Origin of the sequence: Planococcus lenghuensis (assembly GCF_001999905.1) — a bacterium.
GTDB classification, from domain to species: domain Bacteria; phylum Bacillota; class Bacilli; order Bacillales_A; family Planococcaceae; genus Indiicoccus; species Indiicoccus lenghuensis.
On the sequence record NZ_CP019640.1, the window covers coordinates 629,649 to 687,319 of the forward strand.

43 protein-coding genes and 2 riboswitches (2 of these 45 cut by a window edge) are annotated in these 57,671 nt (G+C 46.1%); of the genes, 31 read left to right on the forward strand and 12 right to left on the reverse strand.

Going from position 1 to position 57,671, the window contains the following annotated elements; all coding sequences use genetic code 11:
* The 20 genes from B0X71_RS03375 to B0X71_RS03465 form a co-directional block, all read left to right on the forward strand.
* A protein-coding gene (locus B0X71_RS03375) for an AAA family ATPase (protein ID WP_077588121.1) crosses the window boundary here: on the forward strand, positions 1-1,074 show its 3' portion. The gene continues 69 nt to the left of window position 1, outside the view; the window shows 1,074 of its 1,143 coding nt (coding positions 70-1,143); its start codon lies beyond the left edge, outside the window; it ends in the stop codon at positions 1,072-1,074.
* A gap of 2 nt (positions 1,075-1,076) precedes the next feature.
* Positions 1,077-1,838: a DUF3226 domain-containing protein gene (locus B0X71_RS03380; RefSeq protein ID WP_077588122.1), complete on the forward strand. Its 762-nt coding sequence runs from the start codon at positions 1,077-1,079 to the stop codon at positions 1,836-1,838.
* 976 nt (positions 1,839-2,814) lie between these two features.
* Positions 2,815-5,919, forward strand: a complete 3,105-nt coding sequence (locus tag B0X71_RS03385) for a RecQ family ATP-dependent DNA helicase (protein ID WP_232336772.1) — start codon at positions 2,815-2,817, stop codon at positions 5,917-5,919.
* Positions 5,907-6,359: a hypothetical protein gene (locus B0X71_RS03390; protein ID WP_077588124.1), complete on the forward strand. Its 453-nt coding sequence runs from the start codon at positions 5,907-5,909 to the stop codon at positions 6,357-6,359. The genes B0X71_RS03385 and B0X71_RS03390 overlap by 13 nt, the downstream gene beginning before the upstream one ends.
* 78 nt (positions 6,360-6,437) lie before the next feature.
* Entirely contained in the window at positions 6,438-7,619 is a 1,182-nt protein-coding gene (locus B0X71_RS03395; protein ID WP_198038677.1) for an HIRAN domain-containing protein, read from the forward strand.
* Between the two features lie 289 nt (positions 7,620-7,908).
* On the forward strand, positions 7,909-9,030 hold the full coding sequence (locus tag B0X71_RS03400) for a TerD family protein (protein ID WP_077588126.1): 1,122 nt from the start codon (positions 7,909-7,911) through the stop codon (positions 9,028-9,030).
* Positions 9,020-10,330 carry an ATP-binding protein gene (locus B0X71_RS03405; RefSeq protein WP_077588127.1) on the forward strand — a complete coding sequence of 437 codons (1,311 nt, stop codon included), beginning with the start codon at positions 9,020-9,022 and terminating at the stop codon, positions 10,328-10,330. The genes B0X71_RS03400 and B0X71_RS03405 overlap by 11 nt, the downstream gene beginning before the upstream one ends.
* Positions 10,331-10,382: 52 nt before the next feature.
* Entirely contained in the window at positions 10,383-12,464 is a 2,082-nt protein-coding gene (locus tag B0X71_RS03410) for a DEAD/DEAH box helicase (RefSeq protein WP_232336773.1), read from the forward strand.
* A 67-nt stretch (positions 12,465-12,531) separates the two neighbouring features.
* On the forward strand, positions 12,532-13,647 hold the full coding sequence (locus tag B0X71_RS03415) for a DUF4145 domain-containing protein (protein ID WP_077588129.1): 1,116 nt from the start codon (positions 12,532-12,534) through the stop codon (positions 13,645-13,647).
* Positions 13,648-13,751: 104 nt separating this feature from the next.
* Positions 13,752-15,740, forward strand: coding sequence for a MotA/TolQ/ExbB proton channel family protein (locus B0X71_RS03420; protein ID WP_156889786.1), 1,989 nt, complete (start codon positions 13,752-13,754; stop codon positions 15,738-15,740).
* Between the two features lie 68 nt (positions 15,741-15,808).
* Positions 15,809-16,414: an OmpA family protein gene (locus B0X71_RS03425; RefSeq protein WP_232336774.1), complete on the forward strand. Its 606-nt coding sequence runs from the start codon at positions 15,809-15,811 to the stop codon at positions 16,412-16,414.
* Positions 16,411-17,679, forward strand: coding sequence for a hypothetical protein (locus tag B0X71_RS03430; RefSeq protein ID WP_077588132.1), 1,269 nt, complete (start codon positions 16,411-16,413; stop codon positions 17,677-17,679). Before B0X71_RS03425 ends, B0X71_RS03430 begins: the two co-directional genes overlap by 4 nt.
* A gap of 613 nt (positions 17,680-18,292) precedes the next feature.
* Complete coding sequence (locus B0X71_RS03435; RefSeq protein WP_198038678.1) at positions 18,293-20,242, forward strand: DEAD/DEAH box helicase; 1,950 nt, start codon at positions 18,293-18,295, stop codon at positions 20,240-20,242.
* Between the two features lie 391 nt (positions 20,243-20,633).
* Positions 20,634-22,721: a GmrSD restriction endonuclease domain-containing protein gene (locus B0X71_RS03440; protein ID WP_077588133.1), complete on the forward strand. Its 2,088-nt coding sequence runs from the start codon at positions 20,634-20,636 to the stop codon at positions 22,719-22,721.
* A 144-nt stretch (positions 22,722-22,865) separates the two neighbouring features.
* Positions 22,866-23,549 carry a DUF6998 domain-containing protein gene (locus B0X71_RS03445; RefSeq protein WP_077588134.1) on the forward strand — a complete coding sequence of 228 codons (684 nt, stop codon included), beginning with the start codon at positions 22,866-22,868 and terminating at the stop codon, positions 23,547-23,549.
* Between the two features lie 25 nt (positions 23,550-23,574).
* On the forward strand, positions 23,575-24,138 hold the full coding sequence (locus tag B0X71_RS03450; protein ID WP_077588135.1) for a hypothetical protein: 564 nt from the start codon (positions 23,575-23,577) through the stop codon (positions 24,136-24,138).
* 162 nt (positions 24,139-24,300) lie between these two features.
* Entirely contained in the window at positions 24,301-25,152 is an 852-nt protein-coding gene (locus B0X71_RS03455) for a hypothetical protein (protein WP_077588136.1), read from the forward strand.
* A 563-nt stretch (positions 25,153-25,715) separates the two neighbouring features.
* Positions 25,716-27,875: a beta-propeller domain-containing protein gene (locus tag B0X71_RS03460; RefSeq protein WP_077588137.1), complete on the forward strand. Its 2,160-nt coding sequence runs from the start codon at positions 25,716-25,718 to the stop codon at positions 27,873-27,875.
* A gap of 808 nt (positions 27,876-28,683) precedes the next feature.
* Positions 28,684-28,836: a hypothetical protein gene (locus tag B0X71_RS20810; protein WP_156889788.1), complete on the forward strand. Its 153-nt coding sequence runs from the start codon at positions 28,684-28,686 to the stop codon at positions 28,834-28,836.
* Positions 28,820-29,221, forward strand: a complete 402-nt coding sequence (locus tag B0X71_RS03465; protein ID WP_077588138.1) for a GNAT family N-acetyltransferase — start codon at positions 28,820-28,822, stop codon at positions 29,219-29,221. Before B0X71_RS20810 ends, B0X71_RS03465 begins: the two co-directional genes overlap by 17 nt.
* A 175-nt stretch (positions 29,222-29,396) precedes the next feature.
* Here B0X71_RS03465 and B0X71_RS03470 read toward each other — a convergent pair whose 3' ends face one another.
* Together B0X71_RS03470 and B0X71_RS03475 are read right to left on the reverse strand one after the other, a co-directional pair.
* Positions 29,397-29,870: a MerR family transcriptional regulator gene (locus tag B0X71_RS03470; protein ID WP_077588139.1), complete on the reverse strand. Its 474-nt coding sequence runs from the start codon at positions 29,868-29,870 to the stop codon at positions 29,397-29,399.
* 299 nt (positions 29,871-30,169) lie between these two features.
* Entirely contained in the window at positions 30,170-31,342 is a 1,173-nt protein-coding gene (locus tag B0X71_RS03475; RefSeq protein WP_077588140.1) for a YecA family protein, read from the reverse strand.
* Positions 31,343-31,626: 284 nt separating this feature from the next.
* Between B0X71_RS03475 and B0X71_RS03480 the strand changes: the two genes are divergently transcribed.
* From B0X71_RS03480 to B0X71_RS03505, 6 genes are all read left to right on the forward strand, one after another.
* Entirely contained in the window at positions 31,627-32,040 is a 414-nt protein-coding gene (locus tag B0X71_RS03480) for a hypothetical protein (protein ID WP_077588141.1), read from the forward strand.
* Positions 32,033-32,254, forward strand: a complete 222-nt coding sequence (locus B0X71_RS03485; RefSeq protein ID WP_077588142.1) for a type II toxin-antitoxin system HicA family toxin — start codon at positions 32,033-32,035, stop codon at positions 32,252-32,254. Before B0X71_RS03480 ends, B0X71_RS03485 begins: the two co-directional genes overlap by 8 nt.
* A gap of 343 nt (positions 32,255-32,597) precedes the next feature.
* Positions 32,598-34,067 (forward strand): TIGR02677 family protein, encoded by a 1,470-nt coding sequence (locus B0X71_RS03490; RefSeq protein ID WP_077588143.1) that lies wholly within the window; start codon positions 32,598-32,600, stop codon positions 34,065-34,067.
* Positions 34,064-35,233, forward strand: a complete 1,170-nt coding sequence (locus B0X71_RS03495; protein WP_077588144.1) for a TIGR02678 family protein — start codon at positions 34,064-34,066, stop codon at positions 35,231-35,233. The genes B0X71_RS03490 and B0X71_RS03495 overlap by 4 nt, the downstream gene beginning before the upstream one ends.
* A complete protein-coding gene (locus B0X71_RS03500) occupies positions 35,223-39,332 on the forward strand; it encodes a TIGR02680 family protein (protein WP_077588145.1) in 4,110 nt (1,369 codons plus the stop codon). The genes B0X71_RS03495 and B0X71_RS03500 overlap by 11 nt, the downstream gene beginning before the upstream one ends.
* Positions 39,329-40,588, forward strand: a complete 1,260-nt coding sequence (locus B0X71_RS03505) for a TIGR02679 family protein (RefSeq protein ID WP_198038679.1) — start codon at positions 39,329-39,331, stop codon at positions 40,586-40,588. The genes B0X71_RS03500 and B0X71_RS03505 overlap by 4 nt, the downstream gene beginning before the upstream one ends.
* A 203-nt stretch (positions 40,589-40,791) precedes the next feature.
* On the opposite strand, the gene B0X71_RS03510 is transcribed toward B0X71_RS03505, so the two are convergent.
* Positions 40,792-42,264, reverse strand: a complete 1,473-nt coding sequence (locus B0X71_RS03510) for an ATP-binding protein (protein WP_232336775.1) — start codon at positions 42,262-42,264, stop codon at positions 40,792-40,794.
* Positions 42,265-42,655: 391 nt separating this feature from the next.
* A complete protein-coding gene (locus B0X71_RS03515; RefSeq protein ID WP_077590882.1) occupies positions 42,656-43,702 on the reverse strand; it encodes an aromatic acid exporter family protein in 1,047 nt (348 codons plus the stop codon).
* A gap of 251 nt (positions 43,703-43,953) precedes the next feature.
* Here B0X71_RS03515 and B0X71_RS03520 point away from each other — a divergent pair, with 251 nt between their 5' ends.
* Positions 43,954-44,463 (forward strand): YfiT family bacillithiol transferase, encoded by a 510-nt coding sequence (locus B0X71_RS03520; protein WP_077588147.1) that lies wholly within the window; start codon positions 43,954-43,956, stop codon positions 44,461-44,463.
* A gap of 164 nt (positions 44,464-44,627) precedes the next feature.
* Here the strand turns inward: B0X71_RS03520 and B0X71_RS03525 are convergent, their stop codons facing one another.
* The 3 genes from B0X71_RS03525 to B0X71_RS03535 form a co-directional block, all read right to left on the reverse strand.
* Positions 44,628-45,809 carry an MFS transporter gene (locus B0X71_RS03525; RefSeq protein ID WP_077588148.1) on the reverse strand — a complete coding sequence of 394 codons (1,182 nt, stop codon included), beginning with the start codon at positions 45,807-45,809 and terminating at the stop codon, positions 44,628-44,630.
* A gap of 80 nt (positions 45,810-45,889) precedes the next feature.
* A riboswitch (purine riboswitch) is annotated at positions 45,890-45,989 on the reverse strand.
* A 182-nt stretch (positions 45,990-46,171) separates the two neighbouring features.
* The gene (locus tag B0X71_RS03530) at positions 46,172-46,522 is read right to left on the reverse strand and encodes a hypothetical protein (RefSeq protein WP_077588149.1); all 351 of its coding nucleotides are present in this window, start codon (positions 46,520-46,522) and stop codon (positions 46,172-46,174) included.
* A gap of 212 nt (positions 46,523-46,734) precedes the next feature.
* A complete protein-coding gene (locus B0X71_RS03535) occupies positions 46,735-47,490 on the reverse strand; it encodes a hypothetical protein (RefSeq protein ID WP_077588150.1) in 756 nt (251 codons plus the stop codon).
* A gap of 444 nt (positions 47,491-47,934) precedes the next feature.
* Here B0X71_RS03535 and B0X71_RS03540 point away from each other — a divergent pair, with 444 nt between their 5' ends.
* Entirely contained in the window at positions 47,935-48,819 is an 885-nt protein-coding gene (locus B0X71_RS03540) for a proline iminopeptidase-family hydrolase (RefSeq protein ID WP_077588151.1), read from the forward strand.
* A gap of 155 nt (positions 48,820-48,974) precedes the next feature.
* Here the strand turns inward: B0X71_RS03540 and B0X71_RS03545 are convergent, their stop codons facing one another.
* Genes B0X71_RS03545 through B0X71_RS03555 form a run of 3 tightly spaced genes read right to left on the reverse strand, consistent with a single transcriptional unit; the run spans position 48,975 to position 52,444 of the window.
* Entirely contained in the window at positions 48,975-50,102 is a 1,128-nt protein-coding gene (locus B0X71_RS03545) for a 5-methyltetrahydropteroyltriglutamate--homocysteine S-methyltransferase (protein WP_077588152.1), read from the reverse strand.
* A gap of 51 nt (positions 50,103-50,153) precedes the next feature.
* Positions 50,154-51,326, reverse strand: coding sequence for a cystathionine beta-lyase (metC, locus tag B0X71_RS03550; RefSeq protein ID WP_077588153.1), 1,173 nt, complete (start codon positions 51,324-51,326; stop codon positions 50,154-50,156).
* Positions 51,323-52,444, reverse strand: coding sequence for a methionine biosynthesis PLP-dependent protein (locus B0X71_RS03555; RefSeq protein ID WP_077588154.1), 1,122 nt, complete (start codon positions 52,442-52,444; stop codon positions 51,323-51,325). The genes metC and B0X71_RS03555 overlap by 4 nt, the downstream gene beginning before the upstream one ends.
* A gap of 73 nt (positions 52,445-52,517) precedes the next feature.
* A riboswitch (SAM riboswitch) is annotated at positions 52,518-52,620 on the reverse strand.
* A 256-nt stretch (positions 52,621-52,876) separates the two neighbouring features.
* Here B0X71_RS03555 and B0X71_RS03560 point away from each other — a divergent pair.
* Positions 52,877-54,535 (forward strand): alkaline phosphatase, encoded by a 1,659-nt coding sequence (locus tag B0X71_RS03560; RefSeq protein WP_077588155.1) that lies wholly within the window; start codon positions 52,877-52,879, stop codon positions 54,533-54,535.
* 204 nt (positions 54,536-54,739) lie between these two features.
* On the opposite strand, the gene B0X71_RS03565 is transcribed toward B0X71_RS03560, so the two are convergent.
* Positions 54,740-55,324: a TetR/AcrR family transcriptional regulator gene (locus B0X71_RS03565; RefSeq protein ID WP_077588156.1), complete on the reverse strand. Its 585-nt coding sequence runs from the start codon at positions 55,322-55,324 to the stop codon at positions 54,740-54,742.
* A gap of 152 nt (positions 55,325-55,476) precedes the next feature.
* On the opposite strand from B0X71_RS03565, the gene B0X71_RS03570 reads away from it, so the two are divergent.
* Positions 55,477-56,211 carry a glucose 1-dehydrogenase gene (locus B0X71_RS03570; RefSeq protein WP_077588157.1) on the forward strand — a complete coding sequence of 245 codons (735 nt, stop codon included), beginning with the start codon at positions 55,477-55,479 and terminating at the stop codon, positions 56,209-56,211.
* A 141-nt stretch (positions 56,212-56,352) separates the two neighbouring features.
* Entirely contained in the window at positions 56,353-57,330 is a 978-nt protein-coding gene (locus B0X71_RS03575; RefSeq protein WP_232336776.1) for an alpha/beta hydrolase, read from the forward strand.
* Positions 57,331-57,446: 116 nt separating this feature from the next.
* On the opposite strand, the gene B0X71_RS03580 is transcribed toward B0X71_RS03575, so the two are convergent.
* Positions 57,447-57,671, reverse strand: partial view of a sulfurtransferase gene (locus B0X71_RS03580; RefSeq protein ID WP_077588158.1) — the final stretch only. Its footprint extends 675 nt past the window's final position; 225 of the gene's 900 nt are visible here — the last part of the coding sequence; its start codon lies off the right edge, out of view; it ends in the stop codon at positions 57,447-57,449.

Below are 57,671 nucleotides of genomic sequence, written 5' to 3' on the forward strand. Positions count from 1 at the left end.
TCGAATATTAACTTGTTTGTAGGAGATAATAATACTGGCAAGACATCAATTCTAGAAGCGCTACAATTAATGTCTAATACTCCTCCTAAACAGAACTTTTTAACTGTATCTAGATTAAGAGAGAGAAGTATCATGCCCTATAGATATGGTACTTCATCTATGGAGCTATTAGAATGGTTATTCCCAAAAAACAAACAGAAGGAATTAGAAAGTATAAGTCTCTCTTTTGAAAAGGGTGAAGAAAAACTTGATTTCACATGGGAGCCTAGTTTTGAAGAGGTTTATGAAAGCCAACTAAAATCTAATTTTCATGATTCAAGAATTAAACAAGAAGAATTAGAATATGAAAATATGCTTGATTTAGACGAAGAAACTGAAATAAAAGTATTAAATGTGACTATGAGAGCGAAAAGAAATGATGTGGAATTGTCAACTATAGATTTTAGCTTTATTGAGTCAGCTATTAGACCAGCATTAAATTCTGATTCTCCGATTCATTCTTATCACAGTCGTTTCATATCTTCTGTTGACCATAGGCTGATTCCTTTTTCAGCAAAAGCATTTAATGACTTAATTAAGTCAGGGCATAGAGATCTTTTAATTGAAATACTACAAAGATTTGATAAGAAAATTCATAATATAGAGTTGTTGATGGATGATGGAGTCGGTCGAAGATCTGTAGCTGTCCCATACATCGCTCACGAAGATTTAGGTTTAGTTCCTATGTCGATGTTCGGAGATGGATTAAGAAAAGCTGTAACGTTAACGTTAGCAGTTATTTCTTCAAAGTCTGAAGTTCTTTTGATTGATGAGATTGAAACAGGAATCCACACAGATATGATGAGTTCGTTCTTTCAGTGGTTTAATACATTATGTAAAAAATATGATGTTCAAGTCTTTGCTACCACTCATAGTTTAGAAGCGTTAGATGGTCTATTGAAAATCAACCAAGGGGATTTTGATAGAATTGTAGTATATAGATTAGAAAAAAGAAACGGAACAACAAAAGTTAAGCGGTTTTCTGGCGAACAACTTCATAAGGTGCGTTTTATTCTCGGACAGGAAGTAAGATGACTATGAGCAAATACTATTTTTTTGTTGTGGAAGGTGTCCATGACACTGCAGCTATTGGGAAAATTTTAAGAAAAAAAGGGTTTAGTAACAAAAGGCTTATGAAAGATGTCGATAGCTATTGGGAGAGGATAATTCCAAAGAGTTTCCCTCACAATGGAGATTTGCAGAAAAGAGTTCCCACACCTGACTTTTATCAAAATGATGCTGTTTCAATAGGTGTGTTAAATGCGGGAGGAGAAACAGAAATAGCATCCGCTATCGAAGGTTCACTGCTTAATCTATCTATTGATGATTTAAATGGAATAGCAATTTTTTGTGATGCCGATTCTTTGGAAGCCAAAGACAAATTCGATTACATCTACAAAAGCATTCAAAATATTGAAGATGAAGAGATTCGGAACTTTTTTTATGATGTACAATTCAATAATATAAAAAATTCAAACTGCAAAGCAGGAATCTTTATTTTCCCTGATAATAATTCGACTGGGACTTTAGAAGATTTTCTCCTATTAGGTGGAGAAAGAGAATATGCTGACTTATATGATTCAGCACAGCTTTATATTGAGAATATACCCGATACATATACTAGCAAGTGGAAACCTTCGAGTAAAAACAAAGTACTGGTTGGAGTTATAGCAAATGTATTAAAACCAGGAAAGGCAAACCAAGTTTCTATTTTAGACAATGAATGGATTACAGAGGAATCATTGAAAGATACCAATCAGAAAGAACTAAAGGGTTTTTTGGATAATTTACTAATATAAGGCAAGTTAGGAATCAGGTCCCTGTGTCAAACACAATTCACTACAATATAATCTAACTCAAGATTCTGCTCCAATCTAATACCACCTGCTTCAATATTTGATAGTCACAGCGGGATGCTTGTGTCTCTCTTGAGTAAGAAAAGTGCGACATATCTATACACAATGACGAAAACCGCCGTTCCCTTCCTGAGACCGGCGTTTTTTTTACATTAAAAGCCCGGAACAGGTAGCGCCATCCACCCGTTTTCAGGGCGATGAAACGACTAAACTTAACGAACAGAGACAACGCATGAAATAGGAAGAGTTCAAGCGGATAAAAGAAGCGACGTATTTATCGACGGAAAAGACTGCGACACATCGGGCGATTCTATGTTTCTTTTACATTAGCATGAACGGATGAAGGAGTTTTTAGTGCTGGTGTATTTTGCATTACACAGCTGGAGGGAGTGTTCGCGCAACTTAAGGGCTACATGACGTTCGAGGACTATGCGATGGAGGAGCTCCACGGGGATTTGACACAGCTTATGAAACTGTAGTTTTTGTTAAAACAACCGTCCTGTTCTATTCGTAATCAGTGATTAAGGAAAAAAACAACATTGGTTTCTGGCTCAGTGCGACGGGAAATTGAAAAGCTGTTCGTAAGAAAAGGCACTTAAATTTAAATGACTGAACAGAATAAGAGACTTGAGAATCAATGTCTGAATAGACCAATGTACTTATTGTAACCTAATTCAAATTTACTATTATTTTACAACCAGTTGTACTATAATTATGATAACAATTATTGAAATATTGGAGAAAATCGATGGAAAAATTCACAGCAAACTATTGTTACTCGAATTCAAATTTCATCATTGCCGGCTTGCCCGCCAAGAAAGTCATACACGAGCACACTAATCTGTGTAACGTCGTGCAAAATTTGATTTGTAGAGGCAACCCTACAATCGCATCTGACTTCTTACGGAATGAGTTTGGGTTGAAACGGAAGTATATCGAGGAATTGGCGGAAGTGAAGTTCCTTTCTAATGAGGATCTGGATTGGGAACGTTCAATCAAAGGTGATGATGGCAATTTTGATTACCCGGCGTTGCAGTTTTATGATGACCTAAAACAGATTTTGAATTCAGCCGGTTTTATCCGAAACTTGGTCTGTGCTGAATATCCGATAACTGAAATTCTGCCTGACACAAGCCAAGAGTTCGCGAAACAACAAGTCGATTTCTACATTCCGTTAATGAAAACGGTCATTGAAGTGGATGGGAACGGGCATAAGAATCAGCTGGAGTTAGATAAGAAACGGGATATAGCGCTACGAAAAGAAGGAATTGACGTAATCCGGATTTCCACAAAGGAAATCAGACAGCGGGATTACGCACGGTTCAAAAATGAGTTCAGAGAAATTTATAAGAAGTACATAGATAAGATTAAACAATATGAGTATGCGCTGAATGCAGATCAGAGCCAATTCAAGATTCAGCAAGGTCTATCAACTATCGCAAGGTTTCAGGTATTTGTGTTGGAACTTCTCGATAGGGGTGTCTTGTCTCTTTCCAGTCCGGCATGGCAATTCCAAGTCAAGGAAGATAACGATCGACAATTGTTGAAGCTTGCCCTGAAAGACTTGAATTACTGGATACAGAACGTAGCTTCATTGTTTAACACGCGAGTTTCACTGCCAAAGACTTTAATCAGTATAAGTAAGAAAAATCAACAAAAGGCGGAAGACAAAGGTGTAATCCGGATTGACCAAAATTTATGCAAGCGGTGGGATGATGAAGTTCAGGAAGAGGGCCTCTACTTTATCCGGACGGATTTTGATGATGAAGCGAATTACTTCAAGCTGAAAACGAATGAAACTGTTGTTTACTCGCTCAGCGCGGAAACACATGGCCGTAACTTACGGTTTCTATTGGCAAACCTTTTTGGTTTCCAGGATTTCAATGGCGGCCAGCTGGAGATCATCATCAATTGTTTGAATGGTCAAGATACCATCGGGCTCCTTCCGACAAGCGGCGGAAAATCCTTAACGTATCAATTATGTGTTTTACTTCAGCCTGCGATCAGTTTTGTAGTGGTACCGATAAAATCATTGATGGTTGACCAGATTGAGAATCTGAAGCAGAAACATCATATTACGCATGCCAGTTACATAAACGGAGATTTAAAATCCCGCGAAGCCTCGGAGCGATTGAATGCATTCTCGGAAGGAAAGTATTCCTTTATGGTGATCTCGCCGGAGCGGTTCCAAATGCAAGGGTTCCGTGATGAGCTCGAAACGATTAACCGGAAGAGCGCATTGGCGCTGGCGGTTATTGATGAAGTGCATTGCTTATCAGAATGGGGGCATGACTTCCGGACATCTTATTTAGCTCTTGCAAATACGATCAGAAAATACGCGCCTTCCACGAGATTTTTGGCGCTTACTGCGACAGCTTCATCAAAAGTACTTAAAGATGTGATGAGTGAGTTGGAAATTTCCAGTAAAGATGTCGTTACCATCTCTTCATTCACTAGACCGGAACTTAAATTCGACATTATGCCTGTCACCAAAAAGAATAGAAAAGAATCATTAGTGGAAGTGCTGAGGTCCATTTCTGCGACTCATGCGGAGAGCGACCAAAAAGGACCGACTGTCGTCTTCACGCAAGTGGTAAATGGAAAAGAGGGTTGTTATGAATTAAGCCATTTAGCGGAAATAGCTGCCAATGTCAGAACAGGCTATTATTCAGGAAGCCAGCCTAAAAAGTACACGGGTCGTTCTTATACGGAAGATAAAGACCGGACACAAAGAATGTTCATGAATGATGAAATCGATTCCTTGTTTGCCACAAAAGCGTTTGGTATGGGCATTGATAAAGCAAACATCAGGCATACCATCCACTACGGTATTCCGAATTCTCTCGAATCGTTTTATCAAGAGGCCGGACGGGCCGGGAGAGATAAATATCCTTCCAGATGTCTTGTTCTTTATACAAAGGACGACCTCACTCCTTTTCAGGAAAAAGCATTATTCAGTCTCGAAACGAATACAGCTGCAATTGAAAAGGCAAGGAAAGAAGTTTCCGGCGATTTGAGCACCCTCTTGTTTTTCATGAAAGAGAACTTAATGGAAGTTGAACGGGAAGCTCAACAGATTACAGCCTTTTATGATAAAAACATCGCTAATAAAAAAGGTACGGTGAGAATCGGATTTGGCCAAAAAGAAGATGCGGAAAAAATGATCTATAAGCTGGCGTTGATCGGAATAGTAGAAGATTGGACCAATGATTGGAGAAGCAGGCATTATGAGGTCGAGCTGGCTGACTGGACAGAAGCATCAGTCATCGGGAAACTGTCGGAACATATACGAAAGTACGACTACGGCTTTTCCGTCTCAGAAAACCAATTGACAGCAAGTGATGAACCATTTGTCAAAAAAGTCCTTCTCATTCTTCTTCAGTGGTACAACGACAATATCATTTATTCCAGAAAAAGATCCATGTTGTTAATGAAACAAGTGGCAGATGAATTTACCGATAGTGAATCGCTCCAGAAGAGAATTGAGACATATTTTAAACGCAACGATGATGTTTATTTCCTGGAAAATACAGCAGCTAAAAAAGAAAAGATTAAGGATTGGTATCGAGTTTTCTATGTTCAGGAGGAAGGAAAAGAGGATGTGCCTCGGGCTATAAATTCTATCGATGAGCTTGAAATTACACTTGGCCGCTTCCTTGAAAGTTACCGGGATGATATCAGCTTGAATCTAATTTCAGGGTTTGTTCAGCTAGTGAAGAATAATTTTGAATCTGTGGATGGAAGAGCGCGAATGGGTGCAGCGGTAACGAGAATTGTTCAAATGGAAGACAAGGACAGACAGGAAATGATCGGTTCAATTTTAAAGATTTCTGACCTGTATCTAAATGATGGACAAAAGCAAGAGCTAAGCAACACCTTGATCAGCAACGGGCTCAACCAAATGGCTGATTTAAAATTGATCCATCGGCGGCTTCAGGATGAATTCAGTTATGGAAGCATGGTGAAAGAGCTCTATTCTGTCATAAAAGAGAGAGCGGGAGGGGGATACCCATGGGAAATGTAGACCATATCGAACAGCTGGAAGAATATATCGACGTATTAGGCGAGGAAGTTGAACGCGTCAAAAAGGCATCCGAGTACCTGAAGATGATCGAACGATTCCAGGAGGATGTATCCAAAACATCGGCAGGATTGCTGCAGACAAAGAAACAGCTAAAGATTCACCAAGAAACAGTAGAAGGAAAGTTGGAATTATTCCAGACCTCCTCGAGAAATATAGAAGCGCGCCAGCAATCGATTGAAAATGGGCAATCGGTTCTTCTGAAGAAGTTAGAGCAAGTTACTGAAGAGAACCTGAAGTTAAACAAGCAATTGCTTCGTTGGCAGGATAATCAAAAAGCGGAGTTGAAGAAAGCTTCTACCGAAAGAAAGAAATTTCTGTGGGCGGGAATGGCCGTTAACTTATTAATCGGGGGAGGAGTAATTTATTTGCTGTTAGTTTAAATTGCTTGAAATATTCCAATGAAAGGGCATAGAGATATACCCATTTCAATAAAAATACGTTAAACAGGAGGCTTAATGATGATTACCATTATTGTTCTTATTCTGATTGCTGTAGTTATATTTGGAGGAAACGGTAGTAATTCCAGCTCAAACCATAGTAACAGTTCAAGTCAAAGCGATAACTCAAACCGGAGTAATACCGCAAGCCAGAGTAACAACACTGTTTCGTCAGCTACTCAAAAACAAGCAATCGAGAAAAAAGTACATTTCATTACGAAAACTTGTCCGCGTTGTAGTGAACGCAATTCTGTGGCAGCAATTGTTGACACGACTACATGCGAAAAATGCGGGTGGAATCTTTTAAGGGATTATCAAAACAGGTTCGTAAAACTTGCAGGGGTGACGTACGAAGGAAGGCAGAGCATCATTGCAAATATGAATCCGAACCATGAGATTAAGCTTAAGAGAGACAAGAACAATAAATACGATAAGAACGCCATAGGAATCTACAATAAATCTAATCAGAACATCGGTTGGATTCCAAAAGATATTGCAGCTCAGCTGGCTCAACAAATGGATTTAGGAACTGAGTACAAAGCAAAAATCAATAAAATCAGCGGAGGAAATGGCTACAACTATGGAGTCGAAATTCTGATTTCTAATGATGAAAGTGTGTTAAGAAATCACAAACCCCAAATTTCTTATTCTCAATCCACTCAGCAATATGCCAGTTCATCTAAAGCTGCAATCACTAGTACAGGTAAACAGCTGGAAGTTCCTGAAATCGTATACCTGGACTTTGTTTTAACGAAATCAGCAAACCAAGAAGCAGTGAAAGAAGTACTTGATGTGTTGACAGCTTTTATAAAGTCTAGAGATAAAACGCTCCGGGTTTTAAATCGAAAGCGCATAGACGACTTAGACGTTTTAGATTTATCCTCGCTTTTTGATAACACAATAATGTTAGCGGGCGGTACTGAATCCAATTTTGTCCATAGGCACTATAAAGCAATCTTAATACAGCTTTCATTACAACTTGGTTTTTTAGTCGCTAGACTTTTTCCGGACAGCCCGTATGCAAGGTACGCAAAAAGCAAAATGGATTGGTTGAGTACAATGGACGTTCGGCTGGAAACGAAAATACTGCAAGCGTTTTTTGATCAACATGTTACGGTATTAGAAAGTGCTCCAATTATTACTGATACAACAGTAAGTAACCAAATCCATTTTTGGGATATCTATGACGTGTCCCTGGGTTAAGAACTATTCAGTTTATTTAAGTCATTACTTACAAAAAAGCTTTCCCCGGTGGGGCCATCCTATTCCTTGGATGGCTTTTAATTATTGTTTCAATCGAGGAAAGCTATAATTAAAAGAACTGAGGGAAAAGCATTAGTTGCTGCTAATGCAAAACCCTTAGTACATTCCCAAAAATCGCTGAAAAACCGTGCTTCTTCCAATGGTTTCCTGCATAATAAAAGAAAAAAGAATTGTTAAATAACTTTAAGAAGAATAACTAGTATGGCCACCAGGAAAGGAGTCAGGAATTATGGGCATCTCGTTGATTAAAGGACAAAAAATCAAGTTAGCGAAGGATGATGAGGAACTGAATCATCTGTATGTCGGAATAGACTGGACGACTTCAAGTAAATTGGATATTGATGCTTCCGCTTTTTTGATCGGTGAAGATGAAAAAGTAGCGAAGGATGAAGATTTCATTTTCTACGGACAGCCGCAATCCGTTGATAAATCCGTGCGGTTGGAAGAACCTGTTTCGTCGTTCGAAAAGCAGCGGTTTATTACGAATCTATCAGCTGTTCCTGATGATATACATAAAATTTCATTCACATTGACGATTTATGAATCAAAGCTGAAGGGATTCACATTTGCGGATGTAGAAGGGATAAAGCTTCGAATTATTAACAGTGAGCTGCAGGAAGAGATTGCCCTTTTTCCAATCGATTATGAGTTCAACCAGGAGAGTGCCATTGTACTGGGGGCGCTGTATAGACACCAAGGGGAGTGGAAATTTCACGCTGTTGGCGCCGGATTCAATGGTGGTTTGGCGGATTTGTGCCAGGAGTACGGAGTGGATGTTACGGAAGAGGAAGGAACTGCCGCTTCACAACAGGAGCCTTCACCTATGGATCGATTCCAGACTGTACAGGAACGGGAAGCGGTTGAGAGAGGAGAAGCTATACCGCCACAGCCGGCAGAGCATCTGGGTCTGACACGGTCTTCGCAGATTCAGTTTGATCAGAGCCGGATTGCTGCGCTGTCTGCTCAAAACACCGATCTTATCCAGCTGTTTGAAGAACGGGCAGAACCGGATCAAAAGCCGGTGCCTGCAACCGGCTCGATTGCTTCACCGGTCCTGGATTTATTTGATGATACGGCCGCTGATCAGGATGGATTCATAGAATCATTGACTGAAACGGAGCTGCGCTTCTTAAATCGACTGGCAGAGGGGCCGTTTCCAATGGCAGAGGCGAATGTGTTTTTCAGGGAGAATTTGACGATGCCTGCCGTATTTCTGAATGCGGTTAATGAAAAGGCGAATGAGTATCTCGGGGAGAATTTGCTTCTGGAAGAGGACGGCGACATCCTTGCAGATGAAGATTTCAGCTTTATTCTTGGAGCGGTAAAGGAGAGAAGCAGCAATGTCTATTAAAAAAAGAGATTCAACCACTATCTTAAATTCCCTTTCAGGCGGTGTGGTGCCTGCGAGAGGTCTTCAATATATCTTGGTTGGACGAACAGACGAAGCGAAACAAGTCGTAAAGGACTTGGAAGACGTTAAGACCGGCTCTTCTGTCGTGAAGTTCTTTATCGGTTCTTTCGGGAGCGGGAAAAGTTTTCTGCAGGCTCTCATCCATCAGATTGCGTTAAAAGAAAAGTTTGTGGTGACGAAAGCGGATTTCACACCCGAGCGCAGGCTGTATGGCAATGACGGCAAGGCGGTGGCCACGTATACAGAGTTGATGAAGAACTTGGCCATCTCAACGGCTCCTCAAGGCGGCGCATTGAATAATATCCTGGATACTTGGATTATGAAAGTACAGCAACAAGTGGTGCAGATGCGCGGCTATCAGTCCATCGAACTGGAAAATCCGGCGTTTGTATCAGATGTGGAATTGGAGATCTCCAGAATCGTCACTAAAATGGATGAACTCACCGGCGGCTATGATTTCGCACGGATCTTGGTCCTGTATTATCGCGGCTTCATTGATAGCGACCAGGAGCTGCAACGGAAGGCGCTTCGCTGGTTACGAGGCGAGTACCGGACGAAGACCGAGGCAAAGGCCGACTTAGGCGTCAGGGATACGATCAATGATGACAATTACTATAATTACATCAAGATTTTCTCGCAATTCGTCAGACAGATCGGCTACGCCGGATTGGTCATTAATTTTGACGAAGCCATCAACTTGTATAAGATCACGCATCCGCAGACGAGAGACAAGAATTATGAAACCATCTTAAAAATGTTTAACGATACGCTGCAAGGCAACTTGGAAGGCTTGTATTTTTCATTCGGCGGGACATTGGAGTTTCTTGAAGATGAACGAAGAGGGCTGTTCAGCTACGGAGCCCTTAAACGAAGACTGGAGACGAACCGCTTCGAGACGGATGAATTCCGGGATCTCTCTCAGCCCGTCATTAAACTGAAGCCGTTAAAGCATGAAGAAACGTTCGTCCTGCTTCAGAAGCTGCGGGACATCCACGGTATTCACTATAATTACCAGACCAGTGTAAGAGACCATGAAATCCAGCAATTCATCCAGAAAGAGTACAGCCGGCCGGGGGCTAAAGAGAATTTGACAGTGGGCGAAGTGGTTCGGACATTCCTGGGAGCCATCAACATTCTTCAGCAGAACCCTCATTATGACCGGACGAAAATATTCGAAGCGGATCCTGCTCCCGCTGCTTCTTCTCACATGAACAGCCGGTTCACGACATTGGAGAGATAGCATGAGTTCTTTTGAGTTACTTTCAGCCAATATGAAAAGAAAGATTTGGGAAATGAAATGGGACAGCCTCACGCCTATTCAAGAGAAGACGATTCCCCTTGTGTTCCACACTCAGAACGATCTCGTGATTTCTTCCGGAACGGCTTCCGGTAAAACTGAAGCGGCATTGCTACCGATCCTTTCAATGGTTGAAAAAGATGCAATGCATGCCTTGAAGGTGATTTACGTGTCGCCTTTAAAAGCATTGATCAATAACCAGTTCGAGCGGATCGAGAAAATTTGTGAGCACAGTGATATTGCCATTCACCGATGGCATGGGGACGTGAGTCAAAGCAAAAAGAAGCGCTTCCTGGAAAATCCCACGGGAATTTTGCAGATTACACCTGAATCCATTGAAAGCATGTTTGTTAATCGATCAAATTTATTGAGAGCGGTTTTTAAAGATGTCGATTTTATCATCATCGATGAAATCCACTCATTCTTTGATAATGCGCGGGGCGTCCATTTACGTTCGCTGCTATCCCGTCTAGCCAAGTATGCAGAAAAGCCGCCACGTCAGATCGGTCTTTCAGCGACGGTAGATAATTTTGAGTTGGTGAAAAGCTGGCTTAATTATGAACAGCCGGACAACGTGGAAGTTCTCAATATCAAAGGGAACGACAAGAACTTGAAGTTTCATCTTATGCACGTTCAGCAGGACGCGCCAATGTTGCCGCTGGAGCTGTTGATGGACTTGCGGGAGTTGACGAGAGACCGGAAAGCGGTTGTCTTCTGCAATAACCGGGGGCAAGTGGAAGAAGTGACCGTCGGCTTGAACCGGCTGGCTGACCGGGAAGGGATGGGGGAAACGTATTATCCTCATCACTCTTCTATCGATAAGAAAGAACGGGAGTATGTTGAAAAAGTAATGACCGAGTCGACCTTGCCCAAAAGTGTAATTGCCACCAGTTCGCTTGAACTCGGAATTGATATCGGGAATATTGAAATCGTGATTCAGATTGACAGCACCTTTTCCGTGTCTTCCCTGAAACAGCGACTTGGCCGGTCAGGACGCAAAAGAGATGCAGATCAATTGCTGCAATTGTATTCTACTTCGGAACCTAATCTGATTCAGTCTTTGGCGGTTATGGAGCTCGTAATTGAGAATTGGGTGGAACCGTCAACAGGCTACCAGCTTCCTTTTGACGTCCTATTTCAACAGCTCATCTCCATTTGTCAGGAGACAGACGGCGTCCGTTATCCAGAGCTGCTTGACAATATACGAGCCATCCCGATTTTTCACAGTATTGAAGAGGCGGACGTTCAGAATCTGATCAGTCACATGATTAACGAAGATTACTTGGAAGTTATAAAAGGCAGCGGTGAAATCATCGTGGGCCTTGCGGGAGAAAAGCTGCTGAGGAGTAAAGATTTCTACGCGGTTTTTATGTCTTCACAAGAATATGAGGTTATGGAAAACCATAAAAAGATCGGAAAACTGGATCAATCGTTCATTCTGAACGAAGGTGATAATCTTATTCTTGCAGGCAAACTGTGGAGAGTTAAAGATATTGATCATGACCGGAAGAAAGTATATGTGGAGAAAGCAGTGAACGGAAAGAAGCCTTCTTATTCCGGCTTCCCCGGCTATATCCATCCGAGAATCAGAGAGAAAATGATGGAGATCCTTTGCTCAACAGACAGTTTCCGTTACGTAAATGACTCTGCCGTGTCCACATTGAACGATGAACGAAAAAAGTATGTGTTCAATGAGGTCACACCTTCAGAACGAATTATTTGGTCGGATAGAGAAGAAATGATCTTTGAAGCCTATACCGGCACAAAAATCACAAAGACACTTGTTTGGATGCTCCGGTATTACGGAGTGAATGCAAAGATTAAAGACAGTACTGATAAAATCAGCTTTCCTCATGTTGATGTTATCCAGAAGATTTTTAACAAAATAAAGAATAAGAGTTGGGTAGAAGCGGATTTAGTACCGTATGTTTATGAACAGGAATGGCTGGAAAGCAAATACTCAAAAGAAATCGGGGAAGAATTAGCTATTAAGATGCATATCGCCAATGAATTTAAAATTAATGAAGCAGTCAATTTTCTTCAGAAGTATGAATTGAGAATCATTGAAGCGACTTAGGTAATCGGGAAATTAGTCACCGAAGAATTCGAAAGATGATGAGTAAGCATCAATAGGAGGAAGTGTTATGACTGAACAATACTTTTATAAGTTCATGGAGCCGTTAAATGAGAAACTGGCACATGTGGCAAGAGATCTAGAGAATAGTATATTTGTGAGCCCCCGTACGATGCTTACACATGCTCGGACGTTTGTAGAGACGCTCTTGGCCAATGTCATGCTGATTGAAAAAATTGAAGCAAATCCATGGGTGACACTAAAAGAACGATTAGATACGCTGAGTGTAAGAGGATACTTAACGACTGAGGTCCAGGATGCTCTGCATCATGTAAGGAAGATAGGGAATCAGGCGGCACATGAGACCCGCCCATTCCGGATCAGTGAAGCGCTACTTTCTTGGGAGGCTATATACATAATTGTAAAATGGTACATGGAAGTATACGGACCCATAGATGCAGAGGTGCCGGTTTACAAAGACCCGCAACCGAAGCAAGATCAAAACTATGATTTGACAGAACTTGAGAAACGGCTCAAAGAACTTGAAAGGCTGCTTAAGATATCAATTTCTGAACCAGCAAAAGAAAAAGAAATTCCTCAAGTTGTTCCGGTGCCTATGGCAGCTGAACCACCTGGATTTACTTCCATCCGAACCATTTCATACAAAGGACAGACTCTTTCAGTTCCATATTTCCTCAGAGATGCATTTTTGCTGCCACAGCGATTTGATAAATCCGAAACGTTTCTAATCCGGTTGGGAGCCGAACAACAAGCACGCATAATGAGTGAACTTCCTGAAAACCTGGAAGGCATTCATAAGTACGTAAAAAGGTTCAATGATAAAAGCGATGAAATGTTGTTTAATGAACTAAGTGCTTTTATCGAAGAGGAGAAGGAACGACGAAAGGTAAGACTAAATCGTCCAGGCGAGCTGTTCTTCTTTTATAAATCGGAATACATTATTGTTACTGAAGAACTGGCAAAAGTTCCTTTAGTAAAGGAAGAATTCAGCGGGATTCCAAGCTTAGTTCGACAACTTCAGGAAGACTCTGTTTTGACAGTAGGCCAACTACCTCAGGAACTTGTTATTCTGGCAAAGTACACAAACGTCGGTATCGGAACGGTCGAGAAACTTTTTCAGCAGCTTCAGCAAAGAGAGAATGATTTAGACCTTTTAATTTCTTAATTAAGTTTAAGAGTGAAAAACTTCTTGGGAAAAGATTATGAGTTCTTTAATAAATAAACAATATACACGTTAAAATAATTAGTTGGATGACTAGATGTTGGCCTTTGTCAGCATCTTTTTGTTATTTTTGTCCTAATATTTTGAGGAAAAATTTAGAAGACGGTGATACAATTGAAGGAAAAAGACAAAGTGAGGGGAAGCGTGTGTTTTCGTATTTTGAAGAACTCTTTTTAGGGTTTGAAACTGCGGGTCTCGATGTATTTACTAATAGCTTTATGATGCTTCAGCTCCTTATTTTCGCAGCGTTGCTTGGATTTCATTTGATATGGAACTTAATCAATTATAACGATATGCGCATAGTGAAAAGTCAATTGAAGAAAATAGAAGGAAACACACAAGTAGGGGAACTGAATCCTGCTTTAAGTTCAATATTCAATAGATTGAAACCTTTTTCTTCATACAAAAAGCAGTGGGATAAATACTATGGCCGAATTACAAAAGAGAAGGCTGTGGACGAAAAAATACGTGTAGAACCTTTTTTTGGATATGATGCCATGCATGATGCCTTAGGGCAACGGAGTGTCCTTGATTATGGAGGCGGCCTTCAAGTTTCATTAGGCGTCTTAGGAACCTTTATCGGTCTTGCAATTGGTTTAGCAGGCTTGAATTTTACAGACTCAACAGTTCTTATGGACGGCGTGACGAATCTAATCGGGGGAATGAAAACCGCTTTTTATACGTCCGTCCTTGGAGTAGTGTTATCAATAATTTGGATTTTCATCGATCGTACCATTACATACAACACAGACCGTTCCATTGAATGGCATATCAATAAATTGCATTTCCTGCTCAATGCCGATGATGAAGAGATCTTTTTGAACAGACTCGAGAAAATCCAGCATCAGCAAGTTGATCAGATGCGGACGTTGTTAACAGATGCTTTGGAGAAAGCCATGGTTCCTTTTGTGCAGACAATTGAAGCAGGAAACAGAGAAATGTCTGATCAACTTCGCATGCAGGCAGAAACATCAAAAGAACATTTAAATATCATTAAAAACCAGGGAGACGATTTGTCGGGCCAGCTTGTAGAACAAATTACAACTTCCACATCGAAAACGATTAATGATTTTAACACCATGCTTCAGAACTCTCAGTCAGCACAGGAGCAAATGTTTTCTACACTGACACAATCGATTGCTCAATTCGAACAAGTTGCAGCATCAAACCAGCAGGTAATGGGACGGACCGATCAGATTGTGGAGAATTTCTCTGCGCTCTCTACCCGCATGGAATCTGCACAGAGTCATTACAGCAAATCACAGGAGCGGTTGACAGAGCTGGCAGCAGGTTTTGGCGGTATGCAAGAGATGATGCTGCAGCAGATTGAATCGCAACAAGTCCTCAGTGATCGAAACTATGATTTTATGCAGAAATCGGACAATCTTGTTGAGCAGTTCACTTCTTTTGGAGAACGGATGACTGAAGTCCAACAAACCATGATTGAAGACCTTGTCGGAAAAACTGAAATGGTTTCTGGCCGCTTTGAACAACTGGCAGAGGAACTTCGTACTTCGTCTGAAAAGCAAATGGAAGCTACTCAAAATTCCGCTGAGTATATTGAACACGCGAAAGTGGCGATCAGTGAATTGATCCCGTTGAGTACATCGTTAAATGAAACCGTATCAGGCCTTGGAGAATTAGCAACTATGTTAAATGACATGAAAGAGATGCAAGGTGAGCTCATTCCACATTTAGAAGAATGGAACGGTAACCTGACAGGACAAATCGAGTCCTTTATGGAAACAACGGAGATAAGCTTAAAAGAAACAACAGAACAGATCCGATATTCAAAAGAGCAGTGGGAGCAGACTGCCAGAAACCTTTCTGCTGTTAAGTCAGAACTCAGTCAGTCTGTCCGTGACTTCAAAGATAATATTGAATCCGGTGTACAGACAACATTCGAACAATTTGATCTGCAACTGAAAGAAGCAGTTACGCACTTTAAGATTATGGCTGATAACTACAAAGATGCAAATAACTACTTAACTGATTATGTAAGCCAACTGGAAAAAAGAGTTGAGTCGGCTGTATGAGACGGGGGAGACGGCGGAAAGAGATAAATTACTGGATGTCCTACTCTGATTTGATGAGTGCCATGCTTATGGTATTCGCGCTTGTCTTAACCACTGTCATTCTTGAGTACAAAGAAGACATCGAAGAGAAGCAGCGCCAGATAGATGAAGTGACAACCCTTAAAGCCGACATTATTGCAGCATTGATGGAGGAATTTAAAGACTCAAACATGAATATAGAAGTTGATCCGCAAACGGGAGCCATCCGATTCCCGGGTAATATTCTATACGAATACGACTCTACGGAACTTTCCGAAGAAGGAGTCGCTTTCCTCAGAAATTTTGTGCCGAAATATTTTGGTATCATTCTGCAGGAACGGTTTAAGGATGATATTGCTTCAATCATCGTCGAAGGGCATACCGACAAGGAAGGTTCCTATCTTTACAATCTGAATTTATCACAGCAACGATCTTTTTCGGTCGTTGAGGAAATATATCAGGAGGGGTTCCCTGATTTTGAACAAAAAGAGATCTCAAAAGAAATACTCACTTCTAATGGTCGCAGCTATACTGTCCCCGTCGAAAACGAAGATGGGACGTATAGTGCTGAGAAATCCCGGCGCGTTGAATTCTTATTTAGGTTGAAAGAAGATGAACGGATTGAAGCAATTCAAAAGTTGGTGACTGACGAATGAATTTTGTCTATAAGCCGGTTTTCATTACAGAATGGGTTGAAAAGGAAATTAAGCATCGACGCTTGCTGAACTTAGATACAGCAGAATTCCGCGCACAGCTAAGTGAATTGAAAAAACAACTGGAAGTGGTGTTGCAGAAGACATTTAAAGAGTTCTGTGACTGGCTCGTAAAATTGCCTTCCAAACTGCTGAAAATCTTTCCGTTCTTACTTCCAGTCATTAAAGAGGAAATCAAAGCTGTTTATGCTGTGGAGCATCTGCTTGAGCGAGTGGGCAGAGATGCTGCTCTTTTCGACTATGCACTTTATGCGTGTTACTTGGACAATGAGTTTCAAGCGAGCTGGACGATTGTCCAAAAAAGTTATGAAACGAATCGACGAACAATCACTTCCGGCTGGACGAACCGAAAAATCCAGTTCTGGGATGAGTTTATCTTACTTAAAGAACAGCATGCCCAATTTGTTTTGCAGCAAACTAAATTACAATTGTCTTTTGGTGACATACTGGATTACTTGATGGTACAAGAAAACCAGAAGTTCTATCACAGTCTGTTGATAGAATTGTTTTCTAATGGCCAGCCAACTCTCTATCGTGAACAAAAAGCGAAATTCATTGAATTGTTTGAGGGAGCCGATAACTTTAAGCAGCAGCGATTGGCCGGTGGCTTCATACGCTCAGAACTATTGTATGAACTTGAAGAAATCAGTCATACAATTTACAGGTATATGGGGACTTACAGACGGCAGGAGAAGAAATGGATTCATATTGACCAATCCGAAAAAATCGCATTTCATGCTTGGTATATTTCAAAAGAATTAGATCGTTTCTTTGGAAATATTGGAGATAATCATGAACGCGCACACTATTGGAAAAAGTTTTCTTCACGTGTGAAGAGGCATGTGATTATTAACCATAGTAGTGAAAAAACGATTCTTATGTACTTTGATGATGTTGTCGTTATGGAAGTGTTTGGTACAGGCGCTGTTTACTTTTATGATGTTTCTGTTTTCGAAAATTATCATGGTGAGAAAGTGAAGCGCTATGAAGAAGCAAAACAATTAATAAGCGGCCAGGTTTATGTAAGGGATTCAGCAAGGATCACAAGAAGAGAGTTAATGGATACCAGCTTGACAATTGCAAAAGAAAAGCTGATTCATGGTGGTGGTTGGCAATATAAATTTGATTACTTTTTACGTTCGAGATTAGGTTGGGAGGTTAACGAGAATGAGATTATTCGGAATCGGCAAAGCTTCAGTAGTCAATGACTATACGTGCAGAGATGGGGAAATCTTGTTTTCGTTCTTTGAACAAGCAGGTTCGAAAAAAACACCGATCCAAGTCCCGCTTTCTGATTCAGATTTCCGACGCCTCTATAAGAATGAAGGATTTGATAGATATGTTGCTTATGAGGAGCTTAATGAAACGGAATTCATGGAAAATGGCAGCCTGCCAATAGAAGTATTCTACAGTCTTGTTTCAGATGAAGATTTTATGCCCATTCTTGAGAGAATGGGCCTTCCTGTATCCGAAAAAAAGGTGGATCTCACAATAAGGATGACGGGCACTTCCGGGCAGAATCCAGTGTTTGAATTGGACTTGAAGAACGAACAGGGAATTCACCTGCAGCATACAGGTTTCGTTAAATATCCATTCTACCAGCAAGAGAAAGAGAGTTTTTATTTACCGAAAGCCGTTTGGGAGCTGTATGAAACCATAAACAGTTCTGCATTTGAAACGGGGTACGAAAAGATAGCAAAAGTACAGACTATAGCGAGAACCCATGATTTCCAAATGGATGATTTTTTAAAACGGGAGACGTACGAATACATAGATTCAATTTCCATTGAACCGAAGTTAGTGGAACCGGATCAGATGGTCTTGGAAGTCAAAGGTGCTTCACCGGCAATTACGGATCATTTAAACGGTCAGGGCAGAAAACTGCCTGTAAGCTCTGAGGGGAAGCGGACACGGTTTGCCGAAAGTCAGCAAGTCAAAAGTGATCTGAAAGAGCTTCGAAAACATCCGGTTCTGCATGATGAAGAAATCCCACAGTTTTTCGATAATCCGAAATCCCTTTTCCCTGACCATGAGTTTAGCTTTGATATTGAGTCATTCTCTGAGCGAGTGAAAGGATTTATCACCATTGCCCGTCCACGTTCGGTTTTTCGTAATGGGAAAACAGAATGGTTCGATTCAGAAAGCGGAGAACCTGTCCCTTTTGACGAGGAAGAATTGAAGAAGGAAATCGAGAAAGATCCTAAGCGTTCTTTTTACCGTCTGGCATCAACCTATATCTATGCCGGTAATGGATTAAAAGCGGATTTAGGATTTGGAAAAGAAGAAAAAGAATCTGACAGTACGAGAGTGACTTTGGATATTTATGATAATGAAAGGGCCTTGGAGTACGACGTGAAAGCCAAAGGGAGAGGATTCGAATCTTTTCCTATTCCGAAGACTTTGCAAGCCAATTTGTATGATTATCAAAAAGAAGGCTTTGACTGGCTATGCAGTCTGGAGAAAAGTGGCTCCGCCGGTTTGCTCGCTGACGATATGGGTCTTGGGAAGACGATGCAAGTCATCGCATTTTTGTTGCATCAGCGTGAGCAGGATAAGCTGGTGCCATCCCTAATCGTGCTGCCGATTGCGCTGATTGAAAACTGGAAAAATGAAATCGAGAAGTTCGCGCCGGTACTAAAAGACAGCATTTATATCCACCAAGGCAGTCAACGTATCAAGGATGTCGCTTTTTTGGAGAACCAGCCTCTTACTTTTATTAGCTATGACACGCTTAAGGTGGATCAGCTTATCTTTGGGCAAGTTACATACCAAAACATCATAGCGGATGAAGCACAAAATATTAAATCTCATTTGTCCTCCAGATCTCGGGCATTGCGTGCAATGAAAGGGAACTTCCGACTGGCGATGACGGGTACACCGGTAGAAAATGGTCTGGAAGAACTCTGGACCATCATGGATTTCGTAGCACCAGGTGAAATGTTCTCGCTGGCTGAATTCAAAGCGCAGTTCGTGAAACAAACTAATCACGAATTACTGATGACAAAACTGAAAGATTTTTACTTGAGAAGAACCAAGCAGGAAGTACTTGCAGATAGGCTCCCGCAAAAGCATTTACTGGCACCTGTTTACCTAAATGCATCGGCCAAGCAAAAGCACTTAGCTGGGACAGTGCGAAGTTCAATGAGCGGAGGACAAGCTTCTGCTTTGAATGCTCTCATGCATCTCCGGCAGCTTTATGCTCATCCTGCCGTCGTAACGGATGAAGAGCCTTTAGTTCGTGATTCACCAAAGTTGGTGGAATTGATGGCATTACTTGGACGAGTTCAAAAACAACAAGAGAAGGTTCTTGTATTTACTGAGTTTAGAAAGGTCCATTCCATTTTAAAAACCGAAATCACAAAGAAGTACGGCATTCATGTGCCTGTCATTGACGGTACGACTGCTAACCGGTCAGAAGTGGTTCGGCAATTTAATGAAAAGAGCGGGTTTGCCGTCATGCTCCTTTCCCCGAAAGCTGCGGGTGTAGGACTGACAATCACCAGTGCCAATCATGTCATCCATTTCACCCGGTGGTGGAACCCGGCAGTCGAGAACCAGGCGACGGATAGAGCTTACCGGATTGGACAAACAAAAGACGTTTATGTTTATCAGTTGATCACAAAGGATGCAGAGAATTTTCCAAAAGGAACTGTAGAAGAACTGATGCATGAGCTCTTGTCAGAGAAATCGGCGCTGGCTGAGAATGTAATCGTTCCGTTTGATACTGCGTCTTTTCAGAGGCAAGTCTTGGAGAAAATGAAAAGTGTATAAATTTTTGTAGAGAAATTGAATCGGGGAAGTGAGAGCAATGAATTTTAACATAACGGCTAGTTACTCCGAGGGGGCTTATGTTCGTTTAACTAGCAAATGGGTATGAAAACCAAAAAACGCTCGCATGTCTATATAGCCTCCAATAGAAAAATCTATTGGAGGTTTTAATGTTATCTACAATTAATTCCCATTGGTTTTAAAGTAGGCGGCTCTTGAACATCATTAACAACTTACTAAATTAGTACATTTTTCAAAAACTTGAACATTGATATGTGAGGATTGCTATTATTGAATTAAACATTTATGTGAAGAGACCTGAGTGGGTGACTACTCGGAAGTCGAAAAAATTTTCAGAATTCCTATTAAAAAATAAAACATTTGAGGTGCTAAGATGAGCGAGCTAACAACGTTAGATAAACTGTTTAAGGATAAAATATTTCGTATACCTGATTATCAAAGAGGATATGCTTGGCAAAAAAGTCAGCTGAAAGATTTCTGGGAAGATCTAGTGAATCTCCCGAGCAGCAGATCTCATTACACAGGATTATTAACCCTGAAAGAGATGAAATCTGAGCAGGTCAAGGAAAATCAGAATGAATATTGGTTAATAGATGACTACTCTTACAAAATGTATGAAGTCATTGATGGGCAGCAGCGACTCACGACGACCATCATTCTCATTCAATCCTTCATTGATTTTATGAGAGAGAAGTATCCTGAGAAGGAAGACAAGGATATCTTTGTATCTGATACGCTTAATCTGAGCACAATTGTCGAACGGTTCCTCTATAGAACTAAACCTACTAAGAATGAGTATCGTACATATAAATTTGGCTATGCAATTGATAACCCAAGTGAAGAGTTCCTGCGCTACCGGATTTTTAAAGAGCCGAATGCTGGGACGATAACAGAAACATTTTATACATTGAATCTTCGAAATGCTAACCTATATTTTAAAAAGCAGTTAGAGGAGTTAGCAGCAAACGAGGGCATGGATGGTTTGTTAAAATTGTTTCGCAAACTGACAAAGAATTTTTTGTTCAATGAGTTCATCATTAAAGACGAGTTCGATGTCTTTGTCGCGTTTGAAACGATGAATAACAGAGGGAAAAAGCTATCTGATTTGGAACTTTTAAAGAATCGCTTGATTTACTTAACTACGTTGTACAGCTCAAAAGAACTGGATGAAGCAGATAGAACGAGTATGCGGAACGACATTAATTTGGCTTGGAAGGAAGCATACCATCAACTTGGACGAAACGAGAAACGGCCCTTAAATGATGATGACTTCCTAAAAGCACACTGGATCATGTATTTCAAGTATTCACGTAAACGCGGTAACGATTATATAAAATTCCTTTTGGATGAACAATTTTCTCCTCAACGGATTTATGAGAATACGGAAAGAGCGGTTGAACTGGAAGATCCTGAGGAGCAGCGAGAAGATGAAATTAATGAAGCGGAGGATATTCAAGAATCGGCAGATGAGACAGCATTAATTAATGGCAGTAACAATGAAAGACTTAGCTCGTCAGCCATTAAGGACTATGTTCATTCGCTGAAAGCTTCTTCAGTTCATTGGTTTAATTCTCATTACCCGGAATTTGCGACAGGAATGGACCCGAAAGAAGTGAAAATGTTAGACAGATTGAATCGGATTGGTATGGGTTATTTCAGGCCTTTGGTGATGTCAATCTTAAAAAATGAAGCAGTGCTAGAGAAGAGGCTTGAAGCATTTAAGAGCATAGAACGATTCATCTTCCTTGTGTTTCGACTGGACCAAGTAAGAAGGACTTACCGAGATAGTGAATTCTATAATGCTGCTCGTGAACTCGATCAGAAGAAACTAACGATAGATGAGATTAAGGAAAAACTAGAATATAACGCTTCTTACTTCTTCAATGAGGATGGATCAATTGATGAATCCTACTTCTATGAGCTATTGAAGAAAAAGTTTAGCAAAAATAATCAGAGCGGGTACTATGGCTGGAATGGGCTTAGATATTTTCTTTATGAGTACGAATCATCACTTCAGGATAGTAGTCGTCAGAAGAAAGTTGATTGGAATGACTTACTAAAGACTTTGAAAGACAGAATTACTATTGAACACATATTCCCTCAGACACCCGATAATAATTACTGGCAACAGAACTTTAGGGACATCGACTCTAAAGACCTATATTATTACCAGGGGTCTCTTGGGAATCTACTTTTATTGTCCGGATCTATCAATAGCTCTTTACAGAACGACAGCTTCCAAGATAAGAAAAAACCAAAGTATGACCTAGACAACAATAAAATTCGAAATGGCTACTCGGATGGATCACATTCAGAGATTGAAGTATCAGCTTATCAAGATTGGACTCCAGATGCCATTAGGGAAAGAGGGATGAAACTACTTAACTTTATGGAGAAGCGCTGGAATATAAAATTTAAAGATGAAGAAGCAAAAGAGCGGCTGTTATTTTTGGATATTTAGTGAGGAGTCGAGAGACAAACGCTCTATTAGTTAGGGTTCTAGTTTAGCAAAGTGGCAATGGAATAAAGTCTCTTATTTCTATAATGGAATTACAGTTTCAAGTAACATGAGGTGAATTATGAACATGAAAGAGGAGAAAAGTGAATGGCATTAACCCAAATGCAAATCATCCAGTCGCTTGGTGAAGCGATGAACTGGTTGGAACGAGAACTAAGCTGGGGAGCAGATCCACGTGAATTGCGTCACTTGATTGGTCGCATGGGCGAATTGTATGTAGCGATGTATACGAATGGCAATATGGCGGGAGCGGTGAATGAGCGAGGCTATGATGTGGTGACAAAAGACAATGAGCGTATCTCGGTGAAGACGACCGCGCGCACCGGCAGCAGCGGATTCGTAGCGTTCAATCCAAACACCTTGCACCTGGCTGACCGGATCATTATTCTCCGGTTCAACGAAGAGGAAATGGAACTGGAGATTTTGCTGGATGAACCGATTGAAGCAGCGAAAAAATTGATGACGGAGCGGCCGGACGGTAAACTGTCGATCGCCATGTCGAAACTGTCCGAACCAAGACGAAAAATTCGCAATGACCAAGATGTCTTGGCGATAAGGAGCGCTATTTACGAGAATTACGAAATCCGGGAACTGGAAAGCGGGAGTATTGAAGTATATGAAAATGGAGAAAAACAGCAGATTGTGAAGCCGGCTCTTCGGGAGATTGCGGGGCGGCTTTCAATTTCGACACTGAACTCAAAGGGCAACCCGTATAATACGAGGCAGCTGGGGACGGTAATTATTAAGGAATTGAAACAAGTAGAGCAGTAATTAAAATCGGAATGGAGTTATTCGCATGAAAAAGACCGGGGAAGAGCCGTTTGTTTTTCAAGATGAAGCGACTGACTTCCTTCTTCTTGATTTTTGGAGATGGAGTCAATCAGATATACTGAATAATGCTTTACGCGGACAGCTTGCTGACTTCATTGTGGCAAAAGCAGTGAATGCAGTGAACGATATGAGAATCGAGTGGGATGCGTACGATCTTGTGACGCAGGATGGGACCAAGATTGAAGTGAAGTCTGCCGCGTATCTACAGTCCTGGAAGCAAACGAAGCATTCTACAATCCAGTTCAGCATCCGCCCGGCGCTGGCTTGGGACGCGGAGACAAACACATATTCCACTGAAGCAATCCGCAGCGCAGATGTCTACATCTTTTGTATATTAGAGGAACTTGACCGGGAGAAAGTGAATCCGCTGGACCTGGATCAATGGACCTTTTACATACTATCTGCCAGGCAACTCGATCGTGAAAAAGGCAAACAAAAAATGATCGGGCTCGCCAGTTTACTGAAAATGAGACCGATTCAAGTGGGGTTTGATGGAATTAACCAGGCTATAAAGTCAGCAAAGGAGTAGTTAGAGATCTGATAATGAAGGTCTTGAGTCGATAATAATATCATCTATTATGGGGTACAGTCGGGATCTATAAATGATCTTAAACATCGATAATGGGTTATCGATGTGAGTATATACTAACGTAAACAAACCTATAAATTTAACATGGAAGGAAACCTCTAAATGGCCTATGAATTGCAGCTCTCATCTGAAGAATTATTTGTTTCAGTTCTTAAAAACGCACTGAAAGTTCCAGGGGTCAAAATTGAAAGGGAAAAGTTCTTGAAGAATCAGTTCAATAAGCATTATTCATCAGAAGTCATTGAGCTGGCGATTCAGCAGAATCCGGCAAGTGCTGGTATTCCGACAGAAGTGATAGATAAAATAGCGAAAGCTTGCATTCGGAATGAGACAAGGAAAGTCACCTCAATTTCGGCTGTAGCGGGAATTCCAGGCGGTTTAGCTGCTTTTGGGACAGTACCTGCGGATATTGCTCAATATTATGGACATGTCATCCGAGTCCTTCAGAAGCTTGTCTATTTGTATGGATGGAATGAAATATTCGATTTGGATGGCGAAGTGGATGACGAGACCATGAACCAGTTAACACTTTTTATCGGGGTTATGTTCGGGGTGAATACTGCCAATGCAGCCATTGGCCAACTGGCCAAATCTGCAGCAGCGCAAGCTCAGAAAGATTTAGTGAAAAAGCCTTTAACAAAGGGAACTATTTACCCCATTGCCAAACGTGTTGCGCGACTGGTTGGTGTGAAAATGACGAAAGACAGTTTTGCTAAGGGGGTTGGCAAGATTATTCCATTAGCAGGGACTGTCATTTCTGGCGGATTAACCTATTCATCATTTCTTCCGATGGCAAACCGGTTGAAAAATCATTTAAGGGAATTGCCTATCGCTGATGTGGAGTTCTATAAGTCTGGTGCTCCGAAAGAAACTGTGGTTGTAGACTTTGAAACTATTATTGATGCTGAGTTTGAAGAAATAGAGGATGAAGATCACGATAATAAATTGGGATAAGTCAATCAAGAACATGAAGGACTTATATCTTTTTGCTTACAGTAGTGAAGCGTTCCTGTGTAAAATCAATTCTAAGCGATTTTTATAATACACGACAATTTATACTTCATATATTGTCGTCCTGCTGTATTAGCACTTCAAGTGTATCTCTTTTATTTTATTCATCCTATAAAATTGTGTGGGAATTGTGTGACACACGGGGAACATTCACTAATGGCTTCCGTACTGTTGCTCAGACCGGGAATTTGGTTGTCCAGAAACTGAAGAAGATATTATGAACAAGGGCTAACCGGGATTCCGGTCAGCTCTTGTTCTGTTCTTGGCATAACGACGACGCATCGGAAGCAATGCTGAATAAATTCCTCTGGCTGCCTGATAAGTTGATTTGAATGCCTGACAGCGCAAAATGAATGCCTGATGATGCCAACGGGATACCTATGAACGCCAAATGAATGCTTAATACCCCCTCACGCAGCAAAATAAAGAAAATACTGGCAAATTGAAACTTATCCGCCGGTTGGGAGTCTAATCCAGCAAAAGACAGGAAAGGGAGGTTGATTTCTGTGAACAGGCGGATGATATGGCTTGGTGTAGCGGCAATTATCGCAACCCTCGGTATCGGACTGGCGTTTATGATTGAAAAAGTGGCGGTTAACGCACCTTCGATTGTGATGAACGACTCTGAGATGCGCGTCACATTTTCTTCGCCGCTGGATGAAAGCGGGCTTTCCGGTGAGGAAGTTTATGTGACAGACGAGAGCGGAGAAAAAGTGGATGCGGCCATCCAAGTTGCCGGGAACGGCCAAGCACTGGAAATCGATCCGCTGCCAAAAGGAGATTATACCCTCCACATCAGCGATGAGGTGCTGGGAGGCGGTCTATTCAAGACACTCACTGCCAATCGGGTTCCTTTTTCCATCATGGACAGCTTGGAGCCGCTGACGAAGAAACAGCTGACGGACTATTTTGAGCGGCTCGCAAAACGGATGAAAGAGCAGCAGGAAGGTTTCGGTATTTTTGCGGAAGGAGAAGAAGCGGTTGAGGAGTCCGCTTCTGCAGACAGTGCGGGAGCTTCTGAACATTCCGCTACGAATGTTCAGGAAGCCGGGGTCGATGAAGCGGATTCTGTTAAAACAGACGGCTCCTACATTTACTCCGCAATGGAAGGGGAAGTTGTCATCACGGATATCCGGAATCCCGCAAATTTAAGTACAGCATCGGAAATCACATTCTGGGAACATGTATGGCCTGATCGCCTGTTTTTGCAGGATGACCTTTTGATTGTGCTTGGGCAGCGATACGGTGCAGCGGATATTCAGTCTTCATCTGAAAAGTCTCCGCCGGTGGAAATGATGCCCCATATAGAAATGACCGCTATCTATTTTTATGATATCAGCGATCCGGCGAACCCGGAACTGGTTCGGGAAATCAGCACGGAAGGCCATTTGAACAGCGCCCGCATCGCAAATGGGGTCCTGTATTTTGTGACCAATGTCTATAAAATGGCGTATTGGAATGGCGGTTCACTTGAAGAGGATAACTTGCGGCCGTTCCTGTATGACTCGAAAAACGACAGCGGGCTGCAGCCGATTCCGTATGAGCAACTGACCATTCTGCCGGGCACACTGGAAGGAGCCTACAGTATCACTTCCGCAGTCGACCTGGATGATTCCGCACAAAATGAGCTCATGACGAAAGGTTTTCTCGGTTCAAGCGAACAGCTGTATATGACAGAAGAAACACTGTATTTGACAGCGACGAATTATGTGCCGGCTGAAAGCGAAGCGGAGGATGCGCCGGAAATGGGATTCTGGGGACCGCAGGATGCCAACACGGGGATATTCAAGTTCCTGCTCGACGGAACAGCCGTAGCATTCGATGCATCCGCGGAAGTGACCGGCACACTGCTGAACCAGTTCTCGATGGACGAGCACGAAGGGAATTTGAGGGTCGCTACGACAGAGCACAATTGGGGCTTCCCGGAGGAACAGCTATCTGAAAACCAATTATTCATTTTGGATAAGGATCTGAATGTGACAGGTTCGGTCGAGGGGCTGGCAAGAGGTGAGCGGATTTATTCCGTCCGGTTCATGGGCGATAAAGCGTACGTCGTCACGTTCCGCGAGACAGATCCGCTATTCGTGATCGATGTGAGCGATCCGGCAGCTCCGGAAGTGCTCGGCGAGCTGAAAATTCCCGGGTTTTCGAATTATCTGCACCCGCTCGATGATCAGCACTTGATCGGATTTGGCATGGAAACGGAACTCGAACCGGTGAAAGGCGCACCCCCGATGGTCGTGACGAAAGGGATGAAGATTTCGCTGTTTGATGTGACGGATCCGCTGAACCCGATAGAAGAAGACGTTGAACTCATTGGGGATGCCGGAACGTATTCGCCGATTATGCATGACCATAAAGCGCTGCTTGCGATTCCGGACCGGAACCTTTACGGATTCCCTGTCGCCATTTCCCGAGAAGACAGGGAGATGGGGATGGAGTTAGAGTCGCAGGGCGCATTCCTCCTCGAAATCACGGCCGACGGAATTGAACGGGAAGCGGATCTGACCGTCAGCGACGAGAATGATTACTTCAACTCGTTTGAGATGGTGGAGCGGATCGTCTACAGTGGTGATTCCCTGTATACCGTCGCGCCCGGCAAAATCGCAAGTTATGACATGGACTCTTATGAACAGACGGACGTTCTGGAGTACACGATTCAATAATTCCAACCGGCAGCGAAAAGCTGCCGGTTTAATAATGTCACTTCCCTGTGTAAAAAACAAAATCACACTTCTTCCACTGTAGCCTTGCCCGAGTAACAGCGTCCCTGGGTTGAAAACTACTCAGATTATTCACGACAATTGTATACAAAAAGAGGCACTGCCAGTAAATCCAAGGGCTACTGATAGTGTCTTTTGTATAGTTATTTGATTGCTGGAATAGTCATAATTATTTCCGACACAGGGACAGATACCAGACATGACGGAAGTGCTGTTGCCTTGGCCAGAATGCTTGTAGAGCTTAGTGTGGAATCAACCGACAAGCGGAAAATCTACGCGTTTCTGGATGGCCTCGTCGGGAGTGACGAAATGGGCAAGAAACGGTTTAACTATGATGTCCAAAAGTATCTCCTCCTGCAGCTTTAACAGCATCCCTGGGTTGAAAACTACTCAGATTATTCACGACAATTGTATGCGAAAAGGGGCACTGCCAGTAAACCCAAGGGCTACTGACAGTGTCTTTTGTATAATTACTTTATTGCTGAAATGGTCATAATTACTTCCGACACAGGGACAGATACAATTGAGATATGTCCCTGGGTTGAAAACCATTCAGTTTATTCATGAAAATTGCATAATAAAAGTGCTATCAGTAAATCTAAGGGTTGCTGATAGCATTTTCGTATAGTGATTCAGAATCAGAATTAATCCTAACTGCTTCTAATACAAGAAGGGCAAATCATCAAATCAAGTGAGAATTAGACGCAACTTTGTTATAATAGGTGAAATACTTCCAAGGGAGTTGAGTGTCATGGCCGTAGATTTAAGAGAAAGACCTATATTGAAAGATAAAAACGCAAAAAACTTTTTAAAAAGACTGGCAGAAAACGAAAGAAGCCGGGAAAAGTTAAAAGCTGAAGCTAAAAGGAATTGGGAATCACAACAAAATGAAAATAGAGACTAGGATTATCCGAGCAGAAGATCATGAAATTGCCAATCTTTTAAATGTGGAAATTCAAGTATCAAGTATAGAGAATTTTTTAAAACAAGAAGCCTACTTTCTGACAATTGATAAGGAATGCAGCACTACATTGGCATTTCTTGGAGATGATTTAGTAGGCTTTTTTAGTTTGAGAAAATCGACAGTAGATATCGAGAGCGATGGAGAAATTACTAAGATTCCATGTTTAGATATAGCACGCATAGCTGTTGCAAGCGAGTACCAAAACCGGGGAATAGGGAGTAAGCTTTTAGCTAGGATATTCGATCTTGCAGAAACGGTTAACGAAAAATATATAACGCTGGAAGCATTAATAGAGAAGTATGAGTGGTATAAGAAAAAAATTTGAAGCATTGATTGAAGAAGAGGTAACACGCAGTAATCCGAGCGGGTTAGTGTATATGATGGCAGATTTACATAAGCATGAGTTGCTTGAAAAGTACTTTGACGAGTAAAGAAGAGTGCCCCGAAATAACTTTTTCTTGTAGGATTCGATATAGTCTCTTAGTGTGGCAACCACTTGTTCAATCATCAATTCGCTTCAGCTCTTCGATGGCATCGTGCCAGTCGAAATAATCGTCCGGCTTGGATAACTGGTATGGATCTTGAATGTCTCCAAAAACTTCTTCAAAAGTCCCTTTATACGCTGTTTCGAATGCCAGGACTTCCGCTTGCAATTCTTCGATCAGCTGTTCCATTGTCTGATTCCGAATTCGGTACCGCTCTTGCTGGACTTGCAGCTGGGCTGCCCATATGCCATTTTTCCAATAGAAGGTGTTATGCAGAGGGTATCGTTTATGACCGGTCTTCGGGATGACTTCCATCCCTTGTTGAACATAACGGCTGATCGTGGCGCGGGATACACCCAGCTCTTTCTGCAGCTCAGCTGAATTCAGCAGTGATCCGGAATGATAGGTATAGAACAATTCACCTTTTTTCGTAACCGAAAAGAAAAGTTCTTCTAAAAAATACTTCGCCTTAGCGAACGATTCAGCCAACGGCAGGGACTCGTCGACTAAGATTTCCTGAAGGTTGGATATCCAGTCAAAATTGCGTCCCTGGGTTGAAAACTACTCAGATTATTCACGACAACTGTATGCGAAAAAAGGTGATAGCAGTGAATACAATGGTTACTGACGACACCTTTTGTAAAAATATTCGAACGATGAAATAGTCATAACTGTTTCCGGCACAGGGACACTTTCTTGCTTTCTATTTGATTGCCATAATAATCATAACTGCTTCCGATACAGGGACAGCGAAAAAAGAGCCGACAGAAAAGGATGGATCACGGAAATCACTTCCCGCAGCACTTTTTGTACTTCTTCCCGCTGCCGCACGGACATGGATCATTGCGTCCGATTTTATCGGATACAGCTTGCGCTTTCGATGAAGAACTTGTCAGTTGAGTCGGTTGCAGCGGATTAAATTGGATATCCATGTTGCGGGGATCGCTTGCCATGCGCTTCCATTCGCCAAGCTCCGGATGATCAAGGCCTAAAACAGTGAAATAACCATACGCCTGCTCCTCGGTATCGTAAATGCGCGGCTTGGCAACGAAAGTCATGAAGTGTTCGATCTCTTCCCGGCCTTCGCTGGCGAGCTGTTCGGTCAGCCCCTTGATGATGACAGATTTCATCTCGAGGTCATCGATGGACCAATAGTGTTTTTTCATGGTTTCAATCGCGAAGGGGCTGAATGTCTGTGCCATCACATCATATGTGAAAATGGGATACTCGATCCGGGTAAATGGCTCAATCGCTCGTATAACTTCATCGGATTGGAAAGCGACCAGCGCATCGGCTACTTCTTCGAGCAGGATATCTTCGTCCCGCGCAAGGAGCGGAGCGAGATCCGCGATAAAGCTTTCGTCTTTCAGCAGCTTGATTCTATAGACAGTAATGATACCAGTAAAGTCGAAGTAAGGCGCCTGCATCTGCAAGTCGAATGACTGGCGCAGGATGTCCCGGTCGATCCAATCCTGTTCCACTTGCCGGCGGCTGATGGTTTTTGCTCTGTCGAATAGATCCGGTCGGTATTCCGGCGATGCATCGAGTTTTTCCAGCGTTTCCATCAGCATTTCGTCCGTCTTCTGTTTTGATGCTTCCGAGAGCTTGACCAGAAAAGCCCATTCCTCTTTCGTGAAGAGAGAGCTGAACTCCTTGCTGTTTTCGACCAGAACGGCAAGTGGAAGGTTTTTCACCAGGTTCCGAAGCGGAAACAACTTCGTCTTCTGCAGTTTGCTGACCGCTTCTTTAAATGCCGGAACTTCAGCACTGTCGACCGGCGAGTTAGCGAGCGCAACAAGGTAGCGGGCCGAAAAACCGGGATCGTCAATGGCTGCGCGTATCAACCGGTCCGGCCACTCCGGCTTGATCGACGGTAAATTTTCCAGGATATGCAAGGCAAAGTTTCGCAGGTTTTTATCTTCTGTTGTCAAGTACGGGTCAAGTCTGTTGAGGATATCCAATTGGTTCAGCTCCTTTTCTGCGGAAGTCTCATTGATTGCAGTTTACTATAGTATATCATCTTCAGTTTTCATACAGTCTCGGATACTTCCCGGCAAGAAAAACTAGCGTCCCTTTAGTGAAAACTACTCAATCTATTCACCACAATTGTAAATGATGAGCGCCCATTGAAGAGGCGCTTTTTTTCGTGGAGCAGGAAACTATTATTTAATACACTGCAATTTATCTGTACAAAACGTACGTTATGTACTTTTGTGTTATAATGAAAGAAAAGGAGGAGTCTATAATGCCAACTACTCTAAATGCAACAGATGTCCGTAAGAATTGGGGACAGTTCAACGATGACGTAATCCGTATCGGACCTCGTTTTGTGAAGCGGAGTCGGGATGAATGGGCAGCTCTAAGCGCTGAACAGCTACGAGTGGCCTTCGCTTCATTTCAATTTCAGGCGCATTTCATTCAAGAAGACGATGGGAGCATCACGATGACATTGAATGGATTTGATTTGGTTGAGAACGCTGAGACCAAAGAAGAAGTCATTGACCTGATGGCGGATTCACTGGTAGATTATGCTGAAGATTACATGGAGCATTTCACGCTTTACGCCCACTCTCCGAATCGGAAGCAGCATTTCCCCTTCCTCATGAATGTAATGGCACAGCCCGATTCTGAAGCTGTCAAGTCCTTGATCCATGCCTAGTTTCAGAGACATTGAACGCTTCTGTCGCCGGGATGGCTGGGAGGAGTATAAGAAAAAAGGACACCACATTTACTTCATGAAAGTGATGGAAGATGGAACCGTTAAACGGACGAAAGTTTCCAGAGGGACCGGAGAAGTCAAAGGGCATTTATGGAAAGAAATACTGAACAAGCAGTTGCAGGTTACAGAAGAGGAATTTAACCGGATCAAGTGAGCACGTTAATCTTTGATGATTAGCTGTGAATAGTCGTGACCCTGTGTTAAACACAATTTACTACAATTTGAGCTCGCTCATGATTCTGCTCAATTTCTTGGGTGGAATGTCGCGATACACAGGTTGGGTATTATCTCTCTCAACATACAAGCAGTCATAGCCGGGATGCTCACGCCTCTTCTGAGTGTGTCAATTGCTAGCATGTTTCTGGAAGAACAATGAAAACCGCCGCTCCCATCCTGGAGTTGGCGGTTTTTTCGCGTCAAAAGCCCACAACAGGTAGCGCCATCCATCCGTTTCCAGTACGATGAAACTACCAGACCCGCAGAACGGAGGCTACGTCATGAAAGAGGAACAGTTCAAGCGCATTAAGGAAGCGACGTATTTATCGACGGAGAAGTCCGGGACGTACCGGGCGATTCTGCGTTTCTTCTATATTCAGCACGAACGGATGAAGGAATTTTTATTGCCGGAGGAAGTATTCGCGCACCTCAAGGAGTATGCCGGGTTCGAAGGCTATGCGATGGAGGAACTCCACGGGGATTTGACACAGCTCGTGAAGTGGGGCAACCTGTTCGCCCAGCAGGAAAGCGGGAATGTGCGGACGATCGAGGAATTCAAGAAGCGCCGGTTCCGCTATCAGTGTACGCCGTACACCGTCGAGTTCGAACGCATGCTCACCGGCATGGAACAAAACGACACGTTCGGCGGCTCACTCGAGAAGACGCAGTTCGACCGCCTGTATAAATGCCTGAAGAGCATCGAGGCGTCCGCGGAAGATAATGAGGAAACGTGCGCGCAGCATTGGGATGATGTCCTGACTTATTTCAATAAAATTCGCCAGAACACGTCCGATTATTTCGCGTACCTCCGCAGTGAAGACGCGAGCGAAGGGATGAAATCGGAAGCGTTCCTTCTGTATAAGGACAAGTTCACGGCTTACTTGCGTGATTTCATCATCGCGCTGCAGCAGACGGCTTCGCAGATCCAAGGGCTGTTGCAGTCGCTTGGCCACCGGCACATGGCGGCGTTTTTTGAAAAAGTCGCCCGCCACGAGGACAAGACATTCCGCTTTGAACAGACGGGAACGGAAGCGGTCACCGAAATGGAAGAGAAATGGACCAATATCAAGGATTGGTTTTTGGGCGGCGAAGACAGCCAGTATGAGACGGTCCAGCGCCAGACGAACGAAGCGATCCGCCGCATCACGCGCATCGTGCAGCGGCTCGGTGAGCGCAATCAGCAGTTCCGGAGCCGGAAAGACGATTACTTGCACCTCGCCGATTGGTTCGCGGGAATGGATTCAGTCGACGAAGCGCATAAATTGTCATCGGTCGTGTTCGGCGTGTTCCATACGCGTCATTTCCATTCAGACCATATTCCGACCGATGATATCTACACTGATACGTGGGAAGAGCAGCCGATGGACCACGAGACGCTGCCGCGGATCGTGAAATACGGCGAAAAGACGAAACCGACGGAAATGCCGGACCACCGGGCGCGGAAAGAGGAAGCGAAGCGGGAGCATCTCAAGCGGCGCAGCGAGGAAAAGCGGGTCATCGAGCAGTACATGAACGGTAGCGAAATCCGCCTCCATGAATTGCCCGCTGTCGAGCCGTATGTGCGCAAGCTGCTGCTGTCGTGGATCGGCAAGGCGATGGTGAAGGAAGACCGGACGATCCAGACCGAATACGGGACGAAAGTGGAAGTGACGCTCGATCCGCATGAAACGGTGCTGCTGGAATCGCCGGACGGCACGCTTGAAATGCCGAATGCGCGCTTCCGCTTCATCCGGGAAGAGGTGACGACATGAATGAACGGGAAGAGCGGTTTGATGAACAGACGGAAGAAGCGCTTGGGCTGTTATTCGAACAGTTCTGGGTGTTGCGGGAAGATGAGCCGGACGCGTACCGGCTGATCCGAGACCGGGAGCATAAGCTGAAGCGCTACATCAGCGATAAATTCGGCTTCGACTTGGTCATCCGCCAGCATTTCATCAAATTGGAGAAAATACCGGTCGAACCGAAGGGTTGGATGGGCATCCAAGTGTTCCAGGAGCCGATGGACTACGCCATTTTCTGTTGCGCGCTGGCGTTCACGGAACAAAAAGCGGTGAATGAGCAGTTTCTGCTGTCGGATTTGACGGAAAGCATCCAGGACATGTACGGCGGCGATTTTCCGCTCGACTGGACGGATTACCGGCACCGCAAATCGCTTGTGCGGGCGCTGAAGGAAATCGCCCGGCTGAAACTGATCCAGACAATCGACGGCAATGTGGAGCTGTTCCAGTCGGATGCCGAAGAGGAAGTGCTGTATGAAGTCGCGATTTACGCCCGCTATTTCATGCGGTCGTATCCGGATGATCTGTTCCGGTTTGATTCCGTCGATGAGATTCTGGAAAGCGAATGGCAGCGGCACCCGGACGACCGGCGGCGCAAGCGCGTCTACCGGCAGCTGTTGTTTTCGCCTGTCGTGCACCGGAGCGGGGAGGCGGATGCGGATTTCGCTTATATCCGCAATTACCGGAACTCGCTGCGCGACGATCTGGAAGCGCACACGCCGTTCCGGCTCGAAGTGTTCAAAAATGCGGCGATGCTGACGCTGCCGGAGCGGAAACGGCGCTATACGCTGTTCCCGGACCAGCGGGGCATCAGCAGTGTCGCGCTGCATGTGGCGGCGCATTTGCGAGAGCAGGAAGGCTCCGAAGCGACGGAACTCGGGGAGATCCGGCTGCCGCGCCAGACGTTCGAAGCGGTCGTGCGGCAAGTGAAAGAGCGGCACGGGCACGGCTGGAGCAAACAGCACCGCGATGAGACGGATAAGGAAACAGTTGCTGCGCTTCTTGCTCTGTGGCAGGAATGGGAACTGGCAGAGACGGACACGGAACATGACATGATCGTCATCCGGTCCGGCGCCGGGCGGATGATCGGTCATTATCCGAAAGACTATGTGAAAGAAGTGAAGCAACGTGGCGAATAAATGGAAAATGAACCGGGCGGGACTGTTGAATTTCTGGTATTACGATGAAGAGACATTCGATTTCGAAAACGGCAAACTCTTATTGCGCGGCAGTAACGGTTCCGGGAAATCGGTCACGATGCAAAGCTTTCTCCCGGTGTTATTGGACGGAAAGAAATCCCCTGACCGGCTCGATCCGTTCGGTTCGAAATCTCGCCGGATGGAAGATTACCTGCTCGGCGAAAAAGAGATCACCGACCGGGAAGAGCGGACCGGTTATTTATTTCTCGAATACAAAAAACAGGACACGGACCAGTACGTGACGACGGGCATCGGTATGCAGGCGAAGCGCGGCAAGGACTTGAAGTCGTGGGGATTCGTCATTACGGATAACCGGCGGATCGGCTTCGACTTGGAACTGTACAAGACCGAAAACCAGAACGGGGAGCGCGTGAAAATTCCGCGGTCGCGCATCGAATTGGAGAATCTCATCGGCACGGGCGGGGAAGTCGTCAAGACGAACCAGGAATACATGGCGCTTGTGAATAAGCACGTATTCGGCTTTGATACGCCGGATGCGTATAAAGAACTGATCGAGCTTCTCCTCCAGCTCCGCAGCCCGAAACTGTCGAAGGACTTCAGGCCGACCGTCATCTACGAAATTCTGGAAAGCGCATTGCCGCCGTTGACGGACGAAGACCTCCGCTACCTGTCCGATTCGATCGAGCAGATGGACCAGACGAAACAGCAGATCGAACAGCTCGACCGGGAAGTGAAAGCGCTCGGCAGACTGACGAAAGCGTATGACGCCTATAATCACCGAGTTCTGGCCGACCAGATCGCCGAATTGAAACGGGCCGTATCGCGCGTGAAGAAAGAACGGGAAGATGAGAAGGAAATGACGGCATCGCTCGGGACGCTGGAATCGGACATCGCCGCGCTCGAGCGGGAAGTCCGGGACTATGAGCGGCGCGAGGAAGCGCTCAAGCAAACGAAAGACCGGCTCATGAGCCATCGCGTGTGGTCGCTGGAAGAAGAGCGGAAAAAAGCGCAGGAAGCGTATGCCGCGGATCAGAACAAGTTTACCCGCGAGGAAGAACGGCTGGCAGGCTATGAAACGAAAGAACGGCAAAGCAGGCGGCTGATCGGAGAGACGGAAGAAGCGCTCGGTGGACAGCTGAACGCGCTCGAAAATCATTTGCAGGACATGGCGTATGAAGGGGAAATGAGCGGCTTCGGCCAGCATGAGCAGAACGCGTCGGATTTCGGACGTCATTTGGAAGAAACGTTTTCGTTCGGCACATGGGAAAGCGAAGCGGCCGCCCATCATAAACGATTGGAAGATGCCCGAACCAAACTGCAGGCATTCGAAGCGCTGAAAGAGAAAATCGCCCAGAAACGGAAAGAAATCGGCGACGTGGAAAAACAGCGGGACGACAAACAGCAGGAGGCAAAAGGCTGGAGCATCACATTTGAAGAAGATAAACAAGAGAAACTGAACGGATTCCATGAATGGGCGCAGGCGAACAGCCGATACGGGGTCGACGGGACTGCGCACCAGCAAGCGGCCCGGCTGATGGACGGGCTGTATGCGGACGTTTCGTATGATGACGTGAAGCGCGGCTATCAGCCGTTCGTCCAGGCATATGACGACCGGCTGCAGCTTAAGTCGCTGGAGCTGCAAAATGAATTGAATGTTCTAAGAGACAAGCGCGAAGATAAAGCAGCGGAGCTCGACAAGCGGAAAGCGCAACGGGATCCGGAACCGGAACGCCATGCGGCAACAATGGAAGCGCGACGTGTCCTTTCGGAACAGGGTGCAGTATTTGCACCGCTGTATGAAGTGGTGGAATTCCAGCCGCACGTGCCGGCGGAAACGCAGAAGCGATTGGAAGCGGCGCTTATCGATGCCGGACTGCTCGATGCGCTCGTGACGGAGCAGGCAATCGACATCCGGCATGACCGCGTGCTCGCGGCAGAACCGGTCATGCTCGCCCATACGCTCGCCGATTATTTGAGAACGGACCCCGGCGACACCGGTATTTCCGCCGAACAAGTGAAAGAAGTGCTGCAAAGCGTGCTTGTCGGCGACAATGGCGGTACAACCGGGATGGAAGAAAACGGCGCATACGCTCTCGGCATTCTGACCGGTCACGCCGTTCCGGTCGACGATGTGCGCTACGTCGGGCGGGAAGCCCGCCGGCGAAACCGGGAGCGGCTCATCCATGAGCTGGAGACGGAAATTGCATCGATCAACGATCAGGTCGCCGTGCTTACAGCGGACAGGGAAGCAATCGCTTCAGATCTGGCCACGTCAAAGACGGCGTGGCAGGCCTTTCCGGGAGATTCGGATCTGAAAACGAGTTTCAGTGAAATAATGGACGCAAAGCGTCAAATCGAGTTCCTGAGCAGGCAAATCGAGCAGGCGGCGGAAGGGCTCCGCAAGATGGACAGTGATTTCCAACAGCTGAAGCGAGATGTACACGAAGCGACAGGTGCGCTCGGACTTGAAGCATCGTCAGAAGCGTACCGGGAAGCGCTCGGCTATTTGCGGACGTACGAGCAGCAATTGGCGGAACTGAGAAGAAAGCATCTGACGCATCTTCATACAGCTGAAAAACTGAAGAATGAACAAGAGCGGCTGGAAAACTTGATGATGGACATCGATGAATTGAAAGGTGAGCTGAACGTGCTCGAAGGTGCGCTCGCTGTTGCCGGGCAAACCCTCCGGCAGCTTGAAGAACAACTGGCACAGGAAGGGGCGGATGACATCCGGGCACAAATCCGTTCTGTGCAGGATGAGCTCCGGCAAACCGAAACGGGACTCACCGAGCGGCGCAAAACGCTGCCGGAGCGAACGGCTGAGCGGACAGTGCTGGCCGGCCAACTCGCAACCGTTTCTAACACGCTCGCGTTTTGGACGAACATGCAGGCTAGCTGGGAAAAAGCCGTACAGGCGGAACTGAAGCGCGGGTTTATTCCGCTCGAAGAAAGTGAACGCGAGGATTTGGCGAAAGTGGAAGCGGCGCTGGCTGCAGACATGTCGAAAGACAAAAGCCAGATCGACAGCCAATTGACGCGGGTATTTTTTGATATTCAGACGGAACTTGCGGAGCAGCGGCCACGCGAACGCCCTGTGCAGGTGCAACCGGAGGATTGGATGACGGGCATCGATTCGGACGAGTGGCTGCCGATCATCGAACAGTGGAAACAGAAAACCTCACGCCGGCTCATCGATTTCGACAGCCGCGGTGTGGCCGTGACACCGTACGCGCTGTATGCGGAAACCGCGGATGCGCAGCTCCTGCAGGAAAACCGCCTGAATGAGCAGGACAAGGAATTGTATGAGGAGATCCTGTTCAACTCAGTCGGCCATAAACTGCGCAGCCGGATCCGCCGGGCGGAGCATTGGACCGAAGGGATGAAAAAGCTGATGGAAGACCGGGACACTTCGTCCGGTCTGAAATTCTCGATCCGGTGGAAACCGCGGAGCGCGGATTCCGAAGACCAGCTGGATACGAAAGATCTGGTGTCGCTTCTGAAACAGGACGCAAAACTGTTGAGGGAAGAAGACACGGAACGGATCTCCGCCCACTTCCGCTCGAAAATCGAAGCGGCGAAGCAGTGGATGGAGGAAAAAGGGGAAGGGCAGACGCTCCTGCAAGTGCTGAAGCACGTCCTGGACTACCGCAAATGGTTTTCGTTTGAATTGTCGTACGAGCGGACGAACGAAAAACGCCGCGAACTCACGAACCATAAATTCTTTACGTTCAGCGGGGGTGAAAAAGCGATGGCGATGTACATTCCGCTGTTCACGGCGTGCTATTCGCGCTATCTGGAAGCGGCCGACACCGCGCCGTACATCATTACGCTCGATGAAGCGTTCGCCGGTGTGGATGAGAACAATATCAAGGAAATGTTTGAAGTCGTCGAGCAGCTCGGGTTTGACTACATCATGAACTCCCAAGTGCTGTGGGGCGATTACGAGACGGTCAGCGGGCTGTCGGTTTGTGAACTCGTCCGGCCGCGCAATGCGGATTTCGTGACGGTGATCCGCTATAAATGGGACGGGCGGGCGCTCGTGCCGGAGCAAGACCCCGAAGGTGTGCTCGTGGAATGAACGAGGAGATGATCCGCGAGGCGGTCCGTTACTTTCGAAGTAATTCCGTGTACCTTAAGCTGTTCGGTGAATTCCGGAAAAAACTCGAATCGCTCGGCCGCACGGGCGGCACGGTGAATATCGAAAGCTACTCTGCAGAAGAACTGGAAGCGCTGGCGCTGTTTTTCGGCGGCTTGCGGAAAAAGAAAACGATTTCCCTCATTGCTTTCGACAAGCGGCTGCAGGAGACGAAGTTCGCTGGCATTGGTCTGCCCGAACTGCTCGAAGCATATTTCGGCGAACCGATCCGTTCCAAAAAGTCGGTCCGGGAAGAAAAGCGGGAACAGGAAGAGGCGAAGCTTGAAGAACTCGGGATCGTCCATCCTGTACTGGCCAGTTATTGCGATTATCTCGGCAAGCGGACAGCCGACGCGCAATGGATCATCCGGCTTTTATTGACCGATGATTTTACTAGGAGCGCTAGATTGCTGGCGGATGCAGCAAATGCACTGCCGGAGACGTACGAGCGGCTGCCGATGTTCAGCCAGCGGGTGAGCGGGAATCCGCATTCATTCGATTTGTCCGGAATGAACGGCAAGCTGCTCATCCATTTTTTGCATTTCCGGCTGCACGGCGGCGGGGCGCCGCCTTCCGGCACGGAAGAAGTGAACGAACTTCTGCTGCAGTTCCGGATTCTTCGCGATGACATCTCGAATTTCGTGTCGTTTGCCAATCTGCTCGGGAACCGGGACGGCGCAGTGCATCCGGTATGGCAGGCTGCCGTTGAAACAGAAAGTGCGGTCAATATGCCGCTGCGGGAATTGCTGACGATTGATGGGGCAAGACCAGCTGTGGGTAGCGATGTCTACGTCATCGAGAATTCCGGTGTTTTTTCTTCGCTGCTCGATGCAGTGCCGGCCGCCCCGCTCGTCTGCACACACGGCCAGTTCAAGTTGGCAGGGCTGCGACTCCTCGACCTTCTCATGGAATCGGGATATCACATCTATTACGCGGGTGATTTCGATCCGGAAGGTGTGGCGATGGCGGTCCGGCTGCTTGAGCGGCATCCGGGACGCGTCCAGCTGTGGCGGATGGATGCGGAATCATATGCGGCGGCTCAGTCGCCGGTCGAACTGGGTGACCGATTGAAAAAACTGGACAGCATCACGCATCCCGACGTGCAGGAGCTGCTTTTGACGATGCGCAAAACGGGGAAAGCGGGCTACCAGGAAGCGCTGTTGGAGAGAATGGCTGATGAACTGAAGGAGAAGTATTAAAAAACACCCGTATGTTGAAGGGTATTCGATTTATACACAATAATTGAGAAAGACAAAATGCTGTCCGTAACCTTCGGGATTATAGACAGCATTTTTCGCATGATGATTCAGAATTGAAATAGCAAGCTACTGACGCAGGAGTGCAAGTAACGATGCGGTCGCCGGAATGCCGTTTCGCCTTACCTTCTAAACGCTATGAGCAATTAGCCGGGTTTGCTGGATTGGGATTTAGGGAGAGGAGTATCCTTCTTTTTCCGTATGTCCCAACAGATATAGAAAAGCGAAGGCTGGTACCCGGATGATTGGCGTATTCGTATTGTGTTTCGTTTTTCCATAGTCATCCGCATTTTTAGTAATGACCAATGCCCCTTCGTTTGAGGTTCATTCGCTATTTTCACGATTGCGTCTGTCTCCAGGATCGTTGAGTTGCTTCTGTATTTTGCTTCTATCGCAATTTTTCCGATGGGGAAGGATACGATAAAATCAATTTCTTTTTGCGTCTTCGGATCTCTGTAATAACCAATATCCAGATGCTGATTATAGTAGAAGGTATGGAGGTGCTTATAGATAGCGGTTTCGATGATGATTCCCATTTCGTCCGGATCGGTCAGAACTTCTTCACCCAGCATCAACACGGCATTGCGTATCGCCGAATCGGCCAGATACACCTTTGGCTTGGCCTTTAAAATTTTCTTGCCTTTAATATCCACTGGACGGCTGGAATAAATTAAGTTTGCATGTTCGAGCAATTCAATATAGTTACTGATCGTTTTTCGCGTCACGCCGACTTCTTTTGCAATGGTTTCCTGAACGACAATGTTACTGCTGGTCATGCAAAGGTAAAGAAAAATTTTCTCGAATTCTGGCACATTACGCACGTTGAACAGCGACACAATATCGCGTTTGATGACCTTATCGACCACATCTTCCCGAATGATTTTCTGAGCAAACGGAATATCGTCGGTTATTGCAACTTCCGGGAAACCGCCAATCAACAAATACTGATGGAAATGTTTTTGTAAAGGAATCAGAGAAATCATAAGTTTACTCAGTTCTTTATCACTTAATTGGACTAGTGAAGTTGGTTTTATTCCATTTTCAAGTACCGGCTTTGGCACCCGGATCAACTCGATGTATTCGTAGAATGACAGAGTAGGAACTTTGATTTGAGTCCACCTGCCAGCTCCACTTTCATTGATTTTAGAAGAAATCAAAGGGCTGGCCGATCCGGTCGCCACTATTTTATATTCCGGATGTTGATCGTATAGCGTCTTAAGCCATGTGTCCCAATTGGATGCATATTGAATTTCGTCAAAAAAGATATACAGTTCTTCTTCAGCGGCTGCCACGTTATTAGTGAATACTTCAATAATCTCTCCAATCTCGCTTAGCTTCAGCATGGGATGATCAAATGATACGTATAATACCTGTTTAGGTGATGCCGTTTCTAAAGTCTCATCAATCATTTGATACATGATTGTTGTTTTTCCGACTCTTCGAGGGCCAGAAAGAATGACTTCCCGTCTGATTTGCTGGTGATTGAACCATTTTTGTGCTTCATAGAAAGCTAGTCTCTTTATTGGTTTTAATGATTTTTCCGGAACTTTCCCGGAACTCCACCAGGGATTAAAACCAATAAGGACTTTCAAAATTTGCTCGTTGGAAATAAAGGACACAATAACACCTCCATATTTATAAGTATAAGTTACAATTTAAATGTATAAATGTAAAGTATACTACTCACTTTTTATGGCATGCCGGGTAATTTGTTACTCGCAATAACCGAGGAAAATGGCTTTCTGTGAACCTAAAGATGAATTGTGCCGCATCGCTGTGTTAAAAACTAAATAAATGGCGGAACACTGGCTGACTCGTCAACTGGTTGGCTCAAAAGGACTACTGACAGAATTGATTGCTAAATTGAAATCGAGTATACACAACGGCCGGCGCTGCTGGATGAGTTGTCGAAAGTTTAATTCGGGTGATTGTTCAAGGTGCACTGTTACTATTGTTGCTTGACGATGGAAACGCAAAAAGCCTGTGAGATTCACAGGCTTTTATCTGTTGCTATTTTTCCGCTTCCTGTGCGGCCTTCACACTATTCGGATCAAAAAACTTATCCACTAAATTATAAATCGTGACTAGCTCGTAAAGAATCGTAAATTCTGATGGGAATAGGGCAGGATGCAGGGCATCGTTAGCTGGTACTCGTTTACTGTTTTCCCAAAACAGGTCCGTAATACTTTTTAATTGGTCCTGATGCTTTTCGTGATCGTAGTCAATGGAATGCCGCAAGTCGTCCGCAAGCGCCGTAACGGCATGCATAATAATATCCCGCTCGGCTGTTGTCCACTTGATATCCTCCGGAGGGACACGAAGCAGGGCATTCAAATGATACTCGAAATTGTCCAGAAACAACAATTGCCTTTCCGCCATCTGGAGCTCGGCTTCCCGACTGCGGACCCAAGGGTATAGACTCGCTTCATCCCGCTGGTAATGGATTAATTTCTCCGTCTTCCTGATTTCCGTCGTCAGCTGCTTCACAATTTTCTTATCTTCCTGAAGGTTTGCACCACCATCAAAGAGGATCGTGCGGAAGGTATGTTCCAGCATACTTCCCGCCCGCGCACTAATACTATGGATACTTTTCAGAATATCTTTCCGATAGTCTGGCGGGAAAATGAGCATATTGACAGCGGTCGACACGAGTAGGCCGATCGTCGTCGTTCCTAATCGGATGAAAAAAGAGATTAAGAAATTGTCGTGGATGACTTCTACCATCGCGACGGAGGTCAATGTGGCGACGAGTAAGCCGGCATGCAGGTTAAGTCTATAACAGGCTAGAATCGTGGCAACAGCAGCGAGTGTATAGGTGATAGGGGAATTCCCGAAGAGGGTAATAAAGAAAACGGCGAATGCAGAACCGATCGCAGATGCCGGAAATCGAACAAGTCCCTTTTTAATCGAATCGCTGACAGTGGGCTCAATCGTAACAATGGCCGTGATCACAGCAAAGACAGGCGGCCAGTCAAACCATTCACAAATAACGGCCGTTAAAAATATAGCTAAACCTGTTTTCACAATTCGGCTGCCATTGAAATGAAAGGATCGCATCATACGTTAATCGCCATCTCCTTTCCGTAGCTTTTCTACTATAATCCAGTATATCATCCACAGGGAACAATATTGATGGTCTTGTGGGAAACTCAACAATCTAGCAGCCATCCCATAAACAGAAAGCCAGCTGCAATCGGGAACCAGAGTTTGAGCGCATAGATTCCCAGTTTACAAAATCCGGTCCCATTGATATATTGAGCGTGAACGCGATAGCCCACAAATACGGATAAGGGAAAGAGGTTGGAACAATGGATGTGAAATTTCCGATTGGACAATTACAGGTTCCTGACAACGTGAAAACTGAGGATATCCAGGAATGGCTCGGGAAAATCGAAAGTTACACCACGCGACTGCGGGAAGTGGTCGATGGACTGGATGAGGAGCAACTCGGCAAGAAGTACCGGGAAGGCAGCTGGACCGTGCGTCAGCTGGTGCACCATATTGCGGATTCGCAACTCAATATGTATCAGCGCCTGCGGTTGGCTTTGACGGATGACAATCCGACGGTTCCGGCTTTTGACCAGGAAAAATGGGCGGCACTTCCGGACAATGAGCTGCCGGTGGAAAGTTCGATTCGGCTGCTGGAAGGCTTGAACGAACGGATTGTCGCGCTTGGGCAGCATGTGACGGACGAGCAATTGAAACGGGTCTTCACCCATGAAACGAACGGTGAAATCAGCGTCGCCACCAAACTCGCGAAACTGTGCTGGCATGAAGAGCATCATTTGGAACATATCAAGATTGCCTTGGCGGATTGACTAACGCCTGGATTCGAATGAAATCCGATTTTTTTATCTGTCCAAAACAATAAAAAAATCAGGCTGCCGGACTCCGAAAGAATTTCGGAGCTTTGGCAGCCTGATTTTGAGTGTCTTATATCCCTGGCTCAATCTATACTGATCAGCCGGGAAGAAGCTGATTTTTATTCTTCAATGGGTTTTTGTGAAGCCGTGCGCCGCACGATCGCCGGCCGGGTCAATGAAAACACTGCGCATCCGAGCGCGAGAAGCGTGATAAAACTGCCGACCCACGGAGTTGCAGATACCGAACCGGTCTGTGCCAATGTGGCGCCTCCGATCGCGGAACCGAGCGCAATGCCGATCTGCAATGCAGAGTTGTTGAAGCTCTGCTGGATATCGGATGTTTCCGGGTCCGTTTCGATCAGGTAGCTTTGCTGCGGCGGTGCCAGGCTCCAGCTGAGCGCAGCCCAGACAACCATCACCGGAATGAACACGATGAGTGAAAACGTGGTGAGCGGCAGCAGAAGCAGGACGACGGCGAACGCGCTGATCACGTAAAGGATGCTTTTTTGTGACCCGATCGCATCGGAAAGCGTGCCGCCGAACGCGCCGCCGCTGACCGCGGCAATGCCGAACAGCAAATAACAGACGCTGATCCAGAACGGATTCAGCTGCAGGTTCGTTTCCAGAAATGGCGTAAAGTACGCGTATACTGTGTAATGACCGGCAAGCATGAACATCGTGGCGAGATGCGCGCTGCCGATCTTCGCGCTGGCGATTGCTTTCAGTTGTTGCGACAGCGGCACGGACGTTCCGCCAGGAATCGGCTGGATGAATAACGAAATGAGCACCATCGAGCCGAGCGACAACGCGGCGATGCCCAGGAAGATCACGCGCCAGCCAAAGGTGTCAGCAACGAGAATGCCGAGCGGCACACCAAGGACAAGCGAGGAACTGATGCCCATGAAGATCAGACCGATCGCTTTCGCCCGGTAGGCAGGCGCCACAATTTTCGCGGCGATGGTCAAAGACAGCACGACGATGAGTGCCGTGCTCGCAGCCGTAATGACGCGGGCTGTCATCATCCACGTGAAGTCCGGACTGAAGTACGTCATGAGGTTCCCGGCGAAAAAGACAGCCAAGGAAACCAAATACACTTTTTTCCGTTCGAACCGGCTGGTCGCGACGAGCAGGACCGGCCCCGCAATGGCATAGATAAAGGCGAACAGCGTGATCAGCTGACCAGCTGAACTCAACGAGACGCCGAACTCAGCAGCAATGGTCGGCAGGATGCCGCCAACGATCAATTCCACAAGTCCGACAGCGACCGTGGACAAAGCAAGAATGTAAACTTTAAAATTCATGTGAAGTTCCGCTTCCTTTCGGGTAAATTAAAAAAGGCGTAAGGACTCTATAAAAACACAAAAAAATCCTGATTACAAAAAACGAAGGAGTCGTTTTCTGTAATCAGGATTTTATGGTTCCTGGTAGAGACCCTTAAGCCATATTCTTAAGGTTATACAGATGCTATATGGGGGTGCTGTTTCTAATCACGTAGACCATTATACTGCATCTTGAGGGAGAATGCAACGGTTATCTCTTCGGCTAACCGGTATTCCGGTGCTAAAAACTGCTTAATTTAGCTGGAACAATTGCCTGGGAAAAAAGGGAGTGCCAGTAAACCCAAGGGGTACTGACACCGCCTCTATATTTAATCAGCTATCTGCTAGTAGCCGGCTGAATCAGCCAATTGTTCTAATCTGTTCCGTTTATATAGCGGTGTCAGCGAATAAAGCTCGCTGTGGCAAGTGGCAGAAATCTTCACCAATTCCTGAAACATGGCGTCGGACACCTCATACGTGGAAACGTTATCGGGTGTCGTTTGTAATTTATCACTCGCCTCTTCCCACTCGAGTTTCTCGATTTTTGACCACACGCTTTCTGACTGGGAGGGACGCTCGATTGTTAGACAGGCAAACTGGAGGATAAACGTCTGCCCATTTTCTGTATATGTATCTTTAACGCGTGAAAAATAGTACTGAACGCTCTCTGAATAAAAGGGTTTGAGTTGCTTCATTAATCTCCACCTCTTTCTGCTGGCTGAAGCACTGGGATGAGCTGAGCCGGCACATTTCTTCTTTTATTGAAATCTTCCCGTGTATTTGAACCGTTTCATCCATAGGACAGTGAAAGGTTCCTATTAAAATTAAGAAAAACCCCGGATAGCAGACTATCCGTCTTCCTCATCCGAGGTTTCTTTAATGCTGGAGCAATTAATTCAGTTATCCATTATTCCACTGCATCTACGTCGATGTCTTCAACCGGTCCCACTGTTGTTTCCAGTTCCGAGAAATCAGCGAAGTCAACGATTGCGGTATCATATTCGGCTACCACATAATCATTGAATTCCACTGCAGACCATGCAAGCGGTTCGAGGTATGTCGTGTTGAGATCTTCAAGCGCAACTGCGCCGAGTTCCAGATCTTCTTCAGCAACTAAGATGTCCTCAACCGGCCCTACTGTTGTTTCCAGTTCCGCAAAATCCGCAAAGTCGGCAATCGCAGTGTCATACTCTGTTACTGCATAATCGTTGAATTCCACCACAGACCAGCCGAGTGGGTCAAGATAGGCGGTCTCCAAGTCTTCAAGGACAACAACTCCAGTTTCGACGCCTTCTTCAGCAGCCAGGATGTCTTCAACCGGTCCCACTGTTGTTTCCAATTCTGCGAAATCGGCGAAATCGGCAACGGCCGTATCATACTCTGCTACTGTATAATCGTTGAATTCCACGGCAGTCCAGCCAAGCGGCTCCAAATATTCATCTTCGAATTCAACCGGATCGATAACACCGTAGTCAAATTCCGCAGCAACCGGTTCTTCTTCGACGACTTCCTCTTCAACTACCTCTTCTTCAACCGGTTCCTCTTCAACTACCTCTTCTTCAACGACTTCCTCTTCGACTGGCTCTTCTTCAGCACACGCAGCCAGAACTGTCATGGATAAAATACTAGCTGTTCCCATCTTCAAAAATTTCGATTTTCTCAATTAGATTCGCTCCTTTGTTTTTTAATCCTGCTTCGTTCTGTATTTGTCGTGCTTTACAAGAGTCCTTCTCTTGCTGACTGCAGCATAACAACTTATTATGAATAAACTATGAACGCGATATGACAAGAACAAGAAACTTTCGGATTTATTGCAATACGACCGGTAGCTGCTTACAAAGCGAGGATGCATATCATGGGTTTCCGTATATCTCTTGGCTATGTCACCCCAATTACACCTTCTTCCGGGAGGAATTAGGGAAACGATTGTTTATTTTCATAAACGGGTATTCAATCGGCAAGGAGTGAGTACGAATGGCATTTGATTACGATCTTGATTATGGAAATCTGGACCTTCGGGAAGATGCGGATTACCTCAAGCGCAAGAAAGAACATCAGAAAAAACACGGCTGAACAGCGTCAGTGAAGGATTGGGAGGAGAAAATGAATGGAAAATGTCACAGAAGGATTTATCCCGGTAACGGGTGGGAACGTCTGGTACCGGAAAACCGGCAATGGTCCGGGCATACCGTTAGTGGTGTTGCACGGAGGACCGGGGGCGCAGAGCAGCGACAGCGATCCGCTCCGCCAACTTGGAACGGACCGGCCGATAATCCAATATGATCAGCTCGGCTGCGGAAAATCGGATAAGCCGACGGATACGGAACTTTGGACAGTGGAGCGCTACGTGGAAGAGCTGGAGCAAGTCGTCGAGGCACTGGAATTGGAAGAATTCCATCTGCTGGGTCATTCGTGGGGGACGATGCTGGCCGCTTCGTATTTATTCCGAAAACCAGCCGGTGTCCGCAGTGTCGTTTTCTCAAGCCCGGCTTTAAGCGCCCGGAGATGGGAGCGTGACCAGCGGAATTATTTAAGCGAATTCCCGCAGGAGACCCAGGAGACGATTGAATGCAGCGAGCGGGAAGGGACAACTGATTCTGCGGAGTACAAGCAGGCAGTGAAGGCCTATTATAAACGCCATATGTGCCGTGTGGATCCTTGGCCGAAAGAGCTGGAACAGGACTTGGAAAACATGAACGAGCAAATTTATAATTATATGTGGGGTGCATCCGAATTTACGGTCACCGGCACCTTGAAGAATTTCGATGCGACCGGCCGCTTGCATGAAATTGACATTCCGGCCCTTTTCACTTGTGGCCGCTTTGACGAAGCGACGCCTGAAGCGACTGAAACTTATGCAGATCTGGTGCCGGATGCGGAATTCCATGTGTTTGAAAACAGCTCCCATATGCCGGGTATCGAGGAACCAGAAGCGTATGTCGAGGTGATCCGTGAGTGGGTGAATGGCCAGGAACTGAAGCCGGGAGCGTAATAGCATAATAGCTGAGATTTGAGAGAGAAGAAATTTTCATTCATTAGATTCATTTCGAGTAAAGATCTGAAGGCTTAAACAGATAAAAGGGGTTTGACAAAGGATTAAATCATTAAAAACGGCCGCGAAAGTCGCGGCCGTTTTTCTAGCATCATTTACTCCCCAAAGATTTCCTCGGATACTTCAACGATATATCTTAATTTATCCCATTGCTCCTGTTCAGTCAGGATGTTGCCGTGATGCGTGGAAGCGAATCCGCACTGCGGCGAGATACAGAGCTGGTCGAGTGGTACATATTGAGCCGCTTCAGCGACACGTGCTTTGATGGCTTCTTTGTCTTCAAGCTCGCCGTGTTTGGAAGTGAAGACGCCAAGAACGACTTTCGGTCCGCCTTCCGGAATGTAATCGAGCGGCTTGAAGCTGCCGGAACGGTCATCGTCGTATTCGAGGAAGAAGCCGTCGACTTTTTCTTTGGCGAATAGAGTCGGCGCGATCAGCGCGTAGCTGCCTTCGAATGCCCAGTCGGAGCGGTAATTGCCTCGACAGAGATGAGTTGTCACTGTCAGATCTTCCGGTTTTCCTTCCAGTACGCCATTAGCGACACGGAGTGCCAGGTCGATCAAATAGTCGCGGTTATACTTTCCGTCATTGAACGGGATATCCGGTGAAGACAGGCCGGCGATATAGACATCATCGATTTGGATATAACGGGCACCTGCATTATAGAACGTGGTCAATGCGTCGCGGTAAGCCTGGATGACATCTTGTGCATATTCTTCAAGGTCAGGATAGATGTCTTCGTTGCGGACGCCTTGGTTGAAAAACTGATTCGGACTTGGGATTGTCAGTTTCGGTACGGCGCGGTCGCCGACGATTTCCTTGAATTCGATGAAGTCTTTAACGAATGGATGGTTTTCATTGAATGAAATCTTACCGATGTTGCGGACATCATAGGCTTCAGTTTCGCCTTTTTGGAACTTGTAGCCTTTTTCCGGAATGTAGCCTTCGAATCCATTGATTTCGGCCATGAAATCCGTGTGCCAGAACGTTCGGCGGAACTCACCATCCGTGACGGCTTTCAGTCCGACTTCGATCTGCTTGTCGACGGCGTGCTTGATTTCTTTCGTTTCGATGTCATGCAATTGCTCGGCGGAGATTTTTCCTTCTTTAAAGTCCTTCCGTGCCTGATGGATGCTTTCCGGACGCAGCAAGCTTCCGACGTGATCTGCCTTGAATGGTGCGTTGACTGCCTTTTTGGTTGTTTCGGTTGTTGGGTTTGTCATGTTGAATTCCTGCTTTCTGTTTGTAGGTTTTATGTTAATGATTTCCGTTTTTTAGTTGGCAATACTAAGCTGGCTTTTGACGCGCACTTTCTCAAGCGCCTGTTTCAAATCGTCGATCAAATCTTCGTCATGCTCGAGGCCGACGGAGAAGCGGAACAGTCCATCGGTAATCCCGCGTTTTTCGCGTTCTTCTTTCGGCATGGCGGCATGGGACATCGTCGCCGGATAGGACAGGATGGTTTCGACGGCGCCCAGGCTAACGGCGAACACCGGAATCCGCAGCGCATCCTTGAAAATGCGGGCCGCATTTTTATCCGGCAGCCGGAAGGACAGGACAGCCCCGTCACCGCTTGCCTGTCGCTGGTGGATCGGATTGCCGGGATGGAACGAGAACCCCGGGTAAAACACTTCTTCCACTTCGGGATGGCCGTGCAGGAATTCCGCGATTTTCTGTGCGGATTCACTCGATTGCTTGAGCCGGGCACCGAGTGTTTTGATGCCTTGGATCAGTGAATAGGAATCCTGCGCGCCGAGTACAGAACCGAAGGAGTTCTGGATGAATCCCAGCCGGTCACCGAGTTCCGCATCTTTGGTGACGGCAAGTCCTGCCGTGATATCGCTGTGGCCGGACAGGAATTTTGTTGCGCTGTGAAGGACGAGATCCGCGCCGAGGTCGAGCGGGTTCTGGTACAGCGGTGTCATAAATGTGTTATCGACAAACGTTAAACAGCCGTTCGCCTTAGCCAGTTTGGCGGCCGTTTCGATATCGGTGATGTTCATGACCGGGTTGGAAGGTGTTTCAAGGTAAACCACTTTCGTGTTCGGCTGGATGGCTTTAGCCAGTTTATCAAGATCCGTCATATTGACGAAGGAATGATCGACTCCAAATTTGGTCAGTACTTCCGTGATGAAGCGGTATGTTCCGCCGTAGACATCTTCTGAAACAATCACGTGATCCCCCGCTGACAATAGCATGAACGCTGACGAGATGGCTGCCATGCCGGAAGAGAAGGCGAAGCCCCGCGTCCCGTTCTCAAGCTTGGCAATGGTTTCTTCCAATGCCTGGCGCGTCGGATTGCCGGAGCGGCTGTAGTCAAAGGGACCGAACTCGTCAATGCTGTTCTGATGAAACGTCGATGACTGGTAAATCGGAACATTGACGGCGCCTGTCTGCGGGTCGACACCTGCTGAATGGATGAATTTCGTTTCTAAACGGTCAGTCATAATCGAAGAACCTCCTTTTCCAGTCTCTCAAAAGCCTGCTGCAAATCATTTATCAAATCTTCAGTTTGTTCAATGCCAACAGAGAAGCGGAGCAGCCGGTTGCAGACACCGCGTGCCGTCCGTTCCTCGACCGGGATTTCCGCATGGGTCTGGGTTGCCGGGTACGTGATGAAACTTTCAACACCGCCGAGGCTCTCGGCGAATGTGATCAGCCGGATGCTTTCCAGAAAAGGGCCGACCCATTCTTCCCGTTGCAGCCGGAACGACAACATGCCGCCTTTGCCCGGATATAACACCTCCGCTACAGTGGGGGACTGGCTCAAAAACTGCGCCAGCGTCTTGGCGTTCGCTTCGTGCTGCCGCATGCGCAGCGGCAATGTTTTCAGTCCGCGGATCAACAGCCAGGAATCGAACGGCGACAGCACCGCGCCTGCCGAATTGTGCTGCACGGTGAGCTTCTCGCAGATGGCTTTGCCTTTCGCCACCGCAATCCCGGCAAGTACGTCGTTATGGCCGCCGATATACTTGGTGGCGCTGTGGATGACAATGTCTGCGCCGAGTGAGATCGGCTGCTGAACGAATGGCGTTAAAAACGTATTGTCGACGATGAGCAACAGGTCGTGTTTTTTCGCCAGTTCCGCATGACGTTCAATATCGATTTCCTGCATCAATGGATTCGTCGGCGTCTCGATGAAGATCGCTTTCGTCTGCGGCGTGATTTTCGCTTCCGTGTCCCGGATATCCGTGAACGCCCCGTAGCGGGTATGGATTCCGTACACCTCCGAAAAATGAAGGAGCAATCGGTACGTGCCGCCATATACATCATCCGGCACGAGCAATTCATCGCCGGGGCGGAACAGCGACAGCACCAGCTGAATGGCCGCCATCCCAGAACTGCAGGCGAATCCGGCATCGCCGCCTTCAAGTTCGGCGAGCCCTTCTTCGAGAAGGGAGCGTGTCGGGTTTTTGGTCCGCGTGTAATCGTAACCTGTCGATCGGCCGAGCCCCTGATGTTCATAGGCGGTCGAAAGATAAAGCGGGGGATTGACCGCGCCCGTTTTCGCGTCACTCCGATTGCCCAATTGCACCAACCGGGTTTCCAGACTCTGTTTTGTCATCGCCATCTTCCTTTCCAAAATAAAACAGGACCACTCTCCAAAAGAAGAATGGCCCTGCTCGGGAAACCCAATCTTCTCATCTTCAAGGCTTCCGCCTTTTGGAATTAGCACCTTTGCCGTTAAGCCGGTTGCTGAGACATCAAAGGGCCAAATCCCTCCGTCTCTCTTGATAAGAATTGAATTATGAAGTTGTTTGCTGTTCGATATGTTCACTCTAAAGTAACTTCCGCTTAAACGCAAGAGAAAACTGAAAATTATTTATTATTTTTCTTCAGCACATTAATAATTAAACTATTAAAAATATTAAGAACTATATAGAGAGCCTTACATACGTTTACAAAAACCGAACGGTATCACCATACCAGCTTCATATTCTTGCTCTACACTGGGAACTGGCAACAAAATACATACACGATTTTAGGAGGGCATAAGATGAAGTACAAGTTGAGCAAGAAGGCTGCCGGCGTATCGGTTGCAGCGGCCGTCGCGATTTCTTCTTTCGGTTTTGCATCAAGCAACACGGTGACAGAGGCAAAGGACAAGAAAAGCGAGCCGACGAACGTCATCATGATGGTCAAGGACGGTACGAGCGCAGGTGCGACGACGCTGGCAAGATGGTATAAAGGCGAAGACCTCGCTATGGACGAAATTCTCGTCGGCGGCATGCACACGCATTCAGCTGAATCGGCGATCACGGATTCCGCACCGGCCGGCACGGCGATGGCGACTGGCCATAAAGCCAACGACAAAGTGCTCGGACTTCTTCCGGCAGTTGTGAACACACCTGGCGTCGAACCGGTGGATCCGGAAGATGCCCTCGACCCGGTCGCGAACGTATTGGAAGGCGCAGAACTATTGGGGAAATCAACAGGGATCATCTCGACTTCTGAAATCCAACACGCGACACCGGCCGCATTTTCGGCTCATGCGCCGCTGCGTTACGATTACGATGATATCGCTGAACAGCAAGTGTACCAGGACATTGAAGTGGTTCTTGGCGGCGGTAAGGCATCACTCGCACCGGGAGAGGGCCGAAACGCGCGTAAAGACGGCGAAAACCTGCTTGAAGTGATCGACGAAAACGGCTATGACTTCGTTGAAACGAAAGAGGAGCTCTTGAACTCGACATCCGATAAATTATGGGGCTCATTCGCACCGTCCGCGTTAGCGTATGACTTTGACCGCCAGGCAGCGAAAGACAGCGAGGAACCATCCCTCGCTGACATGACGGCCAAAGGCATCGAGACCTTATCCAAAGACGAAGACGGCTTCTTCATGTTCGTGGAAGGCAGTAAAGTGGACTGGGCCGCGCATGCGAACGACCCGATCGGCATCATCAGTGACGTGCTCGCATTCGACGAAGCTGTCGCGGAAGCGGTGGAATTCGCGAAGGAAGACGGTAACACGATGGTCATCGTCGTCAGTGACCACGGCAACAGCGGAATCACGATGGGAAATGTAAACACGAGCGGCACGTATTCGTCAATCCCGGTGTCAGCCTACATCGATCCGTTGAAAAAAGCGGAGCTGACGGTTGAAGGGGCATTGAGCAAGTTGAAAGAAGACCGCTCCAATATGGAGGAAGTGGCTGCGCTTTACGGCTTGGATAACTTGACTGCCAATGAACTGGAAGCATTGAAAGCGGCGGAAGACCTGGGAGACCTGATGGCCGATATGCTTTCGGAACGTGCGAACCTCGGCTTCACGACCGGCGGCCATACGGGAGAAGATGTCTTCTTGTATGCATATGGACCGTCCAAACCGATGGGACTTGTGGACAACACGGACCTGGCCGGTGAAATGGCGGAGCACCTCGGCTTTGATCTCGTAAAAGTCACGGACGAGCTTTTCGTAAATGCGAAAGAGGCGTTCGAACAAAAAGGCTTCACAACCCGTATTGACGATACGGACGCAGAAAATGTGGTTTTCGTTGCGGAAAAAGACAACATCAAAATCGAGCTGCCGGAGAATAAAGACCTGGCGTACGTGACACACAATAAGAAGTCTTACGAGAAGACACTCGATGGTGTAACGGTATTCAACGGATCGGAATTCTTCGTGTCCCAAATCGCGTTGAATATGTCGAAATAAGAGGAACGGGAAAAAGCTGTCTCTCCGGCGGTAAGCCGGGGAGGCGGCTTTTTTGCGCGTTACTTTTTGTTTGTGATGAAGCGGCCGAGCCGGCGAAGGGAAAGCGATTTGTGTGAAGCGTCTGACCGGTCCGTTCCCGGATTACACGTTCATTATAAATACAAAGCATGATCGGCTCTGTCAAACGAATCCGAAGTTCCGGCTTCATTCTTCTACAACAATCGCGCCTTCATACATTTTGCCATACAGGACGGTTAATTTTTTGGCCATCGTTTCAGGCGTATCCCGGAAGCCTTCCTTGATCCAATGGAGGAAAAAGCCGAGGCTTCCATAAGTCAGGAAATAATTGAGCGTCGGAATGTCGATATCGCTCGTTTCTTCAAGGCGCAGTTCGGTGGCGGATACTTGGACAAGGCTTTCGCAGAACTGATTCTGGGAACCGGGCAGCACTTCGCCGCGGATGATCAGCGAAAAGATGAACTGGTTTTGATAAATATATTCGAATATGGGCAAGTGACGCTCCAAATCTGTGGACGAAAAGCGCTTCCTGTCCTGGAAACTTTTCCGGAAATAGATGATCAGGCCATTCAGATGGTCTTCGACGATGGCTGCCAGCAATGCATTCAAATCCTTGTAATGGGAATAGAACGTCACGCGATTGGTTGTTGCGTGTTTAGCGACTTCTGTAACGGAAATTTCATGGAGTTCTTTTTCTTTCAATAAATCCAGCAGCGCTGTTTTCAAGTTTTTCTGAGTCCGCAGTATGCGGCGGTCTTCAGTGCCCGGCATATTCCAAGCCTCCTAAATGCTGAAAAATGAATGTGTATTTTCATTTATTATGGCATTAGTCGATTTAAACAGACAAATCGAATACATTTCTGTTAATTTACATATGTAGTTTAATTCGAATGGAGCCTAATGGCTTTCGGGAGGAAAAAGAAATGAACCGGTTAGCGGGGAAAGTAGCAATCATTACAGGGGCGGCTCAAGGGATGGGTGCATCCCATGTACGGAAGTTTATCGAAGAAGGCGCGAAAGTGGTACTGACCGATTTGAATGAAGAAAAAGGTCATGCGCTGGCGGAAGAGTTGGGTGCGGATGCATTATTCATTAAACAGGATGTGGCGAACGCTGAAGATTGGGCGGCGGTTATCGCAGAAGCGGAAACAGCATTCGGCCCGGTGGATGTCCTTGTGAATAACGCGGGTATCACCATGGCCAAATCGATTTTGGAGACGACGGAAGAAGAGTATCGCCGGATTGTGAATATCAATCAGGTTTCCGTCTTTCTCGGCATGAAAACGGTTATTCCGTCCATGCAAAAAGCTGGCGGCGGCTCAATTGTCAATATTTCATCGATGAATGGCCTCGTCGCGGGCGCAATCGGTTACACCGATACAAAATTTGCGGTTCGCGGCATGACCAAAGCGGCAGCAATGGAGTGTGCCCATTACGGAATCCGGGTGAATTCCGTGCACCCGGGCGTCATCGCAACGCCAATGGTCATCCAGGAAGACACAAAAGCGGCCGTGGAAGAATTCTCGAAACACATCCCGCTTAAGCGGGTAGCCCAGCCAGAGGAAGTGTCCAATATGGTGCTGTTTTTGGCATCGGATGAAGCCAGCTATTCGACAGGTGCGGAATTTGTGATCGACGGCGGGATGACGGCTCAGTAAATTTCCATATACGCTGTTACTCCCGCTGTCGGGATGAAAAAGCACTGCCCACATTTCAATTATGGGCAGTGCTTTTTGTATAATGATAAAGACAGTTGATTGGCAGCGAATAAAACATAGAGCTAAAGGGAGATCGTCAGTTTGAAGGTTTCGCGTAAAATGGTCGATAAGCAATTGCGGTTCAAAGGAATGCTGTTTGACCGGTTAGTAAGAAAATCAAGCGAAGAAAAGTTCATCGAGTCGATGCGCAATTCCAAAAAGCAAGTGGAGAAGCGGTTCCGGGGAAAAGACGTGGAAGGGCTGGCGTGCAGTGAAGCATGGGTGAGCCGCGGCGACGGTTCCGCCATCCGGGTACGGATTTATAAACCGCTCCATCAGTTGAAAGCGGTGCCCGGTGTATTGTGGATCCATGGCGGCGGCTATGCGCAAGGCACGCCGGAGATAAGTGGGGATATGTACAAACAATTGATCGACACGCGCGATTGTGTAATCATCGCGCCGGATTATCGCCTGTCGATCGATGCCCCTTACCCGGCGGCGATTGAAGATTGCTATGAGGTTCTTGTGTGGATGAAAAACCATGCGGAAGAGTTGGATATCCGGGATGATCAGCTCATAATCGGTGGTGAGAGCGCGGGAGGCGGCTTGACGGCGGCGCTTGCTTTAATTGCCCGGGACACAGGGGAAGTGAATATTGCGTTTCAGATGCCGCTTTATCCGATGATCGACGACCGGAGGGTGACGGAATCCGCCAGAGAGAATAACGCCTACATATGGAATTCGGACACGAACCGCTGGGCCTGGAAATTGTACCTCGGTGAATTATTCGGCGAAAATGTGCCTCCTTACGCAGCAGCCGGCAGGGCGACGGATTACCGGAATTTACCGCCGGCCGTGACGTTTGTCGGCGATATCGAACCATTCCGGGATGAAACGATTCAATACGTGGAGAATTTGAGAAGAGCCGGCGTGCCGGTCGATTTTAAGATCTGCAAAGGCGCTTACCATGGGTTTGACATTATCAATCCGAAAGCGGACATCAGCAAGACGGCAAGAGACTTTTTGATGAAATCGTTCAAGTATGCAACCGAGCATTATTTTGCGCGGCAAGAACGGTAGCGCGGAATTCATACAGGAATTGCTGGACATGAAATCTCCCGGACAAAAGTGTCCGGGAGATTTTTTCTTTTCCAGCTGTTTATGATTTGAATCAAGTCCTGAGCGGTGGCGCCGTGCTACCGGTTGTCACTTTTCACAATCGGGCAGGAAGGATCGCTTGCCCATTCATTCATGGAGCCGTCATACACGGCGACGTTATGCTGTCCGAGTTTATTCAGCAGCAAGGCGTTCCATGTCGCCGCGATGCCGCCGCCGCAATAGGTGATGACTTTTTTATCCGGATCCAGTGCACCGGTTTGTTCAAACGCGGCGCGCAACCGGGCATCCTCATACAATTCTTT

What these genes read in the sequence shown, in the direction of transcription:
- B0X71_RS03380 (WP_077588122.1), top strand. Translation starts at nt 1,077, where the DNA reads ATGAGCAAATACTATTTTTTTGTTGTGGAAGGTGTCCATGACACTGCA.
- B0X71_RS03390 (WP_077588124.1), top strand. Translation starts at nt 5,907, where the DNA reads ATGGGAAATGTAGACCATATCGAACAGCTGGAAGAATATATCGACGTA.
- B0X71_RS03395 (WP_198038677.1), top strand. Translation starts at nt 6,438, where the DNA reads ATGATTACCATTATTGTTCTTATTCTGATTGCTGTAGTTATATTTGGA.
- B0X71_RS03400 (WP_077588126.1), top strand. Translation starts at nt 7,909, where the DNA reads ATGGGCATCTCGTTGATTAAAGGACAAAAAATCAAGTTAGCGAAGGAT.
- B0X71_RS03405 (WP_077588127.1), top strand. Translation starts at nt 9,020, where the DNA reads ATGTCTATTAAAAAAAGAGATTCAACCACTATCTTAAATTCCCTTTCA.
- B0X71_RS03410 (WP_232336773.1), top strand. Translation starts at nt 10,383, where the DNA reads ATGAAATGGGACAGCCTCACGCCTATTCAAGAGAAGACGATTCCCCTT.
- B0X71_RS03415 (WP_077588129.1), top strand. Translation starts at nt 12,532, where the DNA reads ATGACTGAACAATACTTTTATAAGTTCATGGAGCCGTTAAATGAGAAA.
- B0X71_RS03425 (WP_232336774.1), top strand. Translation starts at nt 15,809, where the DNA reads ATGGTATTCGCGCTTGTCTTAACCACTGTCATTCTTGAGTACAAAGAA.
- B0X71_RS03430 (WP_077588132.1), top strand. Translation starts at nt 16,411, where the DNA reads ATGAATTTTGTCTATAAGCCGGTTTTCATTACAGAATGGGTTGAAAAG.
- B0X71_RS03440 (WP_077588133.1), top strand. Translation starts at nt 20,634, where the DNA reads ATGAGCGAGCTAACAACGTTAGATAAACTGTTTAAGGATAAAATATTT.
- B0X71_RS03445 (WP_077588134.1), top strand. Translation starts at nt 22,866, where the DNA reads ATGGCATTAACCCAAATGCAAATCATCCAGTCGCTTGGTGAAGCGATG.
- B0X71_RS03450 (WP_077588135.1), top strand. Translation starts at nt 23,575, where the DNA reads ATGAAAAAGACCGGGGAAGAGCCGTTTGTTTTTCAAGATGAAGCGACT.
- B0X71_RS03455 (WP_077588136.1), top strand. Translation starts at nt 24,301, where the DNA reads ATGGCCTATGAATTGCAGCTCTCATCTGAAGAATTATTTGTTTCAGTT.
- B0X71_RS20810 (WP_156889788.1), top strand. Translation starts at nt 28,684, where the DNA reads ATGGCCGTAGATTTAAGAGAAAGACCTATATTGAAAGATAAAAACGCA.
- B0X71_RS03465 (WP_077588138.1), top strand. Translation starts at nt 28,820, where the DNA reads ATGAAAATAGAGACTAGGATTATCCGAGCAGAAGATCATGAAATTGCC.
- B0X71_RS03480 (WP_077588141.1), top strand. Translation starts at nt 31,627, where the DNA reads ATGCCAACTACTCTAAATGCAACAGATGTCCGTAAGAATTGGGGACAG.
- B0X71_RS03485 (WP_077588142.1), top strand. Translation starts at nt 32,033, where the DNA reads ATGCCTAGTTTCAGAGACATTGAACGCTTCTGTCGCCGGGATGGCTGG.
- B0X71_RS03490 (WP_077588143.1), top strand. Translation starts at nt 32,598, where the DNA reads ATGAAAGAGGAACAGTTCAAGCGCATTAAGGAAGCGACGTATTTATCG.
- B0X71_RS03495 (WP_077588144.1), top strand. Translation starts at nt 34,064, where the DNA reads ATGAATGAACGGGAAGAGCGGTTTGATGAACAGACGGAAGAAGCGCTT.
- B0X71_RS03505 (WP_198038679.1), top strand. Translation starts at nt 39,329, where the DNA reads ATGAACGAGGAGATGATCCGCGAGGCGGTCCGTTACTTTCGAAGTAAT.
- B0X71_RS03515 (WP_077590882.1), bottom strand. Translation starts at nt 43,702, where the DNA reads ATGCGATCCTTTCATTTCAATGGCAGCCGAATTGTGAAAACAGGTTTA.
- B0X71_RS03520 (WP_077588147.1), top strand. Translation starts at nt 43,954, where the DNA reads ATGGATGTGAAATTTCCGATTGGACAATTACAGGTTCCTGACAACGTG.
- B0X71_RS03525 (WP_077588148.1), bottom strand. Translation starts at nt 45,809, where the DNA reads ATGAATTTTAAAGTTTACATTCTTGCTTTGTCCACGGTCGCTGTCGGA.
- B0X71_RS03530 (WP_077588149.1), bottom strand. Translation starts at nt 46,522, where the DNA reads ATGAAGCAACTCAAACCCTTTTATTCAGAGAGCGTTCAGTACTATTTT.
- B0X71_RS03540 (WP_077588151.1), top strand. Translation starts at nt 47,935, where the DNA reads ATGGAAAATGTCACAGAAGGATTTATCCCGGTAACGGGTGGGAACGTC.
- B0X71_RS03545 (WP_077588152.1), bottom strand. Translation starts at nt 50,102, where the DNA reads ATGACAAACCCAACAACCGAAACAACCAAAAAGGCAGTCAACGCACCA.
- metC (WP_077588153.1), bottom strand. Translation starts at nt 51,326, where the DNA reads ATGACTGACCGTTTAGAAACGAAATTCATCCATTCAGCAGGTGTCGAC.
- B0X71_RS03555 (WP_077588154.1), bottom strand. Translation starts at nt 52,444, where the DNA reads ATGACAAAACAGAGTCTGGAAACCCGGTTGGTGCAATTGGGCAATCGG.
- B0X71_RS03560 (WP_077588155.1), top strand. Translation starts at nt 52,877, where the DNA reads ATGAAGTACAAGTTGAGCAAGAAGGCTGCCGGCGTATCGGTTGCAGCG.
- B0X71_RS03565 (WP_077588156.1), bottom strand. Translation starts at nt 55,324, where the DNA reads ATGCCGGGCACTGAAGACCGCCGCATACTGCGGACTCAGAAAAACTTG.
- B0X71_RS03570 (WP_077588157.1), top strand. Translation starts at nt 55,477, where the DNA reads ATGAACCGGTTAGCGGGGAAAGTAGCAATCATTACAGGGGCGGCTCAA.